At 33.8% G+C, this 43,820-nt stretch carries 42 protein-coding genes, 2 pseudogenes, 1 riboswitch and 1 other annotated feature (1 of these 46 only partly in view); of the genes and pseudogenes, 18 read left to right on the top strand and 26 right to left on the bottom strand.

Going from position 1 to position 43,820, the window contains the following annotated elements:
• Positions 1 to 180 precede the first annotated feature (180 nt).
• Together CW357_RS05790 and CW357_RS05785 are read left to right on the top strand one after the other, a co-directional pair.
• Positions 181 to 1,500 carry an SPFH domain-containing protein gene (locus CW357_RS05790; RefSeq protein WP_124217570.1) on the top strand — a complete coding sequence of 440 codons (1,320 nt, stop codon included), beginning with the start codon at positions 181 to 183 and terminating at the stop codon, positions 1,498 to 1,500.
• Positions 1,501 to 1,512: 12 nt separating this feature from the next.
• A complete protein-coding gene (locus CW357_RS05785) occupies positions 1,513 to 2,643 on the top strand; it encodes a TFIIB-type zinc ribbon-containing protein (RefSeq protein ID WP_124217569.1) in 1,131 nt (376 codons plus the stop codon).
• 53 nt (positions 2,644 to 2,696) lie between these two features.
• On the opposite strand, the gene CW357_RS05780 is transcribed toward CW357_RS05785, so the two are convergent.
• A complete protein-coding gene (locus CW357_RS05780) occupies positions 2,697 to 3,011 on the bottom strand; it encodes a YbjQ family protein (RefSeq protein ID WP_164489551.1) in 315 nt (104 codons plus the stop codon).
• Between the two features lie 208 nt (positions 3,012 to 3,219).
• Here CW357_RS05780 and CW357_RS05775 point away from each other — a divergent pair, with 208 nt between their 5' ends.
• The 7 genes from CW357_RS05775 (at position 3,220) to CW357_RS05745 (ending at position 8,769) form a co-directional block, all read left to right on the top strand.
• Positions 3,220 to 3,537 (top strand): ArsR/SmtB family transcription factor, encoded by a 318-nt coding sequence (locus tag CW357_RS05775; protein WP_369973789.1) that lies wholly within the window; start codon positions 3,220 to 3,222, stop codon positions 3,535 to 3,537.
• 1 nt (position 3,538) lies between these two features.
• Positions 3,539 to 4,591, top strand: a complete 1,053-nt coding sequence (gene arsB / locus CW357_RS05770) for an ACR3 family arsenite efflux transporter (protein ID WP_124217567.1) — start codon at positions 3,539 to 3,541, stop codon at positions 4,589 to 4,591.
• A 101-nt stretch (positions 4,592 to 4,692) separates the two neighbouring features.
• Positions 4,693 to 5,061 (top strand): arsenite efflux transporter metallochaperone ArsD, encoded by a 369-nt coding sequence (gene arsD / locus CW357_RS05765; protein ID WP_119415895.1) that lies wholly within the window; start codon positions 4,693 to 4,695, stop codon positions 5,059 to 5,061.
• Entirely contained in the window at positions 5,061 to 6,836 is a 1,776-nt protein-coding gene (gene arsA, locus CW357_RS05760) for an arsenical pump-driving ATPase (protein ID WP_124217566.1), read from the top strand. Before arsD ends, arsA begins: the two co-directional genes overlap by 1 nt.
• 1 nt (position 6,837) lies before the next feature.
• Positions 6,838 to 7,122, top strand: coding sequence for a Fe-S cluster assembly protein HesB (locus CW357_RS05755; RefSeq protein WP_119415897.1), 285 nt, complete (start codon positions 6,838 to 6,840; stop codon positions 7,120 to 7,122).
• A gap of 9 nt (positions 7,123 to 7,131) precedes the next feature.
• Entirely contained in the window at positions 7,132 to 7,338 is a 207-nt protein-coding gene (locus tag CW357_RS05750; RefSeq protein WP_124217565.1) for a hypothetical protein, read from the top strand.
• 129 nt (positions 7,339 to 7,467) lie between these two features.
• A complete protein-coding gene (locus CW357_RS05745; RefSeq protein WP_206426811.1) occupies positions 7,468 to 8,769 on the top strand; it encodes an NAD(P)-binding domain-containing protein in 1,302 nt (433 codons plus the stop codon).
• Between the two features lie 173 nt (positions 8,770 to 8,942).
• Here CW357_RS05745 and CW357_RS05740 read toward each other — a convergent pair whose 3' ends face one another.
• Complete coding sequence (locus tag CW357_RS05740) at positions 8,943 to 10,148, bottom strand: MFS transporter (protein WP_124217563.1); 1,206 nt, start codon at positions 10,146 to 10,148, stop codon at positions 8,943 to 8,945.
• Positions 10,149 to 10,467: 319 nt separating this feature from the next.
• On the opposite strand from CW357_RS05740, the gene CW357_RS05735 reads away from it, so the two are divergent.
• A complete protein-coding gene (locus CW357_RS05735; RefSeq protein ID WP_119415901.1) occupies positions 10,468 to 10,965 on the top strand; it encodes a GNAT family N-acetyltransferase in 498 nt (165 codons plus the stop codon).
• A 151-nt stretch (positions 10,966 to 11,116) separates the two neighbouring features.
• Here CW357_RS05735 and CW357_RS05730 read toward each other — a convergent pair whose 3' ends face one another.
• A complete protein-coding gene (locus tag CW357_RS05730; RefSeq protein ID WP_119415902.1) occupies positions 11,117 to 12,397 on the bottom strand; it encodes a dicarboxylate/amino acid:cation symporter in 1,281 nt (426 codons plus the stop codon).
• 259 nt (positions 12,398 to 12,656) lie between these two features.
• Positions 12,657 to 13,703 carry a DctP family TRAP transporter solute-binding subunit gene (locus CW357_RS05725; RefSeq protein ID WP_124217562.1) on the bottom strand — a complete coding sequence of 349 codons (1,047 nt, stop codon included), beginning with the start codon at positions 13,701 to 13,703 and terminating at the stop codon, positions 12,657 to 12,659.
• A 114-nt stretch (positions 13,704 to 13,817) separates the two neighbouring features.
• Here CW357_RS05725 and CW357_RS05720 point away from each other — a divergent pair, with 114 nt between their 5' ends.
• The 4 genes from CW357_RS05720 to CW357_RS05705 are packed head-to-tail and all read left to right on the top strand — an operon-like array spanning position 13,818 to position 17,149.
• Positions 13,818 to 15,392 carry an ATP-binding protein gene (locus tag CW357_RS05720; protein ID WP_124217575.1) on the top strand — a complete coding sequence of 525 codons (1,575 nt, stop codon included), beginning with the start codon at positions 13,818 to 13,820 and terminating at the stop codon, positions 15,390 to 15,392.
• 14 nt (positions 15,393 to 15,406) lie between these two features.
• Entirely contained in the window at positions 15,407 to 16,090 is a 684-nt protein-coding gene (locus CW357_RS05715) for a response regulator (RefSeq protein WP_119415904.1), read from the top strand.
• Between the two features lie 24 nt (positions 16,091 to 16,114).
• The gene (locus tag CW357_RS05710; RefSeq protein WP_119415905.1) at positions 16,115 to 16,654 is read left to right on the top strand and encodes a GrpB family protein; all 540 of its coding nucleotides are present in this window, start codon (positions 16,115 to 16,117) and stop codon (positions 16,652 to 16,654) included.
• 39 nt (positions 16,655 to 16,693) lie between these two features.
• Positions 16,694 to 17,149, top strand: coding sequence for a GNAT family N-acetyltransferase (locus CW357_RS05705; protein WP_124217561.1), 456 nt, complete (start codon positions 16,694 to 16,696; stop codon positions 17,147 to 17,149).
• Positions 17,150 to 17,160: 11 nt separating this feature from the next.
• Here the strand turns inward: CW357_RS05705 and CW357_RS05700 are convergent, their stop codons facing one another.
• Positions 17,161 to 18,393, bottom strand: coding sequence for an MDR family MFS transporter (locus CW357_RS05700; protein ID WP_124217560.1), 1,233 nt, complete (start codon positions 18,391 to 18,393; stop codon positions 17,161 to 17,163).
• 98 nt (positions 18,394 to 18,491) lie between these two features.
• On the opposite strand from CW357_RS05700, the gene CW357_RS05695 reads away from it, so the two are divergent.
• Positions 18,492 to 20,153: an ABC transporter substrate-binding protein gene (locus tag CW357_RS05695; RefSeq protein ID WP_124217559.1), complete on the top strand. Its 1,662-nt coding sequence runs from the start codon at positions 18,492 to 18,494 to the stop codon at positions 20,151 to 20,153.
• 67 nt (positions 20,154 to 20,220) lie between these two features.
• On the opposite strand, the pseudogene CW357_RS05690 reads toward CW357_RS05695, so the two are convergent.
• A pseudogene (locus CW357_RS05690) lies at positions 20,221 to 20,668 on the bottom strand (topology modulation protein).
• Positions 20,669 to 20,909: 241 nt separating this feature from the next.
• Between CW357_RS05690 and CW357_RS05685 the strand changes: the two are divergent.
• Positions 20,910 to 21,191 carry a hypothetical protein gene (locus tag CW357_RS05685; protein ID WP_119415910.1) on the top strand — a complete coding sequence of 94 codons (282 nt, stop codon included), beginning with the start codon at positions 20,910 to 20,912 and terminating at the stop codon, positions 21,189 to 21,191.
• 219 nt (positions 21,192 to 21,410) lie between these two features.
• Here the strand turns inward: CW357_RS05685 and CW357_RS05680 are convergent, their stop codons facing one another.
• The 6 genes and pseudogenes from CW357_RS05680 to CW357_RS05660 form a co-directional block, all read right to left on the bottom strand.
• Positions 21,411 to 21,782 carry an rRNA methyltransferase gene (locus tag CW357_RS05680; RefSeq protein WP_124217558.1) on the bottom strand — a complete coding sequence of 124 codons (372 nt, stop codon included), beginning with the start codon at positions 21,780 to 21,782 and terminating at the stop codon, positions 21,411 to 21,413.
• 17 nt (positions 21,783 to 21,799) lie between these two features.
• On the bottom strand, positions 21,800 to 22,564 hold the full coding sequence (locus CW357_RS05675; protein ID WP_164489550.1) for an LAGLIDADG family homing endonuclease: 765 nt from the start codon (positions 22,562 to 22,564) through the stop codon (positions 21,800 to 21,802).
• A gap of 279 nt (positions 22,565 to 22,843) precedes the next feature.
• Positions 22,844 to 23,134: pseudogene (locus CW357_RS18540) on the bottom strand (MFS transporter); the annotation flags it as partial.
• A 363-nt stretch (positions 23,135 to 23,497) separates the two neighbouring features.
• Positions 23,498 to 23,656 (bottom strand): hypothetical protein, encoded by a 159-nt coding sequence (locus CW357_RS18535; protein ID WP_241155050.1) that lies wholly within the window; start codon positions 23,654 to 23,656, stop codon positions 23,498 to 23,500.
• A gap of 53 nt (positions 23,657 to 23,709) precedes the next feature.
• A complete protein-coding gene (locus CW357_RS05665) occupies positions 23,710 to 24,681 on the bottom strand; it encodes an MFS transporter (RefSeq protein ID WP_241155049.1) in 972 nt (323 codons plus the stop codon).
• Between the two features lie 183 nt (positions 24,682 to 24,864).
• Positions 24,865 to 25,557, bottom strand: coding sequence for a CPBP family intramembrane glutamic endopeptidase (locus tag CW357_RS05660; protein WP_124217556.1), 693 nt, complete (start codon positions 25,555 to 25,557; stop codon positions 24,865 to 24,867).
• Between the two features lie 95 nt (positions 25,558 to 25,652).
• Between CW357_RS05660 and CW357_RS05655 the strand changes: the two genes are divergently transcribed.
• Positions 25,653 to 26,405 carry a MerR family transcriptional regulator gene (locus CW357_RS05655; protein ID WP_124217555.1) on the top strand — a complete coding sequence of 251 codons (753 nt, stop codon included), beginning with the start codon at positions 25,653 to 25,655 and terminating at the stop codon, positions 26,403 to 26,405.
• A 360-nt stretch (positions 26,406 to 26,765) separates the two neighbouring features.
• On the opposite strand, the gene CW357_RS05650 is transcribed toward CW357_RS05655, so the two are convergent.
• The 3 genes from CW357_RS05650 to aspA form a co-directional block, all read right to left on the bottom strand.
• A complete protein-coding gene (locus CW357_RS05650) occupies positions 26,766 to 27,251 on the bottom strand; it encodes a cupin domain-containing protein (protein WP_233548151.1) in 486 nt (161 codons plus the stop codon).
• Between the two features lie 126 nt (positions 27,252 to 27,377).
• Positions 27,378 to 27,530, bottom strand: coding sequence for a hypothetical protein (locus CW357_RS05645; RefSeq protein ID WP_371683801.1), 153 nt, complete (start codon positions 27,528 to 27,530; stop codon positions 27,378 to 27,380).
• Between the two features lie 120 nt (positions 27,531 to 27,650).
• Positions 27,651 to 29,075: an aspartate ammonia-lyase gene (gene aspA / locus CW357_RS05640; protein ID WP_199670778.1), complete on the bottom strand. Its 1,425-nt coding sequence runs from the start codon at positions 29,073 to 29,075 to the stop codon at positions 27,651 to 27,653.
• 248 nt (positions 29,076 to 29,323) lie between these two features.
• On the opposite strand from aspA, the gene CW357_RS05635 reads away from it, so the two are divergent.
• The gene (locus CW357_RS05635; RefSeq protein WP_124217554.1) at positions 29,324 to 29,920 is read left to right on the top strand and encodes a tetratricopeptide repeat protein; all 597 of its coding nucleotides are present in this window, start codon (positions 29,324 to 29,326) and stop codon (positions 29,918 to 29,920) included.
• 173 nt (positions 29,921 to 30,093) lie between these two features.
• On the opposite strand, the gene CW357_RS05630 is transcribed toward CW357_RS05635, so the two are convergent.
• The 11 genes from CW357_RS05630 to panF all read right to left on the bottom strand — a co-directional run.
• Positions 30,094 to 30,684, bottom strand: a complete 591-nt coding sequence (locus CW357_RS05630; protein WP_119417077.1) for an anthranilate synthase component II — start codon at positions 30,682 to 30,684, stop codon at positions 30,094 to 30,096.
• Entirely contained in the window at positions 30,681 to 32,072 is a 1,392-nt protein-coding gene (trpE, locus tag CW357_RS05625) for an anthranilate synthase component I (protein ID WP_124217553.1), read from the bottom strand. Before trpE ends, CW357_RS05630 begins: the two co-directional genes overlap by 4 nt.
• An 83-nt stretch (positions 32,073 to 32,155) precedes the next feature.
• Positions 32,156 to 32,359: a binding site (T-box leader), on the bottom strand.
• Positions 32,360 to 32,416: 57 nt separating this feature from the next.
• Positions 32,417 to 33,169 (bottom strand): helix-turn-helix transcriptional regulator, encoded by a 753-nt coding sequence (locus tag CW357_RS05620; RefSeq protein WP_124217552.1) that lies wholly within the window; start codon positions 33,167 to 33,169, stop codon positions 32,417 to 32,419.
• A gap of 269 nt (positions 33,170 to 33,438) precedes the next feature.
• Positions 33,439 to 35,682, bottom strand: a complete 2,244-nt coding sequence (locus CW357_RS05615) for a S8 family serine peptidase (RefSeq protein ID WP_164489549.1) — start codon at positions 35,680 to 35,682, stop codon at positions 33,439 to 33,441.
• A gap of 133 nt (positions 35,683 to 35,815) precedes the next feature.
• Positions 35,816 to 36,538 (bottom strand): ECF transporter S component, encoded by a 723-nt coding sequence (locus CW357_RS05610; protein ID WP_124217550.1) that lies wholly within the window; start codon positions 36,536 to 36,538, stop codon positions 35,816 to 35,818.
• Positions 36,502 to 38,187 (bottom strand): ABC transporter ATP-binding protein, encoded by a 1,686-nt coding sequence (locus CW357_RS05605; protein WP_124217549.1) that lies wholly within the window; start codon positions 38,185 to 38,187, stop codon positions 36,502 to 36,504. The genes CW357_RS05610 and CW357_RS05605 overlap by 37 nt, the downstream gene beginning before the upstream one ends.
• Positions 38,160 to 39,041, bottom strand: a complete 882-nt coding sequence (locus CW357_RS05600; RefSeq protein ID WP_241155048.1) for an energy-coupling factor transporter transmembrane component T — start codon at positions 39,039 to 39,041, stop codon at positions 38,160 to 38,162. The genes CW357_RS05605 and CW357_RS05600 overlap by 28 nt, the downstream gene beginning before the upstream one ends.
• A 15-nt stretch (positions 39,042 to 39,056) precedes the next feature.
• Positions 39,057 to 39,968, bottom strand: a complete 912-nt coding sequence (locus CW357_RS05595; RefSeq protein ID WP_164489548.1) for a DUF4430 domain-containing protein — start codon at positions 39,966 to 39,968, stop codon at positions 39,057 to 39,059.
• Positions 39,969 to 40,050: 82 nt separating this feature from the next.
• Positions 40,051 to 41,628 carry an Ig-like domain-containing protein gene (locus CW357_RS05590; RefSeq protein WP_124217547.1) on the bottom strand — a complete coding sequence of 526 codons (1,578 nt, stop codon included), beginning with the start codon at positions 41,626 to 41,628 and terminating at the stop codon, positions 40,051 to 40,053.
• A 158-nt stretch (positions 41,629 to 41,786) separates the two neighbouring features.
• A riboswitch (cobalamin riboswitch) is annotated at positions 41,787 to 41,971 on the bottom strand.
• Between the two features lie 140 nt (positions 41,972 to 42,111).
• Entirely contained in the window at positions 42,112 to 42,270 is a 159-nt protein-coding gene (locus CW357_RS05585) for a transcriptional regulator (RefSeq protein ID WP_119417311.1), read from the bottom strand.
• Between the two features lie 177 nt (positions 42,271 to 42,447).
• A protein-coding gene (gene panF / locus CW357_RS05580) for a sodium/pantothenate symporter (RefSeq protein ID WP_119417314.1) crosses the window boundary here: on the bottom strand, positions 42,448 to 43,820 show its 3' portion. Its footprint extends 76 nt past the window's final position; only the last 1,373 of its 1,449 coding nucleotides appear in the window; the start codon falls outside the window, past its right edge — the gene reads right to left on this strand; it ends in the stop codon at positions 42,448 to 42,450.

Below are 43,820 nucleotides of genomic sequence, written 5' to 3'. Positions count from 1 at the left end.
CCTTTCTTTTGGTTATTTCGTCGTTGTTTTAACCTTAACAGAAACGGATTCTTTTTTCATTTATTTCATGCATAAATAATAAGCTCCTAACGCTGATAAATCAGCGTTAGGAGCTTATTTATAAAATTCTATGAATAATTCAGGTTCAACTTTAATTTACATAAAAGGACGGGATTATGAATGGGATTGATAAAGGCAGGAGTTGGCTCTGCAAAAGGCGTTTTAGAAGATCAATGGCGCGAATATTTTTACTGTGAAGGATTATCTAAAGAAATTTTAGTTACTAAAGGTGTTAAGCGTAAAACAAAACGCGGTTCAAACAAAGGTAACGATAACATCATCACAAATGGCTCTATTATCGCTATCAACGAAGGCCAATGCATGATGATTGTCGAACAAGGAAGAGTTGTTGAAGTTAGTTCAGAACCTGGTGAATATGTATATGATATTTCAACAGAGCCTACTGTATTCTATGAAGGGGATTTTAAAGAGAATATCCTCCAAACATTTAAAGAAATCGGTAAACGTTTTACATTTGGCGGAGAACCACCAAAAGATCAACGTATTTACTTTTTTAATACGAAGGAAATCATGGGTAACAAATACGGAACCCCTAGTCCAGTTCCTTTCCGCGTAATTGACCGCAATATCGGATTAGATATTGATATTTCTATAAGATGTCACGGAGAATATTCTTATCGAATTGTGAATCCGCTCCTTTTTTATAAAAACGTTTGCGGCAATATACAAGGTGAATATCACCGTGAAGAAATCGATAGTCAGTTAAAAACAGAGTTAATGACAGCTCTTCAACCAGCATTTGCGAAAATCTCTGCTTCAGGTGTACGTTATAGTGAAATTCCAGCACACACGATAGAATTAGCGTCAGCACTAAATGAAGTACTATCAAAAAAATGGCTAGAATCACGAGGAATTGCAGTTGGTACTTTTGGCATTAATTCTGTAAAGGCTTCAGAAGAAGATGAAGCGATGATTAAACAGCTCCAAAGGAATGCAGTATTCAGAAATCCTTCAATGGGCGCTGCACAACTAACAGGTGCTCAAGCAGAAGCGATGATGAAAGCTGCTGAAAATGAAAATGGGGCTCTAGGTGGTTTCATGGGGATGAACATGGCACAACAAGTTGGTGGCGGTAATGCTAGTCAACTTTATCAAATGGCTTCCCAACAAAACCAAACCACTCCGCAAACACCTCAAAATCAGCCATCTGTTGATACATGGAATTGTGCATGTGGTCAAAAGAACACGGGGAAATTCTGTTCGAACTGTGGTACAGCAAAACCGACTGCTGAAGGATGGCATTGTACTTGTGGCACTGTAAACAAAGGTAAATTCTGCTCTAATTGTGGTACAAAGAAACCGCAAGGAACACCGACCTATATTTGCGATAAATGTGGTTGGAAACCAGCTGACCCGACCAACCCACCAAAATTCTGCCCAGAATGTGGAGATCCATTTGATGACCAAGATAAGCAATAGGAGGGTAGAAGCATGTCCGAACAATTGAAAAAGGCAAAAATTGATTTTGATGCGGAATGTCCTTCGTGCGGAGCATCCATCGAGTTTAATCCGGAAAACGGTAAGCTAACATGCCCCTATTGTGGTCATGAAACAGAGATAGCAAAACCAGAAGACCAGAAAGAACAAGTTGCGCAAGAAATGGATTTTTATACAGCTGAAAAACGAGGGAATTTTGACTGGGGAGTTGAAAAGAAAACTGTTAGTTGTAGTGAATGTGGTTCAGAAACAGTTTATGATGCACTACAAGTAGCAGACACATGCCCTTATTGCGGTTCTCATCAAGTTATGGAAGCCTCAACGGTTAATACACTCGCACCAAATGGTGTTTGTACTTTTCAAATTACAGATAAGGAAGCAGGCGTAAACTTTCATAAGTGGTTAAAGAGAAGAATCTTTACACCACGTGCAGCAAAAATAAGTGCAAAACCAAATGCCTTTAAAGGAGTCTACCTACCCTATTGGACATTTGATACGAAAACAGGCTCTCATTATACGGCAAGTTATGGGATAGACCGAGTCATTAAAGAAAAAGATGGAGAAACGAGAATCGAAACCGATTGGTATATGACTTCAGGTTTTTACCAAGAATTTATAGACGATCAACTAGTCAGTGCATCAACACGTTATGACCATGATATGTTGCGAAAAATCGAACCATTTAACTTATTAGACAATAAATCCTATCAACCAGAATATGTATCTGGATTTTTAGCAGAGCGTTATAGTATAGGTTTACAAGATGGTTGGAATATTGCCCAACAAGACATTCATGACCATATTCGTTCCCAAATTGCATCTAAAGTTCGCTTTGAGTGTGGCGCAGACCATGTAAGGAATGTTCAATTTTCAACAACTTATGATAATATTACGTACAAATATCTTATGTTGCCTATTTGGCTATCATCTTTCCAATATAAAAGCAAAGTTTATCAGTTTATGGTAAATGGGCAAACGGGTAAAGTAGGCGGAAAAGCACCTATTTCACCAATACGTGTAGCCATTGCTGTGATACTTGTGGGTGTAATGATTGCGATTTTTGCTTATTTCTATGAGGACTCGGAACAAGCTTTAAATGTCATTACATCTATTATGAGCTATTAAATTATATAAAAAAGATAGTAAAAAGCCTCGTCGTAAAAAGACAAGGCTTTTTACTATTTATAGGTCACCGCAGTTCCGGTAGCAACGCACATGAACATTCCATCATAAATAGGAGAAGTTGAAACATCAACGTCTATTAATGCGTTTGCACCAATATTTCTCGCAAGCTGCTTCACCCCATCTAATGTCAATTGCTGTGTTTCTTTCATTTTAACTTCATAAGCAGTACAATGGCCGCCCATAACATCGGTTAAAGAGTTTAAAGATTCTCGAATAATATTAACTCCTATGATCGTTTCACTACTTAAAGTACTATGATAAGACTCAATTGTTTTACCTTCAATCGTATTCGAAAAAGAGACTAGCAAATGAATCATCTCCTTCATATGGAATAATTGTATTAGTTAATTGTATTTAACTTGATTAGAAAACATGAAAGCGATTTTTTAAACAGGGAGTTTCAAAAGTGAATACTAATGAAACATCTAATAAAATCATTCACAAATTTCATTCTATTGCATATATTAATATATAAGAATATAATTATATAGTAAATTAATTAAAAGAGGTGATATGATGAATCAGCTATTAATCATGGAAAAGCAATTAAAAGCAGTTAGTGATGCTAACCGATTAAAATTGTTAGCGAGTTTAAAGAACGGCGAGGTCTGTGTATGTGATTTAGTTGAAATCTTACAAGTTTCTCAGCCAGCTGTTAGCCAACAACTACGTAAATTAAAAGAGGCTGACATTATCTTAGAAAGAAAAAAAGGGACTTGGAAGCACTATAGATTAAATGATATTCAAGCACCTTATATCCAAACAATCATCGATGAGTTGGAGCCTATCTCAATACACAATTGTGCTTGTACTATTGAAGAAGGTGAGGTTTAACATGGAAAAACCATTAACAAAACAGTTATCATTTCTCGATCGTTATCTAACATTATGGATTTTCCTTGCAATGGGTTTAGGTATTTTACTAAGTATTATAGTTCCTGATTTTAAGGAAACATTAGATAAACTATCCGTCGGTACAACATCAATTCCGATTGCAATTGGCCTTATTGTTATGCTTTATCCGCCACTTGCTAAAGTGAAATATGAAGAAATGTGGAGAGTATTTAAAGATTGGAAGATATTATTACTTTCTTTATTACAGAACTGGCTTTTAGGGCCATTTTTAATGTTCTTCTTAGCCATTATTTTTCTACATAATTATCCAGAATATATGGCAGGGCTTATCTTGATTGGTTTAGCACGTTGTATTGCGATGGTTATCGTGTGGAATGATCTAGCAAGAGGAGATAGTGAATATGTAGCTGGCTTAGTTGCTTTTAACTCCGTGTTCCAAATTCTATTCTATTCAACTTTTGCTTACTTCTTCTTGAATGTGATGCCTGGTTGGTTTGGTATGGAAAACTTATCTGTTTCAATCTCTATGTGGGAAATCACCAAAAGTGTTCTGATTTATTTAGGCATTCCTTTTGCAGCAGGGATTCTCACACGTGTTATTGGGATTAAACTTAAGGGAAAAGATTGGTATCAAGAAAAATTTATCCCTAAAATATCTCCACTTACTCTAATTGCTTTGTTGTTTACAATCATCATGATGTTCTCATTAAAGGGAGATAAAATTGTTGCTCTACCATTAGACGTATTACGTATTGCAATCCCATTATTGATATACTTCTTAATTATGTTTATTGTTTCATTCTTTGCATCGAAAAAAGCGGGTGCAAGTTATCCAGTAACAGCAGCACTCTCTTTCACAGCTGCTAGTAACAACTTTGAATTAGCGATTGCTGTGGCCGTAGCTGTATTTGGTATTAATAGTGGCGAAGCATTCGCAGCAGTTATTGGACCATTAGTTGAAGTGCCTGTCTTAATAGCACTTGTAGGAGTGGCACTAAGATGGCAGAAGAAATACTTTAAAATTAGGTTGTAAAGGAATATTATTCTAGGAAGTTTCTGCTATCGGTAATCATATTAAAGAATAAGCTAAGATTTTTACATTCATATAAATTGCTTATGTAAGGAGCGGGAAAGATGAAAAAAATTGAAATCTATGACCCAGCAATGTGCTGTGATAGTGGTGTATGTGGACCATCTATTGATCCCGAATTATTGCGTGTTTCATTTATTGTAAAAAACCTTGAAAACAAAAACTATCCAATTACACGCCATAATCTATCAAGTGACCCACAAGCATTTGTCGACAACTCAGAAGTAAATGAAATGCTTACTTCTGTTGGAGTAAATGAGCTACCTTATGTATTTTTGGATGATAAGTTGATGATGACAAATCGTTATCCAACAAATGAAGAGGTTGCAAAATGGACTGGGTTAGAAATCTCAGAATTAACTAAAAAGCCGAAAGTACGATTATCTCTCCATACAAAAGGTGGCGGTCTATAATGGAACGCTTTACAAAATCACATTATCCTAAGTCCAAATATGTATTTTTTACTGGAAAAGGTGGTGTGGGTAAAACTTCTGTTGCAAGCAGCTTAGCTTATTCAGTTGCTAATGATCAAAAACGAGTTTTATTAATTAGTACTGACCCAGCCAGTAATTTACAAGATATTTTCAATCAGCCTTTAACGAATGAACCTTCCTTGATTCAAGGTACGACGTCGTTATATGCATTAAATTTAGATCCTGTGCAAGCTGCAAATGATTATAAGGAACAAGTAATAGCTCCTTATAGAGGGAAATTACCCGATGTAGCCATTCAATCTATGGAGGAGCAAATGTCAGGAGCCTGTACTGTTGAAATTGCAGCTTTCAATCAATTCTCAGCACTCTTAACAGATCAAAAGGTTCAAGAAGAATTTGACATCATTATTTTTGATACAGCCCCTACTGGTCACACGTTGCGCTTACTACAACTTCCAATGGCCTGGAGTGGATTTTTAGCTGATAATTCATCTGGAGCATCTTGTCTAGGACCTCTAGCTGGATTAGAAGGGAAAAAGCAAATGTACAAAAAGGCAGTTGACGTTTTATCAAATGCCGATCTAACTACATTAATACTTGTTACACGTCCTGATACTAATCCGTTAAAAGAGGCTGCAAGAGCATCAAAAGAACTTTCAGATATTGGAATTGAAAATCAACAGCTAATAATTAATGGATTACTAGAGGTTCCTGATTCAGAAGATGCTTATGCTAGTGCTTTCTATAAGCGTCAACGTTCAGCTATGGAAAATATGCCTGTAGAATTATCAAATTTACCTACCTATACCTTGCCGCTCGTTCCATACACCATTACATCATTAAATCGAATGGGTGCTTGGTTCAATAATATAGACATCAATGAAAGCTTACCTGATATTACAAGTGAGGATTATTCACCCCATTCATTATCGATTCATCAGTTAATCGAGGAGATTATGGAAGATTCGAAACGTATTATTTTTACAATGGGAAAAGGTGGCGTTGGTAAAACCACAGTCGCAACACTTGTCGCTTTAGGACTTGCAGAAAAAGGTGAGCGCGTTCATTTAACAACAACAGATCCTGCTGCACACATTAAGTGGGTATTAGGAGATAATAAGCCCTCAACATTAACGATTAGTAATATTGATCCGAACACAGTTTTAACATCTTATAAAAAAGAAGTATTACAAAAAGCAAGCGAATCAATGGATGAGGAGGGACTTGCCTTTGTTCGAGAAGATTTAGAATCTCCTTGTACAGAAGAAATTGCTGTATTTAGAGCCTTTGCTGAAGTTATTGAATCCCACCCCGATGAAATTATCGTAATAGATACGGCTCCTACTGGTCATACCTTGTTGTTACTTGATTCTACGGAGAGCTATCATAAGGAAATAAGTCGTACTTCAGGTGAGGTTCCAATTGCTATACAGCATTTGTTACCTACATTGAGAGATAAAGATAAGACATCGATACTTATTACAACATTACCTGAGGCAACACCTGTTTATGAAGCAGCTCGTTTACAAAATGATTTAAAACGTGCGGGATTAAATGTTTCCCATTGGATTGTCAACCAATCATTTATCAATATAAAGACAGTAAATCCTTTACTATCTCAAAAGGCAAAACATGAAGTTAAATGGTTAGAGAAAATCAATACTTTATCAAATAATCATACTGTCATAATCCCTTGGAGTCTTAAAGAACCAACAGGATTAGATGGATTACACACATTATTGGAGGAAAAATAAAATGAACATGACTGAAAATGCAAAACAATATATCTTAAGTGCGATGAAAGAAAATAATGCTGATACACTTCGCTTTTATGGAGTTGCTGGATGTTGTGGTATGAATCTAGCTGTTGGACTCGTGCCAGCTGAAGAAGGCGATCAAATCGAAAAAGTAAACGATGTTAATATTGCAATCATGCCTGAAATGGCCCAAGAGTTACAAAATGTAACGATTAATGTAGAAGAACAAGATGGAGAAATGGGTTTAGTATTAGAGGGCTACGCACCAAGTTGCGGTTGCTAAGGATATAAGATGACAGTTAATCATGCTAGCACATTATCGGTAGATTATTTTATACGTTATTTGGAGCTTGTGATGAATGCAAGGCAATTTTCTTTAAAAGAAGCAAGTCAATATATGACTGAACAATTTTTTCGAGGTAACCCTAATTTATATGGAGAAAACACCGCCTTACATTTTAAGAAAGCAATAGAGCAAATAGAAAAGAAGGGGTATTAAATGAAAGAAATTAAACTGTTTAATATAACAAAGCAATCATCTTGCTGTGGGGCAGAATCTACTACGACTTCATGTTGTTCATCAGAAACAGTAAATGAAACATCTTGCTGTTCTTCTCCTGAAGTTAAGATGACAGAAGCGACTAACCCAATACAATTTAATTTGGATTTACCAGTTGCTATTATCGGTGCTGGTCCTATTGGTCTTGCAGCAGCTGCAAATTTAGCAATACAAAAAGTACCATTTATCGTTTTAGAGTCAGGTCAACAAGTAGCTGAAAATATTCGTAAATGGCAACATGTCCATCTGTTTAGTCCTTGGCAATATGATATAGATAAAGCTGCACGTAAGTTATTAGAAGAAACAAATTGGAAATCGCCTCAAGATGATATTTTACCAACAGGTCAAGAATTAATAGATCAATATTTAAACCCATTAAGCGAACTACCTGTATTAAAAGAATCCATTCGTTACAATTCAAAAGTTGTATCTATTGCTCGTAAAGAAAACGACAAAATGAAATCATTAAATCGTGAAAAACAACCATTTGAAATCTATGTAGAACATGATCATGGTGTGGAGTTAGTAGAAGCTCGTGCGGTTATTGATGCAACAGGTACTTGGGGAAATCCCAATCCAGCTACATCCAATGGTGTTTGGCTTTCTTCTGAGAAAGAATGCCAAGATCATATTGAATATGGAATACCAAATGTTAAGGAAAATACAAATCACTATGCAAATAAGACAATTGCTGTAATTGGTAGTGGACATTCAGCTATTAATACATTATTAGAATTAGCCGAACTTCAAATCGAATATCCACAAACAAAATTACTATGGATTTTACGTAAAAAACAGGTTGCGGATGCTTTCGGAGGAGAAGAAAAAGATGCCTTAGAAGCTCGTGGTGCATTAGGTACTAAAATTCATTCATTAGTCGATTCAGGTAAGGTTAAAGTCTATACACCATTTTATACAATGCAAGTCAAAGCATTAAACGAACAATTGGAGCTTGTAGGACGTTATCATGATGAAATCATTTCTATAAAGGAAATTGATGAGTTAATCGTTAATACTGGTAATCGCCCGGACTTTTCAATTGAGCAAGAACTCCGATTATCTATTGACCCAGCTACAGAAAGCGTAGAAGCACTTGCACCACTCATTGATCCTAATGTTCACAGTTGTGGTACAGTCCGCCCTCACGGAGAAGCAATTCTTCGTCAACCTGAACAAGGATTGTATATTGTTGGGATGAAGAGTTATGGACGTGCACCTACTTTCTTAATGGCAACTGGGTATGAACAAGTACGCTCGATTACAGCTTATCTTGCAGGAGATATAGAAGCTTCAAAACGTGTCGAGCTTGATTTACCTGAAACTGGTGTATGTAGTACTAACCCAAATAATACAGGGGCATCATGTTGTTAAAGTAAATATGTAAATAGTTATGTTAAGTATCAAGTCGCTATATCAATACCAACAAAAAAGAGCTTGGGGCATCCAAGCTCTTTTTACTATACTGAAGTTACTCTAGGTCTAAAAATACACAAACTATTAAGAAATCAATTGAAAAATGGAGCAGTTAGTCTTTTAGTAATTTATTATTCCATCACATTTCTAGTAAACAATTGTTTATTTGTATGAACAATGATACTTATGATCGCAAACAATAGCCCCGAAATAACGAATACGACTCTAATCCCAAACAAATCTGCTATCATTCCCATAACAAGAGAACTCACGCCGAAAATCCCAGTTCCAATCGCACCTAATGATGTATAAACAGTTGCCAACCGTTCTTTTGAAACACTAGTTTGAATAACGGATTGTTGAGGAATATTCTTGATTTGCCCGAAAATACCTGTACAGAGCGCTAAAAGTAAGGCAATGATTGGACTACTATTTAGACCAAATAAGATGATGACGAAGAAACTGGCGAATGAACCGACAAATATAAAAGTTCCTAATCTCTTTTCAACAAAAGAGGAAAATTTAATACAATAAATACTCCCTAAAATCATACCTATAAAGAATGCTCCGTTGATAAATCCCCACCATTTCTCATCGACGTTCAAAGCATCATTGACAAACACATATAAAATGGCAGCAATCCAAACAGTTCCTGCAATAGTTTCGAGAAAGTCAGTCCAAGCAATCTTTCTTAATACAGGCGTATTAGATAAAGTTTTCCATCCTTCACTAATCTGTTCTAGAACCCCTTTTTGCTCAATTGGTTTATGATGTACACTTTCTAAAAGGCACATTAAGATACTTGCAATGACGAATAAACATCCAACTAACCAAACAAGTTGCTGAGAACTCATCACAAGTAGAAATAAGCTTCCTATGAACCACATAACTGCTTGTATAACCTGCGTTACAGTATCAGTCATTCCATTAGCTCGAATTAGATGTTCAGGTTTAACATAGTATGGGATTAATGTTTGTATAATCGGATTTGCGCAACCATCAAAAAAAGCAATCAATCCTATTATTATAAAGATTAAATAGTAATTAGATGCCGTAATATGCAGTAACAATATACCTAAAATAACAAGTAAAATCGTTTTTCCAATCTGCGAACAAGCCAACAACCATTTCAGATTTACTTTTCCAACTAGAATAGGTGTCAGTAGACTAGATATAAACATAGAAGTAGTAATCGTAAATGGTACAAGTGATGATGTAGTTGCAGAGCCCGTTAAAACAAAAATCGTACTTATAATACTAACCATATATAATACATCGCCTATATTAGCGATTGACTGACCTAAAAGTAATAAAGAAAAATTTCTATTAACTTTCATGGATATATCCCCCGATATTATTAATTCAATTCAAGAATAAGAGGGAATATTAAATTGGACTAATCATTAAAATTTAGCTCCTTTTCTAGCGGATAAATCTGGGGGATATAGATTTATCACAAATTGTTTAACCTTATCTTTTGTATCAATTAGTTTAATTAGATTACTTAATTCCATAAGCATTTTTGTTAAATAAGAAATCACTTCTTTAAATATAATATCACAAAATTAATAATTTTCTTATAATAAATGTTGCATCACAATTTTACCTTACTTAGATAAAACAGCAGTACATACTGAACGAAATAGGAGGATTTAAATGGGGGAGCATATTGAAATTAGAGAGATGTTAGATACAGATTGGCCAATGGTGAAGAAAATTTATGTAGAAGGAATTGCTACAGGAAATGCAACATTTCAGACTGAAGTACCAACTTTTGAAGAGTGGACTACATCACATCATCCTACATGTAGAATGGTTGCTGTAAACAAAAAGAATGTAGTTGGATGGATTGCCATAAGCCCAGTATCTAAGCGAGTTGTATATAAAGGTGTTGGAGAAGTTAGTATCTATGTGTCCACAAAAGTAAAAAACAAAGGAATAGGAACTTTATTACTTTTAAAATTGATAGAGGAAAGTGAAAAACACGGATTTTGGACTTTACAATCTTCAATTTTCAAAGAAAACATAGCAAGTATAAAATTGCATAAAAACCAAGGATTCCGAGAAGTGGGGTTTCGTGAAAAGATTGCGCAACATAATGGTATGTGGAGAGATGTTTTGTTATTAGAACGTAGAAGTAAAAAGGTCAATTGAGTTAAAAAAGATATTATGACGAACCATCTAGCTTTAGTTACGAATTCGATTCATTACATTAAAAATAAAAAACCACCCGCAACGAGGAGAGTGCGGGTGGCGATATCGAAAGTCATTGTCGAGGAGATCGAGTTCCTTTCATGACGTTCTGCTAGTGAGCATGTGCATTTTCATGCGCAATTTTAATCTCTTCTTCTAAATGGTGATGCTGTTCTGGACTATATTCTTTTTCCATTTTGGCAACGACAACTGTTGCAACTGAATTACCGATGATGTTCGTTATTGCACGAGCTTCAGACATGAAGCGGTCAACACCGATTAGTAAAGCAATACCTTCAACAGGAATCATTGGGAATGCAGCTAATGTTGCTGCCAACGTGATAAATCCTGAACCAGTTACCCCTGCAGCACCTTTAGAGGTAATCATTAAAATCCCTAATAAGTAGATTTGTTGCCATAGGGATAGGTCAACATTGTAAGCTTGTGCGATAAACATAGCAGCCATTGATAAGTAAATAGATGTACCATCTAAGTTGAAAGAATATCCGGTCGGAACAACTAGTCCAACTACTTGTTTTGAACAGCCGAATTTTTCAAGCTTCTTCATAATTAATGGTAAGGCTGATTCCGAAGAAGATGTTCCTAATACTAGGAACAATTCATCTTTAATATAATTGATGAATTTTAAAATATTAAAGCCAAAGAATTTTGCGATTAAACCAAGTACCACGATAACAAAAAGTGCCATTGTCGTATAGACACCAAGCATTAGTTTACCTAGAGACCATAATGATGATAACCCGAAGTTACCAATTGTAAATGACATAGCGCCAAATGCACCGATAGGAGAAAGCTTCATAACCATATTAATGATTTTAAAGAAGATTTCTGAAACTTGTTCGCAAAGTTTAATCACTGGTTTTACTGGTTCACCAATTGATGCAGCGGCTACCCCAAATAGAATTGCGCAGAATAGTACTGGCAATAATTCGCCGTTTGCAAGAGATCCAAAAAAGTTATCTGGAATAATGTTTGTGATAAATGCTACAAAACCATGATTTGATTCGGCAGCTTGTTTAGTGAACTGAGTAACTGCACCAGCATTAGCTGAAGATGTATCTAAACCCCTACCTGGTTGAATAATGTGAACAACAACTAAACCGATTGCTAATGCAATGGAAGAAACTATTTCAAAATAGATCAGTGCTTTCCCACCGATTGTGCCAACTTTCTTCAAATTCCCCATGCCACCGATTCCGGTAACAACTGTTAAGAAAATAATTGGAGCGATTAACATTTTGATTAATTTAATGAAAATGTCCGCTAATACTTTTAGTTGAGCAGCGAAGCTAGGGAATAATACACCAACAATAATCCCTAAAATAATTGCACAAATAACTTGTACGGTTAAGTTTTTAAAATTAATTCTCATATCCATTCCTTCTTTGTGTGTGATGTGTTTCTTCGTTGTTATCGCTTACAAAATTATCATACTCCTATAATTCTCAAATCTATTATTATGGTTATAAAACTCTTTTTGGTCATTTTGGTCTTAAAAGTTATATAGGCTTTAAATTGTCGAGTAAATTCAGTCATATCAAGCTATAAGAAAAAGCCGAGAATAAATTCCCGACTTAAAAATTTTTTCATTATTTAATCAATTAAACTCATTTTGTACTAAAACAGTATACTTAATGATTTAGCTCTGTTTGAATTTCTTTTAAAAATGTTGCGCCAACATGATTTTTATACAGCGAATAAAGTGGCTTGAATTTAAGCTTCCATTTATTTTGTTCTGCAACAGACAATGTATTTATTTTAATATGATCTTGTTTTTTCAACTTTTCTAAATCATTCGAGTTCATTTCTTTCGCCATTTGAAAATTCCACTCAGTTGCTTCTTTCATCGCACTCAGCACATCTTCTTGAAGCTTTTGGGGAAGACTGTTCCAAAAGTCTTCATTCATTAAAACTGAATAACCTAATAAGCCATGATTCGTTAATGTAATGTTATTTTGGACTTTATAAAATCCTTTCGAATAAATATTCGATAACGTATTTTCTTGTGCATCAATTTCATGGTTTTCAATTTCCGTATATAATTCATCAAATGATGTATTCACTGATTTTGCACCAAGTAATTCAAATTGCGTTTGTAATACTTTACTTGGCATAGCACGTACTTTTATATTCTTAAAATCTTCTAATCTTACTAAAGGCTTTTCTTCCGAAATCATTTGTTTAAAGCCATTGTTCCAAAATGCTAATCCTTTTATATTTACGTGATTCAACTGGTTAAGTAATTGTTCGCCTATACGCCCATTTAATACGTTTTCTACCTCTTCATCCGTATGGAATAAGTAAGGTAAGTCTAATACTTCCCAAGAAGGAATCGTTTTTGTCATCTTAGAAAAGGTAGGAGCAATCATTTGAACATCATTATTCTGTAATGCTTTTAACTCATTATTATCATTATAAAGCATGCCATTAGGATAAATAACGACATGTATTCGTCCATTCGATTTTTGCTCTAAAAGCTCAGCAAATTTAATAGCTGCTTGACCTTTCGGCGTATCCTCTGCCACTACATGGCTAAAATTGATCACGATTTGCTTATTTAAGCCTTGTTGTTCTTCATCCACCGGTAACGTTGAATTTTGCCAAAATTGCTGACTATAACCGATATAGCTAAGAAGCAGCACAATTGTTAAAATGGCGGTTGTTATATAAACTTTCATGCAATCACCAACATTCTGACATTTTCTTTCTATTCTAACATAATTGCAAATGTTACAATATTTATATACTAACAGATTGGAGGACGAGCGGTGAAACGAAAGCAACATCTGTCTATGAACGGCAAAATTATGTCGCTCACCTTCTTCATCATTGTGTTTTCATTTTTAGTTGCAGGGATATTTGTAATTGGGAATATTTTATCCACTAAAGAAAAGGAACTTGGAAATCAAGCTATGCTGATTGCTAGAACAGTCGCAAAGCTTCCAGAAATCCAACATGAATTACTATCAGATAAAAAGCCTCAAGAACAAGCAAAAACCATTAATGAAACAATTGAAGGCATTCGTATTATAAACAAAGCAGATTATATTGTTGTGCTAAATATGGACCATATTCGTTTGTCACACCCTGTTAAAGATTTAATAGGCAAAAAGTCAAAAACAAACGATGAAAATGCAGCTTTTACCGAGCATTATTATTTGTCAAAGGCAAAAGGTGAGGTAGGTACGACAATTCGAGCTTTTGTCCCGATTATGGATGCTAAACACAAGCAAATAGGTGTCGTCATTGTAGGGTACAACTTACCAAGTATTTTCGAAATTTTGTATGGGATTCGAAAAGAAATTTTAGTTGCTACATTATTGTCCCTCCTATTTGGTGCATGGGGCGCATGGATACTTGGACGTAATATGAAGAAGCAAATGTTTGATCTAGAGCCACATGAAATTGCGAAAATGTATACAGAACGGACAGAAACGTTCAACGCTATGCATGAAGGAATCATTACGATTGATAATGATTTCACAGTAACTATTTTCAACACAAAGGCAAAACAAATTTTAGGGGTTACAGAAGACAACTTAGTTGGTAAGAAAATATATGATATTTTACCTGATACTCGGCTGCCTGAAATTCTTGATTATAATATCCCTATCTATAACAAAGAGCTCTTGATCAATCAGCATACGATTATGAGTAACCGGGTACCAATTGAAGTTGACGGCAAAACGGTAGGTGCAATTGCAATCTTCCAAGACCGTACAGAAGTAAAGAAGTTAGCGGAAGAGCTTACAGGCGTGAAAGAATTTGTACAAGCTTTACGTATTCAAAATCACGAGCATAAAAATAAGATTCATACAATCGCTGGACTCTTGCAATTAGGTCATTATCAACAGGCGCTTAACTATATTGAAGAAGTAAAAGATAAACAAGAAGAAATAGCAAACTTCTTAAATGATCGTATTAAAAACCAAAATATATCCGGTTTGTTGTTAAGTAAGATCAATCACGGGAAAGAATTAGGAATTAGCGTTGAAATTGATATGAATAGTCAACTAACTTATTTACCGGAGCAGTTAGATTTTAATGATTTTGTTGTTATTATCGGGAACTTAATTGAAAATGCTTTTGATGCATTGCAATTAGCTAAAAAAGACGAAAAGAAAGTAATGATTAGTATCGATCAGGATGATGAAACTTTATCCGTTTTAGTGGAAGATAACGGTGTCGGTATGTCACAAGAAGTAATTGAACGTATCTTTGATAACGGTTATACAACAAAAAGAAATGAGAATCACGGTATTGGCCTTTATTTAATACAAGATATCGTAAAAAAATTTGACGGTACGATAGACGTTACAAGTACACCTGGAGAAGGAACAAGTATTTATGTTACATTTTATGTATAAGAGGGGTTGAAAGGATGGACCTAATACAAGTTTTACTAGTAGAAGACGATCCGATGGTAAGACAAGTTAATCGTCAATTTATCGAACAAGTACCTGGTTATCATTTAATAGGTACGGCTAAAAATGGTGTAGAAGGCATTCAACAAATCAAACAACTTAAACCAGATCTTGTTTTTATGGATATTTTTATGCCAGAACAAGATGGTATTGAAACGTTAACAAAGATTCGTGAAAAAGGGTTAAAAGTGGATGTTATTGCTGTTACAGCAGCAAATGATATGAAGACAATTCGAAAAATGCTTCAATTAGGTGTGTTTGATTATATTATGAAGCCATTTTCGTTTGAACGAATGGAGCATACATTACAAAATTATCGTCAGTTTAAAACGAAAATCGATGGAAAGAGTGAGATGACTCAATCAGAGTTGGACCTCCTCCTTCATCATCAACAAAAGCCACATCAAACTGATACAAAACTACCTAAAGGACTTAATGCTGCTACTCTAGAGAAGATTGTCACTTATATTGGTACACAGGAGCAGTCTGTCTCAGCAGAAGAGGTAGCAAATGGTGTTGGGCTTGCGCGTGTGACTGCTCGTAGATATTTAGATTATCTTGAAAAGCAAAACAAAGTGAAGATTGACATTCAATACGGTGGTGTAGGACGTCCGGTCAATCAATATCGCTTAATTTATTAACATTAAATAGATAGGGGAGAGCGTATGGGAGAAGTGAGAGAAGTAAAAGTAGTTCCTTATGATTTCAATTGGCCAATTCTTTTTAGCGAAGAAGCAGAAAGTCTTGAACAAATACTAGTAGATGAAGTTATCGCTATTCATCATATAGGTAGTACATCAATTCCGTATATGTTTGCTAAGCCTATTATAGATGTACTCGTTGAAGTGAAAGATATTCAGAAAATAGACTCATATAATGAACAACTAACAAATAACGGTTATATTCCAAAAGGCGAAAACGGAATTCCAGGTAGGCGCTATTTGATCAAAGGAACCCTTCTCCATCGCTCACACCATATACATATGTTTCAAACAGGTGATCAGGAAATCGAACGGCATTTAACTTTTCGTGATTATTTAAAAACACATCCTGTCGAAGCAAATCAATATGCGGTGTTAAAGCAAACATTAGCTCAGCAATACCCAACGAATATTGAAGAATATATTAAAGGAAAGCATGACCTCATACAAGAGATAGATCAAAGGGCTAAAGCTTGGAAAGAAGCCTGTAGAGGAACTATTTAGCCTAAGAGGTTTTAATAACTTAATGGAGGGGGATATAGATTGATCAAAAAGATTAACATTAAGAATCTAGAAAGCGCTGAACGTGTTTTGAGTGTTCAATTTCCATCTTATAGGATAGAAGCAGCGTTACTAGATAATTATGAAATACCTCCTTTGAAAGATACTGTTGCGTCATTACATAATTGTGATGAAACATTCTTTGGATATTTTATAGATGAAGAGTTGTGTGGCGTAATATCGGTGAAACTTGAGGAAGATATAGTAGATATCCATCGTTTATTTGTTCATCCTAATCATTTGAGAAAAGGAATTGCAAAAAAACTTCTATACTTTCTTCAGGAAGAATTTCATGATGCAAAAAAAATGATTGTAACAACTGGCTCCAAAAATTCACCAGCCATAGAATTTTATCAAAAGAATGGTTTTACAATGTTAATAGAATTAACAGTTGAAGAGAATTTATCTTTGACCTTATTCGAAAAAAATATGAACTAAAAAAGAGAGCATTAAGCAAATTGCTCTCTTTTTTTTACATAATATAACCCATGATACATGATGAAAATACCTAGAAAAATAATAATTGCAATCCAAATCGACATTTGCCAAGGTAAAAGGTATGCACCTAAGATCAATGAAGCGTTACTCAGCAAGGTAGCTCCGTTAAAGCTTAAGCTAGAAAACGCTAAGTAGGAACCTCTTTGGTCTTCTGGAATGCAATTTGCTTGTTCTGTGTTAAAAACAGGTGAATACAATAGTTCTCCAAGTGTAGCGATAAATCCTAATAAGATTAGAACAAAAAAGTTATTAGCGGAAGTTATTAAACTATAGCCAATACCATATAAGATTAACCCTATTAAGAGTATTTTCTTATTGGATAATGATTTAGTCAAATTTGCTATTAAGAAAGTAAAACAAACAACTAATAACGTATTTTCAACGTTTAAAATACTATACATCCGTACCCCTTCAATTTCAAAATTGAATATTGAAATGGTATCAAATGTTTCTTTAAGGCGTACGCTTATATAACTACTAAGAGAACGTTCAGCAGTAAATACAAACATAAACCCTAACACTAACTGTACAAAACGTTTATCCATTAATGCGGTTTGATAGCTTTGTAATAAGTCAATAAACATATTGTCATTGGTTTTCTTTCTTACTGATACTTGTTCATCTTCTAACCAGATAAAATATGCTACTGAAATACCATAAGTAATAATGGTTAAAATAGCGAATAATAAAATTTGATGATTGATGTATAGTAACCCGCCTAAAATTGCTCCAAGACTGATAGACAAATTCGTTAACCAATACTCTAATGTATAAATAGCTTTTCTATTTTTAGGCGTTGATGAATCCAATATGATAGCTTCTAAAGCAGGGCGTCCTAAATTGTTTGAGAAGATAAATAGCAAGTAAATGACTGCAAATAAGTAAATCGGTCTATGTTCAGGAATAAGACATAACGTCATGATTAATAGAAATGTAGGCGCAATTGTAGATGTCCAATAGAGAAGATGCTTTCGTTTAAAGCGATCTGCTAAATAACCTCCAATAATCCCAGAAATAAAACTTACAGCCACAGAGATTACTAATATAATTCCTGCATAAATTTTATTTTTCTCTTGTGTAAAAAACAACGCCATGAACGGCATCACAGAGTTTGAAGCCATTCGATTGAAAAATGATGTGATTAATCGTAATTTAATATTTTGTGGTAATTGAAAAATATTCATGTTGTTCACCTCTCTCTTTTCAATAATAGTAAACTAGACTTATAATGTTAAAAATAGACAATATAGAAAATGATGTCTAGTTTTGAAAGGGTGAGAGAATGGATAGTATGCTTTTAAAGCTTTATCAAAACGTTAAGACAGGGGAATGTAAGCAACAACAAGTTGCTAATGTACTAGGACTATCACTTAAACAAACAACGCGTTTGTTACGGAAATGGCAAGATAATGGTTGGATAAGATACATACCTGGTAAAGGAAGAGGGAATAGCTCATATATTGAATGGCTAAAACCAGTTGAAACGATTTATCTTAAAGAGGCAATCAGATTGGTGGAAGAGGAATCTGTAGAAAATGCAGCGAAATTACTAACGTTTGATTGGTCTCCTTCAAGTAAGGAGCGGTTAACGACTCTATTTCAAACAAAAATTGGATTTATACAAGATGAAAACGATAGCCTTATCATTCCGTTACGTTTTCGATTTATCTCATTTCATCCTTTAGAGGCAATAGATGTATATAGCGCTAATATGGTCACTACACTTTATGATCGTCTTATTAATGTTGACGAAGCAGGGGACTTTACTCCAGGGATTGCGCATAGTTGGGAATGTTTAGAAGGGAAATTTCGTATTTATCTAAGAAAAGGTGTTCGTTTTCATGATGGCTCGCTGTTAACAGCTTCAGATGTTGTATCGTGTTTAGAAAAGCTTAGAAGGCATCCTAGACATGTTGACATTTGGGAACCTGTTTATCGTATTTATTCGCCAGCACCTTATGTAGTAGATTTTGATCTTCATTCATTTGCAGATTATATGCTGCCTCTATTAAGTAATACATATGCAAGTATCTATAAAGCGTACGAAGGAAATTTAATTGGAACAGGTCCTTTTTATCTTGTTGAAGATAATGAAACAAGAACGCTTATAAAGGCATTTGATACTTATTATAAAGAACGTCCACTACTTGATAGAATTGAGTTTATTCAAGTACCTACAGATTTTGAAATCATCTATCATACTTCTCAAACAGATGAAGCAGATGAGTTGTTTGAAGTGAAAAGTGATTCTGGATTTGGTGTAGTTGTTATGAATTATTGTCATGAATCTCCGCTTGAAAATCCAGATTTACGTCATTATATCCATCAAATCATTGCAAAATATCGTCATGAAATAGCTTCACATGAAAGTTTTAAAGGCTCTTATTATCCAAATGCAGAAGGGTTTCAGTTGGGGAATAGGGAAGCGTTTAACATTCCTCTCATAAAAGAAAAACCTCGTATATATAGACCACTTAAAATGCAAGTAGTTAACTATACGAAGGAAATGTCATATTGGTTGAAAGAGAAAATAGAAGCAGCTGGTATTCAGATAGAGATTGTTCATAAAACGTTTAATGATGCCCTCTATGGGAATTTAAAAGATATTGAAGCGGATATTACTATATTCGGTGAAGTATATGAAGTGAATCCACAATATTCGTTCTTTCATCTAGTAAAGGGATTAGATTATTTAATTTCAGAAGCATTTTCTGTCGATTCTGATATAAAGGAATTATCCTCAAACTATAAATGTACATCGATTGCAAATTGGACGGAATTAAATCATCAAATTGAAAAAATGTTAATCGAAAAATCGATTCTAATTCCACTTTACTATTCAAAAAGAATGATACCGTTTACTACAGATCTTCAAAATATTTCTATAAAAAGCTTTGGTTATGTAGACTTCTCAAGTTTATGGTTGAAACCACATATTCTTTGAATGGCTTTAGCAAAGAGGACTAACTTATATAAAAATAACCATCATACCGATAATATGATGGTTATTTTTATAGTATTCTTTCAGCAGATTTAGTTTTTAAATACTCCAAAAATGTTTGGACATCTTTCTTGGATTTTAATATGATAATTTGTTTATTTTCAGGCAAGTCATGAAGCTTTCTTAAAATATCAGGTCTTTTCATCTTAGGATAATTCCATATCCATCTTAAAAAATCAAAATCAAATTGTTCTATTTATATCAAGAAAGATGATTGTATCTGCTGCATCCATCCTAATATCCAATGTCCCTCCATAATTTCCATCAATAAGCCATTCATCTTTTTTGACTAGATCTGTTTGAATGCTTATTTGTTCTTCCTTTGAAACGCCTTCCCAATTAGGTTTCCAAAATATCGCATCTAGATGGTATACCTGTATGTTTAAAATATTGCCTAACTGTCTAGCTAATGTAGATTTTCCTGAACCTCCTGAACCGATAAGCATAATCTTTTTCATAAAAGTCTCCTTATGAATAACTATTGTTGAAGTAGTACGATTACATTATAAACCTAACAGATAATAACTTTTATTGTAATTTTAATAAAATGTAAAGAAATTGAAATGAAACTTAATTCTAATGAAAAAATGTGGCGTATTTTTAAATAATTTGAAAAATTTGTATCACTGATGTTTATTAATCATATAAATAAGGGAATAGTGTGTAGTAGAAATAGAGGATAGGAAAGGGGGATCAGTATTGTTTTTGGTTTATATCGTACTGATTTTATCTACATGCTTAATCCCGTTAGTATTAATCGATATGAGAATAAAAGTATCAGAGAAACAATTTGAAAAAGCCATAAAAAATTTAGAATCGATGGATGATAATGTAAGTATTAATATTCAAAAAACTATACAGAATTCGTATCAAATAACAGAATTAAAAACGATGATAATACACATATATAAAACCATGAAATGGAAGATTCGAAGTGGATATACAAGGATAAAGACGCACAAGAATAACGAAAAGACATAATTAATATACGGAGCATTTGGTGTGAAATCCATTTGATAAAGATTAATTATCAAACAAATAAATAATACGGTGAAAAACTTCAGTATATAAAAATGCTGAAGTTTTTATTTTGTTTAAAAACTTAAAATATCTCACTATTTCAAGTATACTTTTGGAATGAAACGCAACTTCCTAGAATTTATATTATGACCGGGGCGTAGTTTAGAATAGCGATAAACACTATTCTATTCTGAATCTATGACGGCTTTTTTTCACTTCTTCCAGATCAATGTATTTTACACTATATTCAATTACATCGTTTATAAATAAATGATGTTTTTTCGCAAATATTTTAATCTGTTCAAGTAATTCTGAATCGTATGTAGTTTTATATTGTACACGATCTTTAGGACGGCACTTTTTATCGAATGTAATAGTATCTAGCTCTATTAGATTTTTTAGCCCAGATTCCAATAAATAATTTACATGGGTGTCATTTTCAACAGCAATCTTATCTAATTGATTTAATAATGATTTACTAATATTTGTTCTAAATTTTACTCTTGCTGTATCAATTGATTGATACAATTTACCGTTTATATTTTTCCACATTGCATTCAGTCCTTATTTTAAATTTTATGCTTTAGCATAAGCGCTTTTTTATTTGAAATATAGTGTTCTGGTACATTATTATAAATAATTTCGGCTAGTCTTGGTAAAGTATTTTTTCCTTTCACCCATACTCGGAAAATTTTACGACTAGCTTGAGTCATTTCGATTGTAATTTCAGATCGTAAACCCCAATTTTGAAATACTGATAATAAACCATCTGCAAATTGTTCACTAGCAGTCGTTATATTCATTACATAACCTCTTTTTTGAACCCACCCATCACCATCTATTACTCCTCTAATAAATGATGGTAAAAACTCTTCTGGAACTTCCGGAAACGGTACAGTTAACGACTTTTTAGATGTAATTCCTAAGTTCTGAAGATCATTTTTAATGATTTTTGAATTGATCAATAAAGTTGGCACAGTTCTTGTTGGACCTGTTGGTGCAAGAACATAATCTGCATCCATATAATTAGCGATTTCTTTTAATATCGTTTCATCTTTTTGTGAAAAAGATATTGTTTGCGTACCTTTGTGTACACATCCATCTGTGATAAACATCCCTAAAACCCAAGCCATCTCATGTGTCCAATCTTTAAAGAAATGCTCATTTACTTTATGTTTTCTTGGTACACCATTTAATTTTATTCCATGTTTATTGATCACATTTCGAATAGCACGATTCGTTAAGCCGATAATAGACGATAATTCTTTGTCCGAAAGTCCACTTTTATACAAACAAATAATATCTTCATCTGTAATACCAGGTTTTCTAGGCATAGCTATCCCCTTTCTTTCCATAGATAATTAGTGATTTTCTACTTGAGATACACTAAATACTTCTTTATTTATATAATGCGAACTAACGTTCTGTTGGTCAAGAAAAGTGCTAATTTCATCTTCTTACTTCAATATTACATCTTCATTGTCTACTTACATAGTCAATATAACGCTAAAAACTACTTATCTAGGTTAAAAATAATAAAAAAGTTGCTGCCCGCAAAATACAGACAGCAACTTCAAGTACCTATGATTTAAAAATAAAGAGATTTATTAAATTTAAGACACTTGTATTTCAACCTTTTTCGGTTTCGGTGTAAACCAAGCTAAAACAAATGTGATACAAGCAAGTATAAACAAGTAGAAATATGTCTCGCCGGCTGCTGTTGCTAGTGGTGATGTTGTTGATACTTTCATTGCGTGTGTTAACTGTGTTGAGTAAATTGTGACAATGACAGCAGTACCGACTGCACCGGCTAACTGGCGTACTGTATTGTTTACTGCTGAACCATGCGACGCTAATTCGCGTGGCAATGCGTTGAGAGCCGCTGTATTAAGTGGCATGGTGATAACCTGAAACAATCACAAAGCAAATTCATTTAATGTATCGTAGCAATTAATTCTAATAAAAGCCCAGTAAAATATTACTTTTAAGCGGTAGGGTATTCTTAATTTAATCGTTCGTGTTTAAGCTATTTCGAATTTTATCCAGCCGATGGTGAAATCGCATTTTTTAGCAATTAATATGAATGATTACTTGCATTAATAGTCGATTGTTCGTGTTTATACTTTGAATATTGTAAGCTAATTTTTAATCAAGAATGATACATACCACTTACTTCAAAAACTACTTAACTAGAATAAAGACAATAAAAAAGTTGCTATCTGCAATCGACAGACAGCAACTTTAGGTAAATGTATGTTTACAATCCCCTACACTTTTACACTACTTGCTTTTCTACCATGTACAAAATAATAAGCAGGAATTAATAAGAAGATGGCTATAGCTAAAATAATGTACATCGTATGAAAACCAAATTGTTCAACAATTAAGCCAATAACATAAGCTCCGATTCCCATACCGGCATCCATGCAAACGAAAAACGTTGAAATGGCTAATCCTAAGCGATGTGGTGGTGATACTTTTACACAATTGTTTGCATACTAGACATTAATGTTCCGTACCCTAAAGCTAAAAATACGCCCGCCAGTAAAAGAATAAAACCATTGTTCGCAAAAGCAATTAATAATAAGCTACTCGCAAACAATACAAAAGAAGGATAAACAACGATATTTTCACCTTTTTTGTCAAACAATTTTCCAGCAATCGGACGAGCTATAAATAAGAATATAGCGTAAACGACAAAGAAAAAAGAAGCAGCTTTTGTTAAATTGATCTCAATAGCATACGAATTAATAAAAGAAATAATACTTGAATAAGTAATACCACTTATGAACATAAGCAATGAAATCGGAAGAGCTTTTTTCTCAAAGAAATCTTTCAATTTAAAGCCCTTTTTCAAATTCTCTTTTTGTTCCGGTGTTAAATCAACCTCTGTTATTTTACCTAATGCTGTTGATACCAATGCTAGGATACTGAAAGTTATACAATAAGCGAACATCGTGTTATAACTAAAATTATTCGTAATATACAACGCTAAAAAGGGACCAATAGCTGTTGCAGCTGCCGTGCTTAATGAAAAATACCCCGTACCTTCGCCTCTTTTATCATCTGGTAGTCTTGCCATAGATACAGTTACCAAAATAGTCGTCGAAATACCAAATGCAATCCCATGTAAAAATCGAATAACCATTAAGAAACCAATGCTTGTAACAAATAAATATGTAATCGAAGCAATTAAAAATAACGTTAATCCACTATACAATAATTTTTTACGCCCTATTACATCAAGAAATCTTCCTGCAAACAATCGTGCAAATAACGCCCCCACAACAAAGATACTTGCGGCTAATCCAGCGCTACTCTCTGATGCTTTAAATTGCTGCATCGCATATACAGCCATCGATGTCATTAATAAGTAAAAGCTTAAAGCAACTAAGAAATTAGATGCTAATAAAAATATAAAATCCTTTGTCCAAATTTTTCCCTTTTCCACGTTAATTATCTCCATTTCTAGCAAAGTCAATCAATCCCAAAGCAATAATGCTCGGTTATCTTCTTTCGTATTTGAAAAACTAACTACATTTTCATTTTTCATAATCAAGTATACACCAATATTTTTAAACACTTCTATGACGAAAAAATTTTAGCTTTTAATATAACTCAACATGAAAATTGGTTAAAGTACCGTCAGAATAACAGCAATACCGTTTAAAACACTATGAATAATCATCGCAGGTATTATAGAACCTGATTTTTCATAAGTCCATGCAAATACTAAGCCTGAGATAAAGTTCACTGGTAGCGTGTTATACGTTGGAATATGAACGATTGTAAAAATGAGCGAGCTAAATAGTATTCCGCTTCTAACTCCCCATCTTAACTTCATCCATTTATAAAGAAAGCCCCGATAGAAAATTTCCTCGTAAATAGGTGAAATAATGGCTGCTGATATAAATGCAATGCTAAATGTAAACCAAGTGATATTTCTTTGTAATGACTCAGTCTTCGTATTTTCAACACCTATATGGAATAGGTACATCAACATTAAAATCATGCAATTAGTAACTATTAAAATGAATATCCAATAAATGATAGATTTCCAATAGCTTTTAGTAAACCGACATAGGCCTATTTCAAACCATTTCAAATGATGTGGCTTGAGCGCAATAAAATATACACCTAGAGTAAATACAATCGCCATTAGAAAACCAGTAGCTGTGCCCGAATAAAGTCTATCCTGGAATATCCGCAGTAAAAAACCATGTAATAAATATTCGATGAAGAATGGTACAAAAACCAGCGTTAGCAAAAGTAATAAAGTAAATTCCTTATAAGTCCATTTCGAAGATGCAGTACTATCTTTCTTCATTCTTAAATTCCCCCTGAAAAATAAAGTATGTTACATTTAGAATAAATGGTGACGTTACGTAACCTACAAGCGTTATTTTAAGGAGGATGGATTCAATGACGTATTTTTCTACAGGAGAGGTATCGAAAAAGCTAAATATATCCTTACGTACACTGCGATATTATGATGAAATTGATCTAGTAAAGCCTACTTTAAAAGAGAATAATGGGAAGCGATACTATTCAACTGATGATCTACTGCTTCTAGAAAAGATTTTGCTACTAAAATCCGCTTCTATATCTTTAGAAGATATCAAAAAAATAATGAACCAAGTTACGATTCAAACAACACTATACATACATAAAACGCAGCTTGAAGATAAAATCAAACACTTGCAACAATCCTTGAATCATACAAATACGCTAGTGAATATGTTGAAACTGGATGATGATATTCACTGGGAGCAATTATTGCCGCTCCTTTCAGAAGAAAACCAATCTTTGAAACTGCAAAGGAAAAATGAAGTATTGAATAAATTATTCAATAAAGAAGAACAAGAGGCTTTAAAGAAGCAACTTCCGAAAATGGAGAGTAATTCAGATCATCTATTGAAGTGGCTTAATCTAGCAAAGCGAATTGAGTTATGTATAGAGGATGGGAAAACGTTTGATTCCCCGGAAGGTCAATTGATCGCACACGATACATTACTGTTATCCAACGAAATGTTTAATGGCGATGATGAATTAGCAAAGAAATTTTGGGAAGCACGTAAATCTAAAGAGATTTCAGCTGATTTGAGCCTTTACCCTGTTAAAAAGGAAATTATATTATTTCTAGAAAAAGCAATTAATTATTATGAAAATAATTAATAAACGAAAAATAATAGTCTATAACATTTTCAATTTAAAAATCTGATATAAGGAACATTTGTTCTATATATAGAGAAATATAATAATTATACATATATTTTATGATTATACAATGCATTTTTGCTTAAATTATCATAATTTATCGCATTATTATCATAAAATGCTATTTTTACGCCGATAGAACAAATGTTCTGTTTGTAAAAGATAGGATTGATCTAATCTATTATTGCTTCAAGAATGAGCTTTATAAAACTAAGGGAATTACAATATAAAAAGCCCAATTCTTCAATTCAAATGCTGAGAAATTGGACTTTTTTGTAATGATAAAAATTATCTGAGATCTTGCCAAATCAAATACTGTTATTCTCCCTCTTTTTCTGCGGCCATTGCATCAGCTCTAGTAGGATGAATCGTTCCAAATGGATGGTTAGGCGGGGTATAGATTGAATATAACTTTAACGGAGTACTACCTGTATTTGTTACATTATGCCATGTTCCTGCAGGGATAAAAATAGCAGAATCATCATTGACATTTTCTTTAAAGGTTAAATTATCTTTACTCTCGCCCATTTGAGCAACCCCTTCCCCTTGCTCTATACGTAAGAATTGATCGACATTAGGATGTGTTTCTAGTCCAATATCTTCTCCTGGATTTATACTCATTAATGTTAACTGTAAATGCTTGCCTGTCCATAAAGTGGTACGATAATTATTGTTTTGCTTTGACGCTTCGTTAATATTAATGACAAACGGGTTAGCACCATTATCTTTGAGCGTTTCTTTATGTTGTACCATGCTGATCCTCCTTAATTGTGATATGTCATTAGAATTCTCCCTTTCATTAATTTTTCATACCTTTTTTTATTACAAATCAATCTATTAACATAAAACTTCAACATAGTCTAAATTCACGTACAATAAAACGCCGAAATTATTCATTTTGACGTTTCTTATTTGATAAAACTCTATTAACTAAACCACTTTACTTATTGAGTTTTTAGATAGGTGTTTCATTTTTTCTAATTGACGGAAAGTTGGTGTTAAATTAGCAAAGAAATACGCTTCTCTTAGTTTACGTGAAGGTGCACTTCCATTAACATAACCAGCGGACCCATTATGTAGCATATTTGCTTGAACTGCTTATAACGTTGCATAAGCAGTAGTATTAAAAGAAAAAAGCCTCTCCGTTTAATGTAGAGAGGCTTTTTCTTCGTTAGATTTTTATCTAATAGTTTTTAGATAATCTTATTTAACAAGTGATTTTCCGCCAGCAATACCTGGTGTTGTCATTGCATAAGGATCTAAAATTTTATCTAATTGTTCTGCTGTTAAAGCACCAGATTTAATGCAAAGTTCACGTACAGAAGCACCAGTAGCGTATGCTTCTTTTGCAATTTGTGCAGCTAGTTCATAACCGATATGTGGGTTCACTGCTGTTATAATACCAACACTTTTTTCCACATATTCTTTAAGATGTTCTGCATTTGCTTTGATACCAACTAAACATTTTTCTGTAAATACTTTAAACACATTTGTCATAGTAGAAATTGATTGAATTAAATTAAAGAATAATACAGGTTCCATGACATTTAATTCAAATTGTCCAGCTTCTGAAGCAGAAGAAATAGTTAAATCATTACCAATAACTTGGAAAGCTACTTGGTTAACGACTTCAGCCATAACAGGGTTTACTTTACCAGGCATAATAGATGATCCTGGTTGACGTGCTGGAAGGATAATTTCAAACAAACCATCACGTGGACCAGAAGCCATTAAACGTAAGTCATTTGCGATTTTTGACATATTAATCATACATACTTTTAAATTAGCCGATACTTCTGTATAGCAATCTGTATTTTGAGTAGCATCTATTAAATTTTCGGCACCTTTTAATGGTAAACCACTTAATACGCTAAGATTACGAACAACCGATTTAATATATGTTGGATCCGCATTCAATCCAGTACCTACTGCTGTTGCACCCATGTTCACTTCATAAAGATGTTGTCTTGAAAGTGAGATACGATCGATATCACGTGATACTACACGACTATATGATTCAAATTCTTGTCCAAGTAAGACTGGAACTGCATCTTGAAGATGTGTACGACCCATTTTAATAATACCAGCAAATTCTTTTGATTTAGAAACAAACGCACTTTGCATTGTTTTAGTAGCTTCAAGTAATTGATTTAATAAGCTTAAAACCGCAATATGTGTTGCAGTTGGAAAAGAATCATTTGTTGATTGTGACATATTAATATGACTATTTGGGCTGATTACCTTATAATTACCTTTTGTTTCTCCCATTAATTCAAGTGCGCGATTGGCAATCACTTCATTTGTATTCATGTTAATAGATGTGCCTGCGCCGCCTTGAATAGGATCTACTATAAATTGCTCATTCCATTGTCCAGCAATAACTTCGTCACAAGCTTGAATAATATACTTACCGATATTTTTATCTAACATGCCAACTTCCATATTTGAAAGTGCAGCAGCTTTTTTTACAATCCCTAAAGATTTAATAAGTTCAGGGTGAATTCGATATCCTGTAATAGGAAAGTTTTCAATAGCTCTCATAGTTTGAACACCATAATAAGCTTCTTTTGGTATTTCTTTTTCTCCTATAAAATCTTTTTCGATTCGAAATTCAGTTGTTACCATAATCATTATCTCCAGTTCTAAGATGTAATTGCGTAAGCTCTTTACACTAAATCTTTCATATAGATAGTAACACAAATTCTCTCTAAAAAATGTTACAAAATTGATTTTATAATAGGTTGTAATATTAAAAAAATACTAAAAATACACGCTATTTTGTACATTGCTGAACAAATAGTCCATCATATATTTCAACTATTCACTCGAAATACTATATAATAGTTACATCTAACAAGAAAGGTTGAGAATTATTTATGTCAAATGTTGAGAAAATGGTTGAACACGCGCTTGAACTAAGACGTACAGGTCGATATGACCAAGCCTTAAATATGTACACAGCTGCTATTAAAGAAGAACCGTCAAATAGTAATCTATATCGAGGAATCGGGAAAGTTGCTTATCTAATGGGACAAAGTAAACTTGCAGTATCCGCTTACTTGTCAGCATTACATATTGAAATTGCGAAAATCGAACATTTTGGTTTAAACGAAGAAACACAAAAAATGTTCGATCAACTTCCGGAAGTATTAACAAAAGATTTACCGGTTATCGGGGCATTTATCATTTATTACGATACGAACACACTGCGTCACTTAGCACACGCAATTGCTGACTTTGACGACAATGCCTTAAGTCAAGAGCCAGAACTAGTAGCCTTCAAAGAAATTTATACAGCTCATTTAAAAGGTGATCAGGAACTAGCAGATATACTAGCAATTTATAATCGCACTGAAAAAGAGTATACGGATCAAGAATCGACATTTTATATTCAAATTGGGAAAGAACTTGCTTTAGCGTGGATTAAGTGGGATCACTTAGGTAGTTTGGATGTAGGAAATTTATATTTTTAAGATTGATGAAGCCAACAGTCGAGTTTAACTGTTGGCTTTTAATATAGTCTTATTCCCTGCTATCAAAATTATACCTTATTTAGTTTACATAATAATATTATGTGTTAACATTGGAAGTGACAGTATATAAAAACACTCTTATCTTACAATTGATAAGAGTGTTTTCTCATTTCCTAATGATTCAGCATTTGTTGACTATAACTCTCTATAAACATCCGAATCATTAAGTTACCTTCTTTTGTTCCAATAGATTCTGGATGGAATTGTAACCCATATACGGGATAATGCTTATGTTGTATAGCCATGATTTCCCCATCATCTTTGGCAACTGCCGTTACTTTTAAATCATTTGGTAAGGTATCTGGATCAATCACTAATGAATGATAGCGCATTACAGAAACAGATTCTGGACATTTTTCGAATAGACCTGTCTGATTGAATTCGATGTCAGAAAAGAGTCCATGTTTAATTTGTTTCGCTCGAACAATTTTTGCACCAAATGCTTCACCGATAGATTGATGACCTAAACAAATCCCGAGTATAGGGAACTCAGTATACAGCTCTTTAATAATATCAACGGAGATTCCCGCTTCTGTTGGTGTTCCAGGGCCTGGAGAAATCACGATAGCTTCCGGATGTAATTTGCGAATGTCTTCCACATACAAAGCATCGTTCCGAACGACTTTAACATCTTTTCCAAGACTACTAATTTGTTGATAAAGATTATACGTAAATGAATCATAGTTATCTATAAGTAAAATCATGAGCGCACCTCCAACAATGCTTTTGCTTTGTTTAGTGTTTCTTCGTACTCATTTTCAGGGATTGAATGATAAACTACTCCTGCACCTGCTTGCACGTATGCTTTCCCTTTTGTAACAACCATCGTACGGATAGCAAGAGCCATATCCATGTCTCCAGAGATTGAGACATAACCTACAGCACCCGCATAAACTCCTCTTTTGTGATGTTCCAAGTGGTTAATAATTTGCATAGCACGTATTTTAGGTGCACCAGAAACTGTTCCAGCTGGGAGAGAGGTCGCCAATACATCTAAAGGATGGATATCTTCTTTTAATTCCCCTGTTACTTCAGAAACAATATGCATGACATGTTTGTAACGCTCTATTTGCATATATTTTGGTAACTTTACTGTACCTATTTTTGAAAGTTTTCCAATATCATTACGTCCTAAATCTACAAGCATACGATGTTCAGCAAGTTCCTTTTCATCTTGTAACAATTCCTTTTCTAACGCTAAATCTTCTTCAACAGATTGGCCTCTTCGTCGAGTACCAGCAATTGGATTTGTGGTCACCGTTCTACCGTTTACTTTCACTAAACTTTCGGGAGATGTTCCAAGAATGACATAGTCTTCAAAGTCCATATAGAACATATAAGGTGATGGATTAGTTGTTCGAAGTCTTCGATAGAGATTCATCGGATTCCCCGTAAAATCTGCTTCGAATCTTTGAGATAATACAACTTGAAAAATATCCCCCTGTTCAATATGTTGCTTTGCTTGTTTGACCATCATACAAAACTCTTCTTTTTCCATCGTTGAACGGAATTGAATTGTATCTGTATCGTCTTCACTTTGAGTGAAAATAGGAGAAGCTAGTTGTCTATCAATCTCATTTACACGCTGAATCAATTGATCATGTGTAAGTCCATCTTTTAAGAGATCAATAGCAACAATATGCACCTCTTGTTTTAAGTGATCGACAACAATAAACGTATCGTAAAACAACACATGCATATCTGGCATTTGTAAATCGTCTTGTAAAATTTCTCCTATATTTTCATGATAAAATGCCGTCTCATATCCAAAATAGCCAATAGCACCCCCAAAGAACGAAAAAGGGTATCTTTCCTCTTCTGTGGGGATTAATTCCTTTAGCATTTCAAATGCATCTGTATCTGTTTTTAGTAGTTCTTGTTCTTTATTGAATAATTGATAAACATTATTGGATGAAATCATTTCTGCAACTGGATTAACTGCGATAAATGAATATCTTCCACTTTCTTCATGCTTTGCTGATGATTCAAATAACATTTTCTTTGAACCCTTTAAAGCATGGTAAATCGAAATAGGTGTAAGCATATCACCCTGAATTGTCTTCATCTCATACATTCTCGTCTCAACTGTCATTTGTTTAACTCCTTTACTAAGCTCTTCTCAACTCAATCCAGCTCATACCGCAACAATAAAAAAGTCCCCATAGAAAAAAATCTATGAAGGACGGAATTCCGCGGTACCACCTATTTTGTAGCAATTTTGCTACCACTCACATAATAACGGTATGTGCCGGATTACCCTACTACATGTTCAAGTAATCACTCACAGGCCCATTCAATAAGGGAATGGATCGGCTTCCACCAAACGCCGACTCTCTACACCATTTCATCTTATTTACTACTCCTGCTCAACGATTTCAATTTGAAATTGTAAGTATGTTACATATTATAAACAAAGATATAAGAATATTCAATATATTATTTATTAATATGGATTTTAGTGAAAAATTTTAACATATAACGCAAATAACGTCGTGTGGTCGTAATTCGTACTTCTAAAGAAGCAGCGATCGTCTTATAAAATGATACGCCATCATCTGTACTTCTTAAATTTCGAACCGTTCTCTTTTCATCTGGCCATGATCCCACTAAATAACCTTCATCTTCAAGTTCCCATGCAATTTGGTATAAATAGCCGTTTGATGGACACCAACCAAACAAATCTTCTAATTGCTGACCAACTTCTGCCATATAAAAACTAGAACGAGTTTGTGAAAGCTTTAAAGCTAAATATCTCACAGCATCTTTGACAGAAATCAGTTTAGAAAAATAACTCCTAAATTCTTCAGGTAATGGATGCTCAGGTCTCGGTGGTTTCTCACCATTTTTTGTTAACTCATAATAGAAACGATCTAAAACGAGAACAATCTCATGAAATCTCTCAAAATAGAGCTCGTTATACCGTTGAAGTCTATTTCTCCCAATTTCAGTTGATGTATATAAGACTTTCTTATGCATTTGTCTTGCTTGAAGTGCTCCCTCTGCTTCAAGTTGCTTCGCTATTCTAGCAACATATTCATAGCCAACTTTACGCCCTGGGAATTCATCTTGAAATTGCTGATGGATCTCTACAGAGTACTTTTCAGAATCTTGGGTTGCATAAAGCCAATAGAGAGCTAACGTATCTTTTACACTAAAGCCTACTGTTTGTTGAAAATTCTTTTCTTTCAATGACGAACCCTCCTTTTGGGCTTTTAACTATATTATACCAAAATTCTTTCTAAAAAGTGGGAAAAGTCGATAGAAATTTATTAGTTTTATCGAAATTATATTAATCAATTTAATAAAATATAAACGTAAATGGTTATTGAATTTTATAAAAGTATTGATCTTTATTTGACTGGTTGAACTAGTTACCTATCTGAAAGAAGTTATTGTTTAGTACAGTAATAAAGCACCAATGCATGTCATTGGTGCTTTGCTTTACCTTATTTAATCTCTTATTTAACAGTAATCTTATATGGCTTACTTTTAACTCCTAGACTGTTTTTTACGATTACTGTTAATACTGTTTTTTGAGGTTGATTTTTTATATACAATGAAAAGCCACCATTTGGCTCAACTTTATCAGAAGCTAGTAAACTATTATTTCTATATACATATACTTTTGAGTTAGGTTCAGCGTTGCCCCTCAAATATTTTGTATTTGTAGTAACTGTTTGGACAATTGGCTGAGCTGTAATTTTTGATTGCTTAATATTGACTAATGTAGGTTCACTTTTATTTCCGACTGAATCTGCTGCTGTTATACTCAATTTTGTGTCTAACGCTTGAAAAGGAATCGTTAATTTAAAATGACCTTTTTGATTTGCAGTACCTGATGCGATTAGTTTTGAACCCTTTTTTACTTCTATAGAGCTGTTAGGCGCTGCCGTACCAGATAGACTGTTACTACTTGTCGAAACGGGACTGATAACAGGTTTTGCAATTATTTTTGCAGGTGGAGTATGAATTTTAATAGATACTCCATTTGAGCCATTTCCCGATAGATCCGAAGTGATTAATGTTATTTCATATTCTTTGTTTGGTTTTAAATGTTTTAACGTATAACTTTCTAAATCTGTTGCATCTACAAATTCATCATTCACATAAATTTCTGTCAGATTAAAATCAAAGTCTTTTGGATTTACCCATGAGATTTTGACGGAGTTTATCTTTAGTTTGGATTTAGATAACTTTTGGATTTCCATTGGTGGGGTAATATCCTCTTTTGTTCGAAAATTTTTCTCTACCCCTATAGAACTATCACCATTTTTATCTACATATTTTAAAAGTACCTTATATGACTTATTGTCATCCAAATTTTTCAACGTATAAGATGATGATTTTTTTGTTGATATAGTCTTAGTACCATTGATGATCATAATAACTTTTTTAAAAGAAGATGGATCAGACACTGTATATGTTATGGTTGCTTGATGATCTTTAACTTTTGTAATTTGGACATCATTTAAATCTTTCAATACGGAATTATAAAGCTTTGGCAATTGAGCTAAACCATAACCGTATTTAGAATCTTTGCCTTTTATCCCTAAATCCAATGCGTTAGTTTTTAATTTTTGAAGAAGCTCCGTCACTGAACTATATGGATACTTTTCTTTAAGTAATGCGAGTAGTCCTGTAACATGTGGCGCAGCGTAGGATGTACCTGTTGCATAGAAAAATTCACCCTTGCTATTGATAGTGGGAATATAGTCTCCGGGTGCCGCAAAGTCAATGGACGTACCTGTATTGGAAAATTTGCTTATTTTTTTATCTTTACCAATGGAACTGACAGCAACTACATTATTATAACGTGCAGGGTAGGTGGGTTTGTTAGATCCTTCATTACCTGCAGAGGCAACGATAATGATCCCCGCCTTCACAGCTTTATCGATGGCTTTTTTCAAACCAGCATCATCTTCATAGACACTAGATGAAATATTAATAATGTCCATTTTGTATTTTATTGACCAATTAATAGCTGTAATTATTTCTCCGACAGTACCATCCTTTGTCCCATCCGCATATTTTAAGGAATAAAGCCTAACATTTGGTGCAACACCAATAATATCTGAAATCGAAGTATTAAATGTTTTACCACCTATTTGAGCACCAATGACAGCTGCTACACTTGTTCCATGGCCTTCGCCATAATTTCCTCTGTCCCATACGTCTGATTCATCGATAGTTTTTGTTTTAGGATTATCTTTTACAAATGAAATACGTTTTACGACATTCTTTAAGTCTGGTACATTATTTATGCCTGTATCGATCATCGCAACCTTTACACCTTTGCCTAAGTATCCGTTTCTCCAAAAATATGGAGCTTTTACATAGTTTAAATTCCAATATGAAGTAAAAGTCGGTATTGAACGGTTAGATTTCTCTGATGTATCATCTGCAATTTTCATTTTCGTTAAACTATTATTGATAAATTCAATATTGTTGTTATTTTTAAGTTTTGCTATTTGTTGTTCATTGACAGTCGCTCTGACCATTCCAACTTGTTCTAAAACCTTTTCTACTTTTGAAACATTTTTTAAAATGTCAGTTTTTCCTTCCTCATTTTTATAGGAAATCATCACATCTGTAGATTGTTTTGCAGATACGTCTGGAGCATAATTCATAGACCAGCAACCAGTTAAGCAAATAGCTAAGAGCAATGTTTTCTTCTTTAGCTTTAGAAATGTCCCATTTTTCATATCATTACCTCCGTAGTACCGAAACATCATTCTTAGAGCAAGGTGGTATTTTGTTTCAATAATATTATGTATTTTTAATAGAAAAAAGATTGCTTAATTGTATTTCAACATAAAAAGCAATCTTTTTCTACTATTATTCTAATATGCCATATTTAATTTTTATACGAGATAGTTTTTCACCTATCGGTTTAGCAAGGACAAGTAAGAAGAAAATATTAGAAACTGCATATGTTGCGGTAAAAGGAATGGCTGTTCCAGCTGCTGCTAGATATCTTTTCCATGAGAATTCACCATCATAGGAAACAACGGTCCAAATATCCATAATTACTGAATAAAGAATACCGCTGAAGAATCCATAAATGATTAATGGTATTTTATGTTCCATCCATTTTGTTCTTCCTAAAATCCCTGCAAAATAGCCTAATATCCCCCAAGTGAACATTTGAAAAGGTGTCCAAGGCCCCTGAACAAAGAGGATATTCGAAGTAATCGCAGTGGTTGCACCAGTTAAAAACCCGGCTGCAGGTCCAAATGCAAATCCGGTTATTGCGACGATGGCTGTAACTGGTTTAAATGCAGGTGCCCATATAAAAGCAGCACGTCCTGCAACACCTATCGCGGACATCACTGCAATGATTAAGATTTCTCTTGGCTTTGGCTTTTTCTGTTCAAATGAAATGAAAAAAGGTACACAAGCAAATAGCACAATAATAAGAGATAAAATGTTATACCGGCGATCTTCCCATAACGTAACACCTATCACTAAACAAAGAGGGATAATGATTAGGGCGATAATAGAAGTAACGATGAATCTTTTATTTACGATTGGATTGTTTCTTTTAGTTGTTTGTTGCATCGGTTGATTACATCCTCACAAGTAATGACATTTGAAAATAGATGGCGCGACATTCGATGCGCAGCAGTTGTGTAATAGTGATTTCCGCTATAAAATGTCTTTGTTTCATCAATTGAAATAATGTTTCCATCAAAAAATAGTGCACAACGATCCGAATGTGAGGCAGAAAATTCAATATCATGTGTTACCATAACAATCGCGATATCTTTTGCCTTTAAACGTTTCAAAATATCTGCTAAAACTTCTTTTGAAGCAGCATCCAATCCTTTTGTAGGTTCATCTAGTAAAAGAATGCGAGGATGTAGTAATAGTATTTTTGCGAAAGCCACCTTTTGCTGTTCACCGCCACTTAAATCGTATGGGTGTCTTTCTAATAGGTACTCTAAATTTAGTAAATGAATGATTGAATGAATTTCATCTGCTGCTTCTTCGTTTGATAATTTCAATGTTTGGACAACTGTTTCCAATTCCAGTTTTACGGTTTTAGATACTAATATCGTTTGTGGATCTTGTGGTAAAACAGCCAGACATTTATGATACAATTCTTCATTTGAATATTTTCTAATGGGTTTATCAAAGACCTTTACTTTCCCGCGGTAAGGTGTATGTAGTCCAGACATGACACCAAGTGCAGTAGTTTTACCAGCACCATTTCCACCTAATATACTCATTACTTCTCCAGGATACACGTTTATTGAAAAACCTCTTAATATATCATTTCCATCTTTTTCATAACGAAACCAAGTATCATTTACTTCCAGAACGGGTTTCTTATCAATAGCAACAGATTTTGAATTATTTTCTGTTGAATTTTCTTTAAAGTTTTTGGATAACCATTGTCTACCTTCTCGAATCGTTAAAGGTACCTCTGATTGACTATTCAGTGCATGATGGACACGAATAGGGGTAGGTAAACCTAAAAGCATCGGATGAACATTTGAAATTTCTTGCAGTTCCTGAGCAACTACTCTTGGTGTTCCGTTGCAAATAATCCTTCCGCTATCCATTATTACTACTCGATCTGCTATTGGATAAACCTCTTCTAATCGATGTTCAACTAAAATAATTGTTAAGCCAAAATCTACATTCAATTTGTGTATAGTTGAGATAAATTCACGTGCAGCAATCGGATCAAGTTGAGATGTTGGTTCATCTAAAATAAGAAGATTCGGTTGCATGGCCATAATAGCAGCAAGATTAAGTATTTGTTTTTGTCCTCCGGAAAGTTCCATTGTACTTTTTCGAAACCATGATTGAATACCAAAATAATTGGCCATCTCGGCTACTTTCCGTCGAATTGTCATCGTATCAAACCCTAGATTTTCTAAACCAAAAGCCAATTCATGCCAAACTTTATCTGTCACTATTTGATTTTCAGGATTTTGCATAACAAAGCCAATTCCAGCAGTAGCTACTCTTTCAGGTAATTCACTTAGTGGAATTCCTTCAAATAAAATTGAACCGGATGTATCTCCATTTGGGGTTATTTCCCTTTTTAAATGTTTTAATAATGTACTTTTTCCACAACCAGATGTCCCGCATATGACAACAAATTCACCTGCTTCAATAGACAAATCAATATCATTTAATACAGATTGTTTTGCAAGCGGATAGCTGAAGTTTAGTTTTTGGATATCAATGAACGCCATTTAAATGCCTCCCAAAATTCAATCATAACTGGAATCGCTACTAGTAAAGTAAAAGATCCGTATAGCAGATAGGAAATCGGATGATATGTTATTGCGCTAAAAGTAGGATAAAAATAATAATCGTTATATCCTAAAAAGCTCCCAAACACATTCACACACGCTAATACAAGCATGATTGATAAAAGTAGTCCATCTCTTTTTTTAAATGTAAACAATGAAAAAGTTGAACGCTTCGACATCCCGTATCCTCTTGCTTTCATCGAATCCGCCGTTTCAATTGCATTTTCTAATGCCCATGAAATGAGAATCGAAATAATTCGAATGCCGCATTTTATGCGGTGTATTAAGCTTCCTGTAGTAACATCCATTCCAATCGTTTTTTGCGCATGTGCAATTACACGAATTTGATGTTTAAAACGAGGTACTAAGCGCAATGTCAATGAGATGATTAATGCGAATGAAGGTGAAATTTTACCGAATAAATAAAGAAACTTATCCGAAGTCATAATAGTGTTGTAACAACCAAACCAGAAAATAACAGAACAAATCATGATTGACATCGCAAAGCCATATACAATGGCTTCTATTGTAATGGGATTATTATCGATGTACAAAATAACTAGTTCTCCATCATGGCTAATCAAAGGGTTGATCAAAGCAGCGACTAAGAAAAAAGGAATCATCCATTTTAAACCGGAAAGAAAAGATGTTCTGTTCACTTGTAAACTCAATAGAATCGAGAAGATAAGGGATATCATCAAGTATATTGGATGCATATAAAACATAGTCATTCCTACTACTAATAGAAAATAACTAAAAAGAACAATCGGATGATAGTTTGCAAAAGCTTTCAATGTATTTCCTCCTAATTACAATCCAATATCTTTACCTAGATCCACAGTATATTGCCAAATAATTTGGTCTCCATCTTTTACTGTATAACTACTCGAACCTAGACCCGGATTCTTACCGTTTACACTATACATCCATCCTGAAAGTGCTCCCGCATCTTTTGCATATAAATGATTAATTCCTTGAATATAGACACTACCGTATTTGTTTTCTCCAGCGCCTTCATATTCAAATTGAATGTTATGCTCTTTTAAAGCCCTTAAGGTTATACTCCAAGCTGTATCATATTTACTAAGAATTTCATATTTTGAAGGAGCAATGATTACGCCATTTTTGGGTACATATTTTTCGCTTTGTAATGGTTTTTCAAGTTTTGCAAAATGTTCAGGTTTTAAAAGAGTATCAACTCTTACTGAAATCGTAACGTATTTTTTCTTTTCTTTAACAACTTTTTTGTCAGCCACTTTTGAATCAGCAACTGATTTTGGTGGATTTGTTTTCTTAAAGGATGCAGTATCTTTATTGGGCTTTGTTACTATTTTCTTCTTTGTTTTTTCCTCTTTTTCGGTTTTCTCTCGGTTTGTCGGCTTAGTTAAACTGCTTTCTTCTTTTTCAGAAGTATCCTTTTCACTAGCTTGATGTATTGTCGATTGAGGTTTTTCTTTCTGGCTTGATTCATCAGAACGTTCATTTGATTCCTTTGAATCTTCTTGTTTATTTACCTGTTTTTCAGTTTCCATCTTTTTCTTACTGGCCAAGTTTTCTTTCTTCTTATCATCATTTATAGGAATTACTTTCTCATTAGAATCTTCTACACTTTTTTCATCTGTATTTTGATGATTGTATTGTTCAACTGTTTGGACTTTACAACCAGCAAGGCAGATTATCGCAATAATTAAAGAAAGAATATAAAAATGTACTTTCTTCAAAAATAACACCTCCATATAGATGTCAATAGGGTGTTAGAATTTGTCTCTAACACCCTGGGTTAAAATTTACATTGTTGACTAGTTATTTTGATTTAACAGTAATCGTCTTAGATGCACTTTTGTTATTGGCTGCATCCTTAACATAAACCGTTAATTTTGTACCAGTTTTTTGTTTTTTGATAGATAAAGAGAATTTACCTTTCGATGAGACTTTTCCCTTTTGTATTACTTTCTTATTTTTCACAACATAAACGGTTGATTTCACTTCTGCTGTTCCAACTATTCTTGTAGAATTTTTTGTTACCTTTTTAACGATTGGTGTTTTTGGTGCTGTTTTATCAACAACTTTTACAGAGACAGTCTTGCTAGTGTTCTTAGCAAGATCGGTTGCTGCAATTTTTAATGTGGTACCAGCCTTTTGTTTTTTGATTTTGACTGAATATGCGCCTTTAAAATCTGCAATGGCTGTACCGATGATTTTAGAACCATTTTTCACAGTTACGGTAGCGTACGATTCTGTTTTACCAGTTACAGTAGTTTTATTGTCTGCTACTGTTTTAACAGTTGGTAATTTAGGAGCTTTTGTGTCATATGCAAGGTTTTCAGCTTTAACATCCGACATATCGTAGAATTTCTTTTCATTATTTACTAGACGATCATATGCTTCTAAAGCACGGTTTGCTTGGTCGGTAGACATATCGTTAGCTATTTTTGATGTAGGAGAGTTTTTAAATCCACCCGATGCTTGATCGTATGTAGTCAATAAATTAGATACAGACCAATTGTTATTTTTGATAAAACGAAGATCCGATTTTGGATTAATGTTTAAAGAAGTAAGCGCTAGAATTACTTGTGATATAGATTCTGGGCTATCTCCACCATAGTAGCCATCGTAACCTGCATTTTTATTTAATTTGAGTGATAAATAATTCAATGCTTTATTAAGCGATTCATTAACACCATCTCTAGATGTGTAGTTTGATAATGCAGTCGTTACCATAGCTGTACTATCAACACCAGGCCATTGCCATGCAACCCCAAATGAACCTTCGTTTTCATCCGTAAATTGATCATTTAATAAATCTTTTACCATTTGCTCTTTTAAATTTGCATATTTTTCATCAGCAGGAAGTTTGTAATTTGCTGAATCAAGAGCATAAAGTACATTATAATTTGATGTTGCAGAGTAAGTTTGATTTTCTTGTTCCTTCAAAACTTTATCCATCATAGTTTGAATTAAATTAAAACCTTCAATATTTGAAGCATCTTTTCCTATTGATGTTAATGCTAGTACTACTTTTCCGTACTTACCTGATGAGACTTCTCTTTCTCCATCGAAGATTTTCCCGTTATTTGCTTTTAGTTTTGAAACAATATTCTTGTAGTAATTTGTATAATAATTTTTTGCAACAGGGAATCCAGTTTGTGCTAAATCAGTTACAACATCTTCATTTCCAAACTTAGCATTTGGGGTATTTTTGTATAGCCATAAAGCTGAGCTCTTTAAAGCTTTTTGGTATTCAACATTTTTCACTGATGCATTTACTTCCTTGTTTCCCTCTGCATGGGCAATAATTGAAGCAGGAAGTTGAGATGTGAGCAATAAACTAGCTAATGAGACTGGTGCAATCCATTTTTTAAAGTTTTTGTTTTTGTACATAAAAATACCTCCATTCATTTGGACAATTAACGCTTAACTGTCTTCTAGAATAGAGGTAATGAAAGCAATACAAATTTAATGTCTTTACATATATATGTAAAGATAATTGGACGTGAAATAAACATATGTATTTCACAGTTCGATACCTCCCCTCGAAGATCAGAACTAAAGATAAAAGCAGGTCTCCTGGCTTATGTATATTAGAAATTTCGCACCTTCCCAGCTGTTAGCCAGTGGTATACGCGAAGTTCAAATACATTTACAGTAGCGGGGCTGCATCGGATTTCCACCGATTTCCCTATTATCCTATCAATTGATAGGCACTTCTATCTAAAAGTTATGTAATTGTCATCTATCAGTATTTCACATTCTTTAGGTCATGTAAATATTTTTCTAATATTTTTTAAATTTTGACGAAAATAAATAACCCCCTACCAATCATTATATGATCAGCAGGGGGTTTATAAGTCACTCGCGACGGCATCAGTCATTTTGGTCGTTTCTCCTTTTTGAGTATTCTTTGTAGGCATTAAGTTGTTCTTCCGTTAGATGATTGATAAAAAAGTAAAAGTCTTTCGATTCCAATCCATATTCTTGGCATGCGTTACAATATCGTTCATAGCTTTCTCTATACATATCCATTTGTATTTCTCCTCCTGTTATATAACAAATATTATTATTGATAATAATATATAACAGTCTAAAACATCTGTCAACGGAATTTTCTTAAAAAACAAATATTAAAATAAATTTTTATACAATACGTAAACATAAACAAACTCAAGCCCTATTAGTACAATAAAGCTTGAGTTTAAATCTTTAAATGATGTGTTTAACGTCTTTAAATTTAGAACTACTTAGAAGACTAACTACTACATAACTTACAAGAGATAATAGAATAGAAGTTGTTACTGTATGCATTCCTAAGAAAGTTGTTCCCCATTTTTCGTAAATGAAAATATAACTGACTAAACCTACAATCATGGAAGAAGCTGCTCCATATTTGTTTCCTTTTTTCCAATATAGACCTAATACAACAGGCCAAACAAATACAGATTCTAAGCCACCAAATGAGAAAAGGTTAAGCCATACAAGCAAGCTAGGCGGTTTTAACGCAATAATAATAACCGCTAAGCCGATTAAAGCAGTGACCAAAAAGCTTAGTCTTTTCACTTCATGATCATTCGCTTTTGGCTTAATATAGTTTAGATATATATCTTTCACAATAGTAGAACTTACAAGCATTAGCAAAGCATTTACAGTAGACATAATCGCAGCCATTGGAGCAGCCAAAACGATACCTGCCAAATAAGGTGGTAATACCTTCAATGTTAAAAGTGGCATAACTTTATCACCGATATCAATACCAGGTAACACCGGGCGTGCCAATACCCCTGTTAAATGCATCCCGAACATAACTGTCCCTATTGCAATTGTTCCAATAATGATTGCTGAGTGCATACTTCTTGAGTTTTTATATGACATTGCTCGTACTGCAATTTGAGGTAAACCAATAACACCAATACCGATTAAAATCCAAAATGTAGATACATATAGTGGCGTTAAACTTCCATCAGCACCAAACGGAGATACTAACTTAGGATTTTCAGCAACTAAGTCGGACATGATATTAGAAACGCCGCCACCAGCAATAATCGTACCAACAAGCAAAATAACACTACCTAAAAACATCACAGTACCTTGTACAGCATCTGTTAATGCTACGGCTCTAAATCCACCTATTATTACATATACAAGGACTACAATCGCAAAAATGAATAATGCAGAAGTATAATTTAATCCGGTTAAAGATTCAATTAACCTTGCACCACCAATCCATTGTGCAGCCATTGAAGCAAATAGGAAGATTATAATACTCAATGCAGAAACAATAACAACGAAATTACTTTTATAGCGTTCATGTAAAAAATCTATCAATGTAATCGCTTTATATTTTCTAGCGATAATCGCAAATTTCTTACCCAGAACCATTAAAACGTAATAACCTGCTGGTAATTGTGCCATCGATAACAGAACCCAACCAAGACCCGTATTATAAGCGACACCGGGCCCTCCGATAAAACTAGATGCACTTCCGTATGTGGCCATCATTGTCATTGCAAGGAGGAATCCTCCCATTTGTCTACCACCTAGAAAATACTCTTGTAAAAACGAATTCGATTGCATGACAT

It is taken from the genome of Rummeliibacillus sp. TYF005 (assembly GCF_003844195.1).
Lineage (GTDB): Bacteria > Bacillota > Bacilli > Bacillales_A > Planococcaceae > Rummeliibacillus.
This window is presented reverse-complemented; position numbering and strand designations above follow the sequence as displayed.

What these genes read in the sequence shown, in the direction of transcription:
- CW357_RS05790 (WP_124217570.1), top strand. Translation starts at nt 181, where the DNA reads ATGGGATTGATAAAGGCAGGAGTTGGCTCTGCAAAAGGCGTTTTAGAA.
- CW357_RS05785 (WP_124217569.1), top strand. Translation starts at nt 1,513, where the DNA reads ATGTCCGAACAATTGAAAAAGGCAAAAATTGATTTTGATGCGGAATGT.
- CW357_RS05775 (WP_369973789.1), top strand. Translation starts at nt 3,220, where the DNA reads ATGAATCAGCTATTAATCATGGAAAAGCAATTAAAAGCAGTTAGTGAT.
- arsB (WP_124217567.1), top strand. Translation starts at nt 3,539, where the DNA reads ATGGAAAAACCATTAACAAAACAGTTATCATTTCTCGATCGTTATCTA.
- arsD (WP_119415895.1), top strand. Translation starts at nt 4,693, where the DNA reads ATGAAAAAAATTGAAATCTATGACCCAGCAATGTGCTGTGATAGTGGT.
- arsA (WP_124217566.1), top strand. Translation starts at nt 5,061, where the DNA reads ATGGAACGCTTTACAAAATCACATTATCCTAAGTCCAAATATGTATTT.
- CW357_RS05755 (WP_119415897.1), top strand. Translation starts at nt 6,838, where the DNA reads ATGAACATGACTGAAAATGCAAAACAATATATCTTAAGTGCGATGAAA.
- CW357_RS05750 (WP_124217565.1), top strand. Translation starts at nt 7,132, where the DNA reads ATGACAGTTAATCATGCTAGCACATTATCGGTAGATTATTTTATACGT.
- CW357_RS05745 (WP_206426811.1), top strand. Translation starts at nt 7,468, where the DNA reads ATGACAGAAGCGACTAACCCAATACAATTTAATTTGGATTTACCAGTT.
- CW357_RS05740 (WP_124217563.1), bottom strand. Translation starts at nt 10,148, where the DNA reads ATGAAAGTTAATAGAAATTTTTCTTTATTACTTTTAGGTCAGTCAATC.
- CW357_RS05735 (WP_119415901.1), top strand. Translation starts at nt 10,468, where the DNA reads ATGGGGGAGCATATTGAAATTAGAGAGATGTTAGATACAGATTGGCCA.
- CW357_RS05730 (WP_119415902.1), bottom strand. Translation starts at nt 12,397, where the DNA reads ATGAGAATTAATTTTAAAAACTTAACCGTACAAGTTATTTGTGCAATT.
- CW357_RS05725 (WP_124217562.1), bottom strand. Translation starts at nt 13,703, where the DNA reads ATGAAAGTTTATATAACAACCGCCATTTTAACAATTGTGCTGCTTCTT.
- CW357_RS05720 (WP_124217575.1), top strand. Translation starts at nt 13,818, where the DNA reads ATGAACGGCAAAATTATGTCGCTCACCTTCTTCATCATTGTGTTTTCA.
- CW357_RS05715 (WP_119415904.1), top strand. Translation starts at nt 15,407, where the DNA reads ATGGACCTAATACAAGTTTTACTAGTAGAAGACGATCCGATGGTAAGA.
- CW357_RS05710 (WP_119415905.1), top strand. Translation starts at nt 16,115, where the DNA reads ATGGGAGAAGTGAGAGAAGTAAAAGTAGTTCCTTATGATTTCAATTGG.
- CW357_RS05700 (WP_124217560.1), bottom strand. Translation starts at nt 18,393, where the DNA reads ATGAATATTTTTCAATTACCACAAAATATTAAATTACGATTAATCACA.
- CW357_RS05695 (WP_124217559.1), top strand. Translation starts at nt 18,492, where the DNA reads ATGGATAGTATGCTTTTAAAGCTTTATCAAAACGTTAAGACAGGGGAA.
- CW357_RS05680 (WP_124217558.1), bottom strand. Translation starts at nt 21,782, where the DNA reads ATGTGGAAAAATATAAACGGTAAATTGTATCAATCAATTGATACAGCA.
- CW357_RS05675 (WP_164489550.1), bottom strand. Translation starts at nt 22,564, where the DNA reads ATGCCTAGAAAACCTGGTATTACAGATGAAGATATTATTTGTTTGTAT.
- CW357_RS18535 (WP_241155050.1), bottom strand. Translation starts at nt 23,656, where the DNA reads ATGGATGCCGGTATGGGAATCGGAGCTTATGTTATTGGCTTAATTGTT.
- CW357_RS05660 (WP_124217556.1), bottom strand. Translation starts at nt 25,557, where the DNA reads ATGAAGAAAGATAGTACTGCATCTTCGAAATGGACTTATAAGGAATTT.
- CW357_RS05655 (WP_124217555.1), top strand. Translation starts at nt 25,653, where the DNA reads ATGACGTATTTTTCTACAGGAGAGGTATCGAAAAAGCTAAATATATCC.
- CW357_RS05645 (WP_371683801.1), bottom strand. Translation starts at nt 27,530, where the DNA reads ATGCTACATAATGGGTCCGCTGGTTATGTTAATGGAAGTGCACCTTCA.
- CW357_RS05635 (WP_124217554.1), top strand. Translation starts at nt 29,324, where the DNA reads ATGTCAAATGTTGAGAAAATGGTTGAACACGCGCTTGAACTAAGACGT.
- CW357_RS05630 (WP_119417077.1), bottom strand. Translation starts at nt 30,684, where the DNA reads ATGATTTTACTTATAGATAACTATGATTCATTTACGTATAATCTTTAT.
- trpE (WP_124217553.1), bottom strand. Translation starts at nt 32,072, where the DNA reads ATGACAGTTGAGACGAGAATGTATGAGATGAAGACAATTCAGGGTGAT.
- CW357_RS05615 (WP_164489549.1), bottom strand. Translation starts at nt 35,682, where the DNA reads ATGAAAAATGGGACATTTCTAAAGCTAAAGAAGAAAACATTGCTCTTA.
- CW357_RS05610 (WP_124217550.1), bottom strand. Translation starts at nt 36,538, where the DNA reads ATGCAACAAACAACTAAAAGAAACAATCCAATCGTAAATAAAAGATTC.
- CW357_RS05605 (WP_124217549.1), bottom strand. Translation starts at nt 38,187, where the DNA reads ATGGCGTTCATTGATATCCAAAAACTAAACTTCAGCTATCCGCTTGCA.
- CW357_RS05590 (WP_124217547.1), bottom strand. Translation starts at nt 41,628, where the DNA reads ATGTACAAAAACAAAAACTTTAAAAAATGGATTGCACCAGTCTCATTA.
- CW357_RS05585 (WP_119417311.1), bottom strand. Translation starts at nt 42,270, where the DNA reads ATGGATATGTATAGAGAAAGCTATGAACGATATTGTAACGCATGCCAA.